General features: G+C 55.5%; 48 protein-coding genes and 1 tRNA gene. 14 read left to right on the top strand and 35 right to left on the bottom strand.

Going from position 1 to position 57,671, the window contains the following annotated elements; translation table 11 throughout:
* Positions 1 to 53: 53 nt before the first annotated feature.
* The 5 genes from KSY55_RS07615 to KSY55_RS07635 all read right to left on the bottom strand — a co-directional run bounded on the left by KSY55_RS07615 (position 54) and on the right by KSY55_RS07635 (position 6,463).
* Positions 54 to 1,037, bottom strand: coding sequence for a TerC family protein (locus KSY55_RS07615; RefSeq protein WP_003835220.1), 984 nt, complete (start codon positions 1,035 to 1,037; stop codon positions 54 to 56).
* A gap of 39 nt (positions 1,038 to 1,076) precedes the next feature.
* The gene (uvrB, locus tag KSY55_RS07620) at positions 1,077 to 3,188 is read right to left on the bottom strand and encodes an excinuclease ABC subunit UvrB (protein WP_034880628.1); all 2,112 of its coding nucleotides are present in this window, start codon (positions 3,186 to 3,188) and stop codon (positions 1,077 to 1,079) included.
* A gap of 2 nt (positions 3,189 to 3,190) precedes the next feature.
* Complete coding sequence (gene coaE, locus KSY55_RS07625; RefSeq protein ID WP_226563043.1) at positions 3,191 to 3,823, bottom strand: dephospho-CoA kinase; 633 nt, start codon at positions 3,821 to 3,823, stop codon at positions 3,191 to 3,193.
* A 121-nt stretch (positions 3,824 to 3,944) separates the two neighbouring features.
* Positions 3,945 to 5,420 carry a 30S ribosomal protein S1 gene (rpsA, locus tag KSY55_RS07630; RefSeq protein WP_004221589.1) on the bottom strand — a complete coding sequence of 492 codons (1,476 nt, stop codon included), beginning with the start codon at positions 5,418 to 5,420 and terminating at the stop codon, positions 3,945 to 3,947.
* 167 nt (positions 5,421 to 5,587) lie between these two features.
* Positions 5,588 to 6,463 (bottom strand): bifunctional methylenetetrahydrofolate dehydrogenase/methenyltetrahydrofolate cyclohydrolase, encoded by an 876-nt coding sequence (locus tag KSY55_RS07635; RefSeq protein ID WP_034880807.1) that lies wholly within the window; start codon positions 6,461 to 6,463, stop codon positions 5,588 to 5,590.
* A 140-nt stretch (positions 6,464 to 6,603) separates the two neighbouring features.
* Between KSY55_RS07635 and KSY55_RS07640 the strand changes: the two genes are divergently transcribed.
* The 3 genes from KSY55_RS07640 to KSY55_RS07650 all read left to right on the top strand — a co-directional run bounded on the left by KSY55_RS07640 (position 6,604) and on the right by KSY55_RS07650 (position 9,621).
* The gene (locus tag KSY55_RS07640; RefSeq protein ID WP_126016182.1) at positions 6,604 to 7,692 is read left to right on the top strand and encodes a metal ABC transporter solute-binding protein, Zn/Mn family; all 1,089 of its coding nucleotides are present in this window, start codon (positions 6,604 to 6,606) and stop codon (positions 7,690 to 7,692) included.
* Between the two features lie 226 nt (positions 7,693 to 7,918).
* Positions 7,919 to 8,782 carry an ABC transporter ATP-binding protein gene (locus KSY55_RS07645; protein ID WP_022245553.1) on the top strand — a complete coding sequence of 288 codons (864 nt, stop codon included), beginning with the start codon at positions 7,919 to 7,921 and terminating at the stop codon, positions 8,780 to 8,782.
* Between the two features lie 2 nt (positions 8,783 to 8,784).
* The gene (locus KSY55_RS07650; protein ID WP_022245552.1) at positions 8,785 to 9,621 is read left to right on the top strand and encodes a metal ABC transporter permease; all 837 of its coding nucleotides are present in this window, start codon (positions 8,785 to 8,787) and stop codon (positions 9,619 to 9,621) included.
* A 36-nt stretch (positions 9,622 to 9,657) separates the two neighbouring features.
* Here KSY55_RS07650 and ispF read toward each other — a convergent pair whose 3' ends face one another.
* Positions 9,658 to 10,155 carry a 2-C-methyl-D-erythritol 2,4-cyclodiphosphate synthase gene (gene ispF, locus KSY55_RS07655; protein WP_004221578.1) on the bottom strand — a complete coding sequence of 166 codons (498 nt, stop codon included), beginning with the start codon at positions 10,153 to 10,155 and terminating at the stop codon, positions 9,658 to 9,660.
* Between the two features lie 8 nt (positions 10,156 to 10,163).
* A complete protein-coding gene (locus KSY55_RS07660; RefSeq protein ID WP_004221576.1) occupies positions 10,164 to 10,760 on the bottom strand; it encodes a CarD family transcriptional regulator in 597 nt (198 codons plus the stop codon).
* Between the two features lie 137 nt (positions 10,761 to 10,897).
* Here KSY55_RS07660 and glgB point away from each other — a divergent pair, with 137 nt between their 5' ends.
* The 3 genes from glgB to KSY55_RS07675 are packed head-to-tail and all read left to right on the top strand — an operon-like array spanning position 10,898 to position 14,993.
* A complete protein-coding gene (gene glgB, locus KSY55_RS07665; protein WP_004221574.1) occupies positions 10,898 to 13,153 on the top strand; it encodes a 1,4-alpha-glucan branching protein GlgB in 2,256 nt (751 codons plus the stop codon).
* A gap of 15 nt (positions 13,154 to 13,168) precedes the next feature.
* Entirely contained in the window at positions 13,169 to 13,897 is a 729-nt protein-coding gene (locus KSY55_RS07670; protein WP_004221573.1) for a response regulator transcription factor, read from the top strand.
* 19 nt (positions 13,898 to 13,916) lie between these two features.
* Positions 13,917 to 14,993, top strand: coding sequence for a cell wall metabolism sensor histidine kinase WalK (locus tag KSY55_RS07675; RefSeq protein WP_033524001.1), 1,077 nt, complete (start codon positions 13,917 to 13,919; stop codon positions 14,991 to 14,993).
* A gap of 13 nt (positions 14,994 to 15,006) precedes the next feature.
* Here KSY55_RS07675 and KSY55_RS07680 read toward each other — a convergent pair whose 3' ends face one another.
* Both KSY55_RS07680 and KSY55_RS07685 read right to left on the bottom strand, forming a co-directional pair.
* The gene (locus KSY55_RS07680) at positions 15,007 to 15,729 is read right to left on the bottom strand and encodes a ComF family protein (protein ID WP_226555586.1); all 723 of its coding nucleotides are present in this window, start codon (positions 15,727 to 15,729) and stop codon (positions 15,007 to 15,009) included.
* Positions 15,730 to 15,776: 47 nt separating this feature from the next.
* Complete coding sequence (locus KSY55_RS07685; RefSeq protein WP_022245547.1) at positions 15,777 to 16,583, bottom strand: HAD-IIB family hydrolase; 807 nt, start codon at positions 16,581 to 16,583, stop codon at positions 15,777 to 15,779.
* A gap of 78 nt (positions 16,584 to 16,661) precedes the next feature.
* Here KSY55_RS07685 and KSY55_RS07690 point away from each other — a divergent pair, with 78 nt between their 5' ends.
* Complete coding sequence (locus tag KSY55_RS07690; protein WP_072043551.1) at positions 16,662 to 17,090, top strand: metallopeptidase family protein; 429 nt, start codon at positions 16,662 to 16,664, stop codon at positions 17,088 to 17,090.
* Here KSY55_RS07690 and KSY55_RS07695 read toward each other — a convergent pair whose 3' ends face one another.
* From KSY55_RS07695 to KSY55_RS07705, 3 genes are read right to left on the bottom strand one after another with little or no spacing between them, the layout of a single operon-like run.
* A complete protein-coding gene (locus tag KSY55_RS07695; RefSeq protein ID WP_022245545.1) occupies positions 17,091 to 18,623 on the bottom strand; it encodes a DUF5719 family protein in 1,533 nt (510 codons plus the stop codon).
* Positions 18,620 to 21,721: a glycosyltransferase family 2 protein gene (locus tag KSY55_RS07700; RefSeq protein ID WP_004221558.1), complete on the bottom strand. Its 3,102-nt coding sequence runs from the start codon at positions 21,719 to 21,721 to the stop codon at positions 18,620 to 18,622. The genes KSY55_RS07695 and KSY55_RS07700 overlap by 4 nt, the downstream gene beginning before the upstream one ends.
* A gap of 33 nt (positions 21,722 to 21,754) precedes the next feature.
* Complete coding sequence (locus KSY55_RS07705) at positions 21,755 to 22,054, bottom strand: WhiB family transcriptional regulator (RefSeq protein ID WP_004221555.1); 300 nt, start codon at positions 22,052 to 22,054, stop codon at positions 21,755 to 21,757.
* Between the two features lie 392 nt (positions 22,055 to 22,446).
* On the opposite strand from KSY55_RS07705, the gene KSY55_RS07710 reads away from it, so the two are divergent.
* From KSY55_RS07710 to KSY55_RS07725, 4 genes are all read left to right on the top strand, one after another.
* Complete coding sequence (locus KSY55_RS07710; RefSeq protein WP_226557286.1) at positions 22,447 to 23,748, top strand: LCP family protein; 1,302 nt, start codon at positions 22,447 to 22,449, stop codon at positions 23,746 to 23,748.
* A 72-nt stretch (positions 23,749 to 23,820) separates the two neighbouring features.
* Positions 23,821 to 25,251 carry an LCP family protein gene (locus tag KSY55_RS07715; RefSeq protein ID WP_195506842.1) on the top strand — a complete coding sequence of 477 codons (1,431 nt, stop codon included), beginning with the start codon at positions 23,821 to 23,823 and terminating at the stop codon, positions 25,249 to 25,251.
* Between the two features lie 92 nt (positions 25,252 to 25,343).
* Positions 25,344 to 27,110: an FtsK/SpoIIIE domain-containing protein gene (locus tag KSY55_RS07720; protein ID WP_034880641.1), complete on the top strand. Its 1,767-nt coding sequence runs from the start codon at positions 25,344 to 25,346 to the stop codon at positions 27,108 to 27,110.
* A gap of 105 nt (positions 27,111 to 27,215) precedes the next feature.
* On the top strand, positions 27,216 to 27,494 hold the full coding sequence (locus tag KSY55_RS07725; protein ID WP_003835265.1) for a WhiB family transcriptional regulator: 279 nt from the start codon (positions 27,216 to 27,218) through the stop codon (positions 27,492 to 27,494).
* Positions 27,495 to 27,596: 102 nt separating this feature from the next.
* Here the strand turns inward: KSY55_RS07725 and KSY55_RS07730 are convergent, their stop codons facing one another.
* Positions 27,597 to 29,084 (bottom strand): sensor histidine kinase, encoded by a 1,488-nt coding sequence (locus KSY55_RS07730; RefSeq protein WP_033523997.1) that lies wholly within the window; start codon positions 29,082 to 29,084, stop codon positions 27,597 to 27,599.
* Between the two features lie 132 nt (positions 29,085 to 29,216).
* On the opposite strand from KSY55_RS07730, the gene KSY55_RS07735 reads away from it, so the two are divergent.
* Entirely contained in the window at positions 29,217 to 30,104 is an 888-nt protein-coding gene (locus tag KSY55_RS07735) for a hemolysin III family protein (RefSeq protein WP_217749550.1), read from the top strand.
* 126 nt (positions 30,105 to 30,230) lie between these two features.
* On the opposite strand, the gene KSY55_RS07740 is transcribed toward KSY55_RS07735, so the two are convergent.
* From KSY55_RS07740 to KSY55_RS07795, 13 genes are all read right to left on the bottom strand, one after another.
* Complete coding sequence (locus KSY55_RS07740) at positions 30,231 to 30,710, bottom strand: transcription elongation factor GreA (protein WP_003835271.1); 480 nt, start codon at positions 30,708 to 30,710, stop codon at positions 30,231 to 30,233.
* 42 nt (positions 30,711 to 30,752) lie between these two features.
* Positions 30,753 to 31,160, bottom strand: coding sequence for an FKBP-type peptidyl-prolyl cis-trans isomerase (locus tag KSY55_RS07745; protein WP_022245539.1), 408 nt, complete (start codon positions 31,158 to 31,160; stop codon positions 30,753 to 30,755).
* A 51-nt stretch (positions 31,161 to 31,211) separates the two neighbouring features.
* The gene (locus KSY55_RS07750) at positions 31,212 to 32,672 is read right to left on the bottom strand and encodes an L-serine ammonia-lyase (RefSeq protein ID WP_217749551.1); all 1,461 of its coding nucleotides are present in this window, start codon (positions 32,670 to 32,672) and stop codon (positions 31,212 to 31,214) included.
* A 33-nt stretch (positions 32,673 to 32,705) separates the two neighbouring features.
* Positions 32,706 to 33,281, bottom strand: a complete 576-nt coding sequence (locus KSY55_RS07755) for a hypothetical protein (RefSeq protein ID WP_022245537.1) — start codon at positions 33,279 to 33,281, stop codon at positions 32,706 to 32,708.
* A gap of 103 nt (positions 33,282 to 33,384) precedes the next feature.
* Positions 33,385 to 33,464: transfer RNA gene (locus KSY55_RS07760), tRNA-Leu, on the bottom strand.
* A 40-nt stretch (positions 33,465 to 33,504) separates the two neighbouring features.
* A complete protein-coding gene (locus KSY55_RS09125) occupies positions 33,505 to 34,500 on the bottom strand; it encodes a Ppx/GppA phosphatase family protein (protein WP_226650245.1) in 996 nt (331 codons plus the stop codon).
* 27 nt (positions 34,501 to 34,527) lie between these two features.
* Positions 34,528 to 35,094, bottom strand: coding sequence for a DUF501 domain-containing protein (locus KSY55_RS09130; protein WP_254881849.1), 567 nt, complete (start codon positions 35,092 to 35,094; stop codon positions 34,528 to 34,530).
* Between the two features lie 8 nt (positions 35,095 to 35,102).
* A complete protein-coding gene (locus tag KSY55_RS07770) occupies positions 35,103 to 35,666 on the bottom strand; it encodes a septum formation initiator family protein (RefSeq protein WP_004221533.1) in 564 nt (187 codons plus the stop codon).
* Between the two features lie 78 nt (positions 35,667 to 35,744).
* Positions 35,745 to 37,043: a phosphopyruvate hydratase gene (eno, locus tag KSY55_RS07775; RefSeq protein WP_004221531.1), complete on the bottom strand. Its 1,299-nt coding sequence runs from the start codon at positions 37,041 to 37,043 to the stop codon at positions 35,745 to 35,747.
* Positions 37,044 to 37,180: 137 nt separating this feature from the next.
* Positions 37,181 to 40,729, bottom strand: a complete 3,549-nt coding sequence (gene mfd / locus KSY55_RS07780) for a transcription-repair coupling factor (protein WP_117662560.1) — start codon at positions 40,727 to 40,729, stop codon at positions 37,181 to 37,183.
* Positions 40,719 to 41,318, bottom strand: coding sequence for an aminoacyl-tRNA hydrolase (gene pth / locus KSY55_RS07785; protein ID WP_003835284.1), 600 nt, complete (start codon positions 41,316 to 41,318; stop codon positions 40,719 to 40,721). The genes mfd and pth overlap by 11 nt, the downstream gene beginning before the upstream one ends.
* An 87-nt stretch (positions 41,319 to 41,405) precedes the next feature.
* Positions 41,406 to 41,915, bottom strand: coding sequence for a GNAT family N-acetyltransferase (locus KSY55_RS07790; protein ID WP_217749571.1), 510 nt, complete (start codon positions 41,913 to 41,915; stop codon positions 41,406 to 41,408).
* A gap of 109 nt (positions 41,916 to 42,024) precedes the next feature.
* Positions 42,025 to 45,291 carry a UPF0182 family protein gene (locus tag KSY55_RS07795; protein WP_065434792.1) on the bottom strand — a complete coding sequence of 1,089 codons (3,267 nt, stop codon included), beginning with the start codon at positions 45,289 to 45,291 and terminating at the stop codon, positions 42,025 to 42,027.
* Between the two features lie 139 nt (positions 45,292 to 45,430).
* Between KSY55_RS07795 and KSY55_RS07800 the strand changes: the two genes are divergently transcribed.
* The gene (locus tag KSY55_RS07800) at positions 45,431 to 46,666 is read left to right on the top strand and encodes a glycoside hydrolase family 3 N-terminal domain-containing protein (RefSeq protein ID WP_167335618.1); all 1,236 of its coding nucleotides are present in this window, start codon (positions 45,431 to 45,433) and stop codon (positions 46,664 to 46,666) included.
* Between the two features lie 140 nt (positions 46,667 to 46,806).
* On the opposite strand, the gene KSY55_RS07805 is transcribed toward KSY55_RS07800, so the two are convergent.
* From KSY55_RS07805 to KSY55_RS07820, 4 genes are all read right to left on the bottom strand, one after another.
* Positions 46,807 to 47,016, bottom strand: coding sequence for a YbdD/YjiX family protein (locus KSY55_RS07805; protein WP_033524080.1), 210 nt, complete (start codon positions 47,014 to 47,016; stop codon positions 46,807 to 46,809).
* A 17-nt stretch (positions 47,017 to 47,033) separates the two neighbouring features.
* The gene (locus KSY55_RS07810; protein ID WP_217749552.1) at positions 47,034 to 49,442 is read right to left on the bottom strand and encodes a carbon starvation CstA family protein; all 2,409 of its coding nucleotides are present in this window, start codon (positions 49,440 to 49,442) and stop codon (positions 47,034 to 47,036) included.
* A 199-nt stretch (positions 49,443 to 49,641) separates the two neighbouring features.
* Complete coding sequence (locus tag KSY55_RS07815) at positions 49,642 to 49,977, bottom strand: branched-chain amino acid transporter permease (RefSeq protein ID WP_134862675.1); 336 nt, start codon at positions 49,975 to 49,977, stop codon at positions 49,642 to 49,644.
* Positions 49,974 to 50,777, bottom strand: coding sequence for an AzlC family ABC transporter permease (locus KSY55_RS07820; protein WP_117676052.1), 804 nt, complete (start codon positions 50,775 to 50,777; stop codon positions 49,974 to 49,976). The genes KSY55_RS07815 and KSY55_RS07820 overlap by 4 nt, the downstream gene beginning before the upstream one ends.
* 255 nt (positions 50,778 to 51,032) lie before the next feature.
* Between KSY55_RS07820 and KSY55_RS07825 the strand changes: the two genes are divergently transcribed.
* Positions 51,033 to 51,875 (top strand): DUF3737 family protein, encoded by an 843-nt coding sequence (locus tag KSY55_RS07825; protein ID WP_217749572.1) that lies wholly within the window; start codon positions 51,033 to 51,035, stop codon positions 51,873 to 51,875.
* A 111-nt stretch (positions 51,876 to 51,986) separates the two neighbouring features.
* On the opposite strand, the gene dtd is transcribed toward KSY55_RS07825, so the two are convergent.
* The 5 genes from dtd to KSY55_RS07850 all read right to left on the bottom strand — a co-directional run bounded on the left by dtd (position 51,987) and on the right by KSY55_RS07850 (position 57,617).
* Positions 51,987 to 52,457: a D-aminoacyl-tRNA deacylase gene (gene dtd / locus KSY55_RS07830; protein ID WP_118292618.1), complete on the bottom strand. Its 471-nt coding sequence runs from the start codon at positions 52,455 to 52,457 to the stop codon at positions 51,987 to 51,989.
* 486 nt (positions 52,458 to 52,943) lie between these two features.
* Positions 52,944 to 53,735: a 6-phosphogluconolactonase gene (gene pgl, locus KSY55_RS07835; RefSeq protein WP_065447443.1), complete on the bottom strand. Its 792-nt coding sequence runs from the start codon at positions 53,733 to 53,735 to the stop codon at positions 52,944 to 52,946.
* A gap of 43 nt (positions 53,736 to 53,778) precedes the next feature.
* Entirely contained in the window at positions 53,779 to 54,735 is a 957-nt protein-coding gene (locus KSY55_RS07840; RefSeq protein WP_022245526.1) for a glucose-6-phosphate dehydrogenase assembly protein OpcA, read from the bottom strand.
* A complete protein-coding gene (zwf, locus tag KSY55_RS07845) occupies positions 54,732 to 56,294 on the bottom strand; it encodes a glucose-6-phosphate dehydrogenase (RefSeq protein ID WP_033523994.1) in 1,563 nt (520 codons plus the stop codon). The genes KSY55_RS07840 and zwf overlap by 4 nt, the downstream gene beginning before the upstream one ends.
* Before the next feature lie 135 nt (positions 56,295 to 56,429).
* Positions 56,430 to 57,617 (bottom strand): MalY/PatB family protein, encoded by a 1,188-nt coding sequence (locus tag KSY55_RS07850; RefSeq protein ID WP_117660953.1) that lies wholly within the window; start codon positions 57,615 to 57,617, stop codon positions 56,430 to 56,432.
* Between the last annotated feature and the right edge of the window lie 54 nt (positions 57,618 to 57,671).

The following is a 57,671-nucleotide window of genomic DNA, read 5'->3' on the forward strand; positions in this document are numbered from 1 at the left end:
CACATTTTTTTGATAAAAAGAAACCGCATGTTTCCATGCGGTTTCTCAAATCGTCACTTTTCCTTTGCTTCGATGGCACGCATCTTCAGTACGCTGGCCAATGCGGCACCACCAATCGCCACAACGATCACCGCCAAAGACAGCCATGTAGGCACTTCAGGCACCCAAGCGATCGGTTGACCGCCGTTGATGAACGGCAACGAATTGCCGTGCAATGCCTCCATAATGAGCTTGACTCCAATGAAGCCCAGCACCACGGAAAGTCCAAGAGGCAGATACACCAGCTTGTCGAGCAGCTCGCCAAGCAGGAAGTACAGCTGCTGCAAGCCGAGCAATGCGAACACATTGGACGTGAACACAATGAACGGATCCTTCGTCAAACCGAAAATCGCAGGAATGGAGTCAAAGGCAAACATCACATCGGTGGTGCCGATGGTCAGAAAGACGATCAGCATCGGAGTCCAATACTTGGCACCGTTTTTGACGGTACGCAACTTTTCTCCGTCATACTCATCGGTGATCTTGATCACCTTGCGCAATGCACGAATCAAGCCATTCTCATGATATTCCTCATCTTCGTCTCCCCCAGTGACCAACTTGATGGCGGTGACGATAAGAAATGCGCCGAACAGGAAGAACACCCAGGTGAAGCGGGAGATAATGGCCGCGCCGATGAGGATGAACACGCCGCGCAACACCAATGCGATCGTGATGCCGATGGACAGCACGAATTTCTGCAGCTGTTTTGGCACCGCAAAATTCGACATAATGATGACGAAGACGAATAGATTGTCAATACTCAGCGAATATTCCGTAAGCCAGCCCGAATAAAATTCGATGGCCGGCTTCGATCCCGCGAAGAACCACATAAGCCCGCCGAAGATCAACGCCATGACTACAAAGAACGCGATATGCTGCACGCATTCCTTGGTGGAGGGCACATGGGGCTTACGTCCGATGATAAACAAGTCAACCACGAAGAAGACGGCAAGCACCGCGAACGTGGCGATTTCAAAAACAAGTGGTGTTTCAGCCATAATCCACTATGGTACGGATGCCGTATGACCGGTCGAGAACTATTTGCTCGCCTCCGTCATCTGCCGAAGTTCCTTTTTCAGGTCACGGATCTCGTCACGCAAACGAGCCGCAAGCTCGAATTGCAGTTGTTCGGCGGCGGCATGCATCTGCTCGGACAGTTGTCGAATGAGATCAGCTAGATCCTGCGCGGGCAATCCGGCCTTGAGAATCTCCTCATGCCGTCTGTCAGATTCCTCCTTGCTGGTAGCAGGCACGCCAAGATGCGAGTTGCCGGCTTTGCCTTCATTACGGTAGCCGGTACCGAGCAACGTCTGCGTATCGACATCTTCCTTGGCGAGCATGTCGTTGACGTCGCTGATTTTCTTGATTAACGGCTTCGGATCGATGCCATGCTCTTTGTTATATGCGATTTGGATGTCGCGGCGACGATTGGTTTCATCAATGGCTTTATGCATGGCATCGGTAATGTCATCGGCATACATGATGACGGTTCCGGACACATTTCTCGCGGCACGACCAATCGTCTGGATGAGGGAACGATAGGAACGCAGGAAACCTTCCTTGTCCGCGTCAAGGATCGCAACCAACGATACTTCCGGCAAATCAAGACCCTCACGCAATAGGTTGATGCCGACGATGACATCGATCTTGCCTTCGCGCAGTTCGCGCAGCAATTCGACACGTCGCAGGGTGTCCACATCGGAGTGCAGGTATTCGACTTTGATGCCACGCTCCAGAAGATAATCCGTCAGATCCTCAGCCATCTTCTTAGTGAGCGTGGTGACGAGCGCACGCTCGTTTCTATTCACACGGTCCTTGATCTCCGCAAGCAGATCATCGATCTGCCCGTCAACCGGGCGCACATCGATTTGCGGATCGACCAATCCTGTCGGTCGAATAATCTGTTCGACCACACCGTCACTCAAGCCAAGCTCATAATCGCCAGGAGTGGCGGAAAGGTAGACCGTCTGGCCGACGCGCTCAAGGAATTCCGGCCATTTGAGCGGTCGGTTGTCCATCGCCGAAGGCAGACGGAAGCCATGTTCGACCAACGTGCGTTTGCGACTGGCATCGCCTTCGTACATGGCGCCGATCTGCGGCACGGTAACATGCGATTCGTCAATGACGAGTAGGAAATCGTCAGGGAAGAAATCCAATAACGTATGCGGCGGCGTGCCCGGCTCACGGCCATCGAAATGTCTTGAGTAGTTTTCCACTCCGGAACATACGCCGACCTGGGAAAGCATCTCCAAATCGTATGTGGTACGCATGGTAAGACGCTGCGCCTCAAGTTCCTTGCCTTGTTTGCGCAATTCGGCGGTACGTTGATCAAGTTCCTGCTGAATGGTAGACAACGCTCGCTCCATACGTTGCGGCCCTGCCACATAGTGCGATGCGGGGAAAATATGGACTTGCGATTGACGCCCGATCACATCTCCGGTAAGTGGATGCAGGGTTGAAATACGGTCGATTTCATCACCGAAGAATTCAATACGGATGGCCAGTTCCTCATATACGGGAATGATTTCGACGGTATCGCCGCGCACACGGAAAGTACCTCTGGTGAAGGCGATATCGTTGCGCTTGTACTGCATGGCGACGAAAGTACGCAGCAAGTCATCACGGTCGATCTGCTGGCCTTCCTCGAGAAACAGCATACGCCCGGCATATTCTTCCGGCGTACCAAGGCCGTAAATACAGGAAACCGTTGCCACGACCACGCAATCACGACGCGTCAGCAGGTTCGCCGTGGCCGCATGGCGAAGCCGTTCCACGTCGTCATTGATGTTGGAATCCTTTTCGATATACGTATCTGTTTGCGGAATATAGGCTTCCGGCTGGTAGTAGTCGTAGTACGAAACGAAATAGCTCACCGCATTGTCTGGCATGAGTTCACGGAACTCGGCGCACAGCTGCGCTGCCAACGTTTTATTCGGTTCGATGATCAACGTCGGACGTTGCAGACGTTCAATAAGCCATGCCGTGGTGGCGGTTTTGCCAGTTCCGGTGGCGCCCATGAGCACCACATCGTTCTCACCGTTTTCAATGCGTTCCGCAAGCTCTTCAATCGCTTTAGGCTGGTCGCCGCTCGGCTTATATGGCGATTTGACCACAAACGGCTTGTTCGTGCGTTCAATATTGAATCCCATACCTACCTCGCTTCCGTGCGCCATTGTTGCATTAGCATATCAATATGCTCGAACATTTGTTCCAATGACTGTGTGGAATCGATGATCTCATCGGCAATGGCAAGACGCTGTTCCACGCTGGATTGATGGTTCACACGATTCCATGCCTGGCTTTCGCTCATGCCTCGCGTTGACATCATTCTGCTGACCCTCACCTGTTCAGGCGCTTCAACAGTTACGATATGGTCGAATTCAAAAGGAATGCTGTCAATTACTTCGGCGAGTAACGGTATGTCATGCACCACTACTGCTTGGCAATCAACTTCAACAGCCTCATGTTCGAGTTGCACTGCAAGTTCATAAATCAGTGGATGCTCGATTCCGTCCAGCATCTTGCGTTTTCGTTCCGCATCAGCGCCGGAAAACACATGCTCTGCCATCCACGCTCGATTGAGCTCGCCTCGATCGGTCAAAGCATCGGAGCCGAAACATTCCACTATACGCTGAAGGCCGATGCTGCCTGGTTCCACCACTTGACGCGCAAGCAGATCATAATCGACAAGTACTGCACCAAGCTCACGCAGTCTTGCGGATACCGTGCTTTTGCCAGCCGCTATGCCGCCGGTCAATCCTATTCGAATCACCACAACCGCCATTGTAATGCGCTTCGCATGCGCGCTTGCCATGCACATACGAAAAGACCCCGAACCTGAATCAGGAACGGGGTCTTTTCTAAAATCTAGCCTGAGCTGGATTGGATCCTAGCTCAGGATACAATCACTTGCCGAGCAGCTGGTCGCGCAGAGCGGCGAGCTGGTCGGAGTCGGCGAGGGTGCCGGCGGAAGTGTTCTCGGAGGAGTAGTTGGAAGACACCTCTTCGACCTTCTCTTCCTTCGGAGCCTGGCCATCTTCAGCGGCGGAAGCTTCAGCGTTCTCGAGCTCCTTGGCCACAAATTCCTTATGCTGCTCCCACAGATCGTGAGCGGTGGCGTACTGGGACTCCCACTCCTCACGCTGCTTCTCGTAACCAGCGATCCACTCGTTGGTTGCCGGGTCGAAGCCTTCCGGATACTTGTAGTTGCCCTGCTCGTCGTACTCTGCCGGCATGCCGTACAGAGCCGGATCGAAGTCCTCGGAAGCCGGATCGACGGAGTCGTTGGCCTGCTTGAGGGACAGGGAGATGCGGCGACGATCGAGATCAACGTCAATCACCTTGACGAAGACTTCTTCGCCCGGCTTGACGACGGTCTCCGGGTTCTCCACGTGGCGGTTGGCCAGCTCGGAGATGTGCACGAGGCCTTCGATGCCGTCTTCGACGGAGATGAAGACACCGAACTGGACGATCTTGGTGACCTTGCCCTTGACGATCTGGCCAGGAACGTGGGTGCGAGCGAAGCGCTGCCACGGATCTTCCTGGGTAGCCTTGAGGGACAGGGAGATGCGCTCACGATCGAGGTCAACGTCGAGCACCTCGACGGTAACCTTGTCGCCGACCTTGACAACCTCGGACGGGTGGTCGATGTGCTTCCAAGACAGCTCGGAAACGTGGATCAGGCCGTCAACGCCGCCCAGATCAACGAATGCACCGAAGTTGACGATGGAGGACACGACGCCTTCGCGAATCTGGCCCTTCTTGAGCTGGGACAGGAAGGTTTCGCGCACTTCGGACTGGGTCTCTTCGAGGTACTGACGACGGGAGAGCACCACATTGTTGCGGTTCTTGTCGAGCTCGAGGATCTTGGCCTTGATGGTCTGGCCAATGTACGGGGACAGGTCGCGGACGCGACGCATTTCGACCAAGGATGCCGGCAGGAAGCCGCGCAGACCGATGTCGACGATGAGGCCACCCTTGACAGCTTCGATGACGGTGCCTTCGACAACGCCATCGGCTTCCTTAATCTTCTCGATGTCTCCCCAAGCGCGCTCGTACTGTGCACGCTTCTTGGACAGAATCAGACGGCCTTCCTTGTCTTCCTTAGTGACGACAAGGGCCTCAATGGTGTCGCCGACCTCGACGACTTCGTCCGGATCAACGTCCTTCTTGATGGAAAGCTCACGGGAGGGGATGACACCCTCAGTCTTGTAGCCGATGTCGAGCAGGACCTCGTCGTGATCGACCTTGACGACGGTACCTTCGACCAGATCACCATCATCGAAGTTCTTGATGGTGGAATCGACTGCCTTGATGAAGTCCTCTTCGGTGCCGATGTCGTTGATGGCGACCTTGGCGACTTCGTTATTGTTCTCTGCCATTAATTTGGTTTCTTACAAATAGTGGGTGGATAAAATCGGTCTTCAATTATGTGCGTGCGATATAACACACGCAAGGCGTAAGTTTACATGGGACCATGCACAAAAAAGGCGTGCCGCAACCCGCGACACGCCCGAAATTACTTCATATTTTCACACACAGAGCGCAATTACAGCTGACGCTCGGCCATCTCGACCACGTTTTCCAGCAGCATGGCGCGGGTCATAGGGCCTACACCGCCTGGATTCGGCGTGTATGCCAAGGCCTTCTCATAACAGGCTTTATCGACATCGCCCTTCACGCGATAACGGCCGACCTCCTCGTCGAACACGCGAGAAACACCGACATCGACCAACACCGCGCCTTCCTTGATATCTTCCGGCTTGACGAAACCGGCGGAGCCCATGGCCGCAACGATGATATCGGCCTCACGCATATGCTTGCGCACGTCCTTGGTGCCGGTATGGCACAGCGTGACCGTGGCATTCACCGCCTTGCGAGTCAGCATGAGACCAATAGTGCGGCCGATGGTGATGCCTCGGCCGAGCACGCAGACCTCTTTGCCGTCCAGGTCAATGTCGTAGGCTTTGAGCAGTTCGATCACGCCTCGCGGAGTGCATGGCAGCGGAGTAGTGATCTCGCCGCGCGCATGCAACACGAGTTCGCCAAGATTATATGGGTGCATACCATCGGCGTCTTTCTTGGGGTCGATCAGATCGATGATGGCGTTCTCGTCGATGCCCTTCGGCAACGGCAACTGCACGATGTAGCCGGTGCAGGCAGGATCGGCGTTAAGCTCCTGTACGACTTCGGCGATTTGTTCGAATGTTGCGTCGGCAGGCAACTCCTTCTTAATGGAGTTCACACCGATTTCAGCGCAATCGGCATGCTTTCCGGCAACATATTTGACGGATCCGGCATCGGAACCAACCAGGATAGTTCCAAGACCGGGGTTAACCCCCTGCTCTTTCAGCGCTGCGACTCGCTCGGCGAGATTCGCTTTGATCTGCGCGGACACCATCTTTCCATCGATTTTCACCGCCATGCCGGCCACTCCCCTTTTCGTTGTCTCATTGTTGTATTGGCATTTGCATGTATCGTAGGCTATCTTGGTTTCAGTCGTAAGTCGCACACGTATTTATGAGATGAACACGATTAGGGCGGTTCAGGAAGAGGGCAATCGACATGCGCTTGCACAAACGTTCTTTGTTACGCGCTTTCGCTGCGGGAATCGCGCTTTGCGTGGCGTTCGGCACGGCAGCATGTTCCGGAGGGTCAACTTCGCAGGAGAATGACGCCTCCGCCGACTCCGAAACCCCAACCGAACAGATCACTCCAATCGAAGTGGTCGCCTCGGTCAATCAATGGGGTTCTCTTGCCGAGCAGATCGGTGGCGTCCATGTGAAGGTCACGTCGGTTCTCTCTTCAACCGATGTCAATGCGCATGATTTCGAGCCGAAAACCGACGATATCGACAAACTTCAGCAGGCACAGGTCGTAGTGTCCAATGGTGCCGGCTATGACACTTGGGCCACCAAGAACCTCAGTAAGACCATGGTTTCCGTTTCCGCAGCACAAATGGTGGGCGCCGTCGAGGGAGACAATCCGCATTTATGGTTCTCCAGTGACGCCCGAAACGCCATGGCCAAGGAATTGGCCGACACATATAGCCGCATCATGCCCGCGCAAAAGAAATATTTCAACAACAAACTCACCGCGTGGAACAGGCGGGAGAAGAAAATAGAAAAGGACATGAAGGCGTTCAGCGACTCGCATAAGAACGTCTCCTACGCCGCCACCGAACCGGTGGCCTACTATCTGCTCAGCGACATGGGGTTCACCGACAACACGCCGGAGGGGTATCTGCAATCGTCCAGCACGAATTCCGAGCCAACCCCCACCGATCTTCAGGAATTTCAGGAATTGCTGGAAAAGCATAAAGTCGAGGTGCTGATCAACGACACACAATCCACAAGCGACGCCACGAACACGCTGACCGGCATTGCTTACAAATCCGACGTTCCCGTGCTTGATGTCAGCGAACAGATGCCCTCCGATTACACCAGCCTGACATCGTGGATCCGCGCTCTTATCCTGTCGTTGACCGATATGTTCGATGAACAATTCGATGCTGACGATCAGGATGCAACAAGTTCCGACAGCACGTCGGAAAACGCGGATTCCTTGGAATCAACCGCAGATTCCTCGACGCAAGACAACGATCAGACAACGAACGGATCGAACGATGCGCCGCAACCAAATCCGGTGAAATGATTGTTCGGCAAAAGCGATTGCCGAACAATCGATCGGTAATCGCTTTTGCCAAGACCATCCTGCGTCCAACTGAATGCGGGATGGTCTTTTTTGTTTGCCTGACGTTTTGCTTTTTACGCAAAGCCTCTCGTCTGATCGTTACGACGGTTTCAACGACAATCCTTATTGAGAATGATTGTCAACACTATTTGCGAGTATGTACGTGCATTCAAATCAAGGAGAAGCCATGCACGACGAGACACCTGCCTGCATTGAATTCGACGACGCCTGCGTCAAACGAGGCGGTCACGTCATCTGGCAACACGGCACGTTCAGCATTCCGCAAGGCTCGGTAACCGCAATCGTCGGTACCAACGGCGCGGGCAAAACCACCATGATGAAGGCCGAGCTGGGATTGATTCCAACCGCGCACGGCAGCATCAAGGTACTCGGACAGCCTGCAGGCTCCGCAAACCGGCGCATCGGCTACGTGCCGCAAAGCTACGCATCCGACATCGAATCGAACATCACCGCGGAACAGTCGGTGCTTCTCGGCTTGACGGGAACTCGATTCGGCATTCATCCCGTCACCAAAACACTTCGCGAGAAAGCCCGCAAGGCCATGGACTTCGTCGAGTTACAAGACAAAGCGAATTATCGCCTATCCGAACTTTCGGGCGGACTGCGCCAAAGGGTCGCCATCGCGCAGGCGCTCGTGGATGACCCGAAACTGCTGATGCTGGACGAGCCTCTCGCCAACCTTGATCTGGCGAGTCAACGCGCCACTGTGCACGTACTCGCCAAACTCAACCGCGAACTCGGCATGACCATCCAAGTGGTGGCGCACGACCTTAATATGCTTCTGCCCATCCTCACTGGAGCCGTCTATCTGCTTGACGGACATCCACACTATGCAGGCATGAACGAGGTGCTGGATTCCCATCTACTCACGCATTTATATGGCACGACCGTACAGGTGGTCACCACTCCGCAAGGAGATATGTTCGTGACGCCAAGCGAGGACGAGTCTGAAAACATGAGCATCGATGCGCATGCTCCAGAAGAAATCGCGCAATTTCACCATCACAGCCACACCACGCAGGAGGACTGAGCATGGACGGTACCGTATTCGCTTTCGACCCGGATTGGGTTTCCACGCTCAACGCCCCATTCATGACGAACGCGTTTCTCGCCGGCCTGTGCATCGCATTGGCAGCCGGCGTGATGGGTTATTTCACCATCGCCAGACATTCCACATTCGCAGCCCACGCCTTGGCACATATCGGACTGCCAGGTGCCACCGGAGCCGTATTGCTCGGCCTGCCTGTTTCCGCAGGTCTTGGCGTGTTCGCTCTCGGCGGAGCACTGGTGATCGGCGCGCTTGGCAAGAAGGCTTCACAGCGTGAGATCGCCACTGGAACCGTACTCGCTTTCGCCACCGGCCTTGGTCTCTTTTTCGCACGCATGTCAAGCTCGGCTTCGCAGCAGATGCAGTCGATTCTGTTCGGCTCGATTCTGACGATCACCGACGGTCAGATCATTGGTTTCGCGATTTTCGACGTGCTGCTTTTGGCTGTTCTGGCAGTGATCTACCGCCCGCTATTGTTCAGTTCGCTTGACGAGCAGGTGGCACAGGCAAAAGGCGTGCCCGTCGGTTTCATGAACATTTGCTTTATGACAATTATGGCCGGCGTCATTACCATTGCCGTTCCCGCAGTCGGCACATTGCTGATCTTCGCGTTGGTGATCACCCCCGCCGCCACCGCCAACATCATCGCCCGCTCACCATTCAAGGCGATGGTCGTCGCCACGGTGATCTGCCTGATTTCGATTTGGGGAGGGCTCGTGATTTCCGCCATGTTCCCCGCTCCCCCGAGCTTCATCATCGTGACAATTTCGACGTTGTTTTGGGCGGTTGCGAAGGCTATTGAATCCTTCAAAAGAAAGTAGCAGAAAGAAGTATCGGAAAGCCGTCAGCGGGCGAAATCAGACTGCCTGACGAGTCGATGGATCAACAGGTTCCACCAAAGCATCGGCAATCGCGGCGACGCCTTCGCCCGAACCAGTGAATCCCATGCCATCCGTTGTGGTGGCGGTCATGGACACCTCACAACCTATGGCTTCAGACAACGCTCGTTCGGCTTCTTCCCTGTGTTTTCCGATTTTCGGCCGATTGGCGATCACGACCACGCTGGCACTCACTGGCTTCATACCACGTTCGTTCAGATAATCGACCGTGGTCCGCAACATTTCGGCGCCATGCTTGCCCGCGCCATCGGACTGCGAGCCGACACCGAACAAGGTGCCGATATCACCAAGACCGGCCGCGGAAAGCAATGCGTCAATCAACGCATGAGCGGCGACATCGCCATCCGAATCGCCCTCGATGCCATCGCCCTCCCAACGCAAACAGGCAAGCCATAACGGCTTGCCTGCATCGTGAGATGCGAATCGATGAGCGTCAAAACCCTGACCGATACGCATGAAACGCCTTACCTCTTCTTGGACTTCTTGCTTTCGGCCTCAACTCGGGCCAGCGTATCCATGGCAGCCTCCTCGGGAGCCTCGGTATGATGCTCCTCATCGCCGGGCTGGGCCGGCTCATACCCAAGGTTCACGTCCAGCAAACGCTGGGCCTCGGCTTCATCAAGGTGTTCGGACAGCGAAATCTCGGAAGTCAGAATGCTACGGGCCTTGGTAAGCATGCGCTTCTCACCAGCCGACAGACCATGTTCGTCAACATCACGCTGCGCAAGGTCACGCACCACTTCCGCAATTTTATTGACATCGCCGGTGGCGATCTTCTCGACATTCAGCTTGTAGCGACGAGACCAGTTCATCTCCTTCTCAATGATCGGAGTGCGCAGAATCTCGAACACCTTGGCCACTTCGTTGGCGTCGACGATATCTCGCACACCAACCTTTTTGGCATTATCAACAGGAACGTTGATGACCAGACCGTCAGACGAAAGCACCGACAGCTGCAGATATTCGCGGGTGATTCCCTTGACTGTCCGTTCGGTGATGGCCTCCACCTTCGCAGCGCCGTGACGTGGATAGACGACCATGTCGCCGACCTTGTAACCCATGAATCCTCCGTGAAAAGCTTACACAAAACCCGAATTATTGTGCCATCAGGGGTGGACTTGGCCAAAAACACTTGAAAAACGGAAAAATAGGCGCGACACGGGCCACTTTTCTTCCGTTTCATGCTTACACTTTTGCCATGGCTACAGAATCCAAGATCAATGAAGATGTCGTTGCTGTTCCTGTTCCCCAGGGCACACTGGATGCAGTAAGCAACGGTACGTTCTACAATCCTCACGAGGTGCTCGGCGGGCACCTCGGTTCCGGCAAGCATGCGGATGTCGTCACGATCCGAGTCTTGCGTCCGTTGGCAAAATCCGTGACGATTATCACTGAACAAGGTCAAACGCTCGCAATCCATGAATACAATGGCGTCTTCATGGCACTCGTTCCCGCCGCCGCAGCAGAAGAGGGGTACGGCGTGCCAGATTACCGTATTCGCACGGAGTATGAAGACGGTTCCGTTGTGGTGTCTGACGATCCCTATCGTTATCTGCCGACCATCGGCGAGATGGACATGTATCTATTCGGCGAAGGCCGTCACGAGCGCCTGTGGGAGGCACTTGGCGCACATGTGCTCCGCTATGACGATCCGATGGGTTCTTCTGAAGGCGTAGATGGCGAGCAGGTGGTTGGCACCGCGTTCACCGTATGGGCGCCAAACGCGCATGCCGTGCGTGTGGTCGGCGATTTCAATGGCTGGAACGGACGTACCCACGCCATGCGCGAACTTGGTTCTTCCGGCATTTGGGAACTGTTCATCCCAGGCATTGAGGCCGGCGAAATCTACAAGTATGAAATCCTCAACGCCAATAACGAATGGACCATGAAGGCCGATCCGATGGAGCGCTCCCACGAGATTCCGCCGCGCACCGGATCCATCGTGGTCGAATCCACCCATGAATGGGATGATGCCGATTGGATGGCCGAACGCGCGGCCAGCGACCCGCATAACGGACCGGTCAGCATCTATGAGGTGAACGCCTCCAGCTGGCGCAAGGACGTGAACGACTACCGTGAGCTTGCCGACAAGCTGGTTCCCTACGTGCAGAAGGAAGGCTTCACGCACGTGGAGTTCATGCCGTTGGCGGAACATCCGTTCGCAGGATCCTGGGGTTATCAGGTGACCGGCTACTACGCGATCGATTCGCGTTTGGGTGGCCCCGACGATTTCAAGTATCTTGTTGAGAAATTGCACGAGGCCGGCATCGGTGTGATCATGGATTGGGTTCCGGCCCACTTCCCGAAGGATGCGTTCGCACTGGGCCGCTTCGACGGCACGCCGTTGTATGAGGATCCGGATCCGACTCGTGGCGAGCACCCGGATTGGGGCACGTACGTGTTCAATTTCGGACGTCGCGAGGTCCGTAACTTCCTGGTGGCCAACGCCTGCTTCTGGCTGGATGAGTTCCATATCGACGCGCTTCGTGTGGACGCGGTCTCCTCGATGCTGTACCTGGACTACAGCCGTGAGGCCGGCCAGTGGCATCCGAACATCTACGGCGGCCGCGAGAATCTCGAAGCCATCGACTTCCTCAAGGAAGCCAACGCCACGGCATACAAGAACAATCCGGGCATCATGATGATCGCCGAGGAATCCACGGCTTACCCAGGCATCACCGCGCCGACCGACGCCGGTGGTTTGGGATTCGGCCTCAAGTGGAACATGGGTTGGATGCACGACACCCTGCAGTATCTGCATGAGGAGCCGATTAACCGCAAGTGGCACCACAACGAGATCACGTTCTCCATGGTGTACGCCTATTCGGAGCATTATGTGCTGCCGATCAGCCACGATGAGGTTGTGTACGGCAAGGGATCCATGTTCGGCAAGATGCCGGGCAATGATTGGCAGAAGTATGCCGGTGTCCGCGCGCTGTTCGCCTACCAGTGGGCCCACCCGGGCAAGAACCTCACCTTCATGGGCAATGAGATCGCCCAGTACGGCGAGTGGGATCATGATGGTTCCGTGGATTGGGCCGCGCTTGAATGGCCGGACCACCAGGGTGTGCAAAAGCTTGTCGCGGATTTGAACACGCTGTACAAGGCTTCCCCTGCACTTTGGAGCCAAGACTTCGACCCGGCCGGCTTCCAGTGGCTCACCAGCGATGACGCCGATCACAACACGCTCAGCTTCGTGCGTATCGGCAAGGACGGAGAGCAAATGGTGGTTGTGGTGAACTTCTCCGGCGAGGCATGGACCGACTATCAGGTACCGCTCACCAAGGGCGGCAAATGGACCGAAGTGCTGACCACGGATGATGAGATCTACGGCGGTTCCGGCATTCACAATGGCACGGTCGAAGCGATCGAAGGCGAATACCATTCACGTGATTGGTCCGCGAAAATCACCGTTCCGGCACTGGGCGCAGTATTCTTGAAGCCGGAACTCTGAGAAAGGCGGAAAGCTATGCTCAACTCATCAGCACAACCCACAACGGCTCCACGCACCGTTCTGGTGGTCGAAGACGAGCCGACACTGGCCACTGCCATCGCGCAGCGCATCACAGCGGAAGGCTGGACGGCGCGCGTGGCATCCGACGGCGCCAGTGCGGTTCAGGCCGCGACTACGTTGCGTCCGGATCTGGTCATCATGGACATCATGTTGCCCGTGATGGATGGTCTTGAGGCCACGAAACGCATCGTGGCGGAGCGCCCTGTGCCAGTGCTGATCCTGACGGCACGAGACGACGAGGCCGATAAGGTCATCGGCCTCGGTGCCGGAGCCGATGACTACATGACCAAGCCGTTCTCCATGCGCGAACTCATCGCCCGTTGCAAGGCGTTGCTGCGCCGTGTAGATCGTGCCAAGGTCATCGCCAAAAACTCCGAAAACGAGAAGCTTCTCGATTTCGGCTCCTTGGTCATCGATCCCGCGCAACGTATCGTCACCGTCAATGGCAAGCAGGTGCACCTGACCCCTACGGAATTCGATTTGCTGGCCACGCTTGCCCGCAAGCCGAAGTCCGTGCTCACTCGCGAGAAACTGCTCGAGGAAGTGTGGGATTGGGTGGATGCTTCCGGCACCCGCACCGTCGATTCGCACGTCAAGGCATTGCGCCATAAGCTCGGTTCGAAGACCATTCGTACCGTGCATGGCGTCGGTTACGCGTTCGAACCGCCAGAAGTCCAAGACTAATGCGCTAAAATTCGGTGGTATGCGTACTACCGATACAAAACCAGGGCGTTCGGTGAATCCATTGGAAACCGAACGTCCTATTGGTTTGTTCTCATCGCTCAAAATTGAATTGAGCGTTCTGATCACCATCTCCACCGCCATTGCGTTCATCATGGCGTGGTTCCTGCTCAAAGTAGGGCTCAGCGTATGGATCGCCATGCCCATTACCCTCGCCGTGGCTTTAGGAATCACATATTTCTTCTCCAGAGGACTCACCTCTCCCCTGCGCCAAATGCGCGACGCCGCCGAAGCGATGGCGGAAGGCGATTACACCGTGCGCGTCCATGTCGACTCCAATAGTCGCGATGAAGTCGGCCAGCTCGCCCTCACCTTCAACGAAATGGCGGAAGAGCTTCAGCATGCCGACCAGATGCGCCGGGACATGGTAGCCAACGTAAGCCACGAATTACGCACGCCCGTATCAGCGCTTCAAGCCATGGTCGAAAACATGGCGGATGGCGTGATCGATCCTACGCCATCAAATCTGGAAAGCATCCTCAATCAGACGCACCGCCTGTCCGATCTGATCGCGTTCCTTCTTGATCTTTCCCGCATGGAAGCCGGCGCGGCAAGCCTGCAAATCGAAATGTTCAATTTCGCCGATTTTCTTGACGAAACCGTGGAACCTTTGGAAATCGCCGATGCCGGGCATGCGCATGACATCGAAATGCATGTGCCCGACGATATCGAGATGGCAGGCGATCAGGACCGCCTGCGCCAACTGTTCACCAATATCATCGCGAACGCGCTCAAGCATTCCGCGGACAATACCACGGTGCTTATCGAAGCACACGAAAACAAGGATTTCGGCACCATCGTCACCAATGTCGTCAATTTCGGATCGCAGATTCCGCAAGAGGCGCGTTCCGACATTTTCCGCCGTTTCGTCAAAGGAAAAACAGGTCCGGGCACCGAATCGGGCGGAACCGGCTTGGGATTGTCCATCGCACGTTGGGCCGCCCAGTTGCACGGTGGTTCGGTGAGGGTCGTCGATGACCCGCGTGGAGCCGATTTTGAAATCATTCTGCCGAAATACCATGTTACGGATGACGAATAGAGGATTTCTCACGTCACTGCACTTGCGTGCGTGACCATGCTTGCGTTGGGCCAACCTTCTGCGTTCCCGCCGGAGTGTGAGCCAAAGCAAGCACGGTCACGACCGTGGCACCCTCCTTCCGCATCGTTTCGACGCAACTGCGCATGGTCGCACCGGTCGTGACAATATCATCCACCAGAATCACCATCGTATTACGCAAGGAAACCGAAGGACACACCGAAACATGCCCCTTCAAACGTTGCGACCGTTGCGCCGCACCGCTGGTCTGCACTGATTTCCCTTTGACCCCCCTGTTCTCCAACGCGTCACGCACCGTCACCTCGCAACCTGTTTCCTCCCGTAGAAAACCTGCCAGATGTTTGGCGATCGGCATCATATGTTTACGTCCGCGACGACGTATTGAAGCGGGAGACGAAGGCGCGGGAACCACAACAACATCATGGCATGAACCATGCCTATCACGAACGAAGTCAATAACGCCAGACGCTTTTGCAAGGGCGCATATCGCATCGGCGAACGCACGGTCACATTCCTCGTCGCCGTGATCCTTCCACGCGAGAACCGCCCTTCTGACCGTGCCACGGTACCATCCGCATGCGAACCAGCGTTGCATCGCCACACCGTCAAACGACTGTGCGGTCGGCTGGGAAAACAATGCCCTGCAAGCTTCGCATAGCACTTCATCCGGTTTGTCGCACCCGGCGCAGCCCCGGGGAAACAGCAGATTAACCACCATCGAGCATGCCCTCGCCATTGAGTTCATGCGAAACCTCCCAACAGGTTCTATCGCGATAGACTGGCGATGATTCCACCGCACAATTTCACGGTATCGTTCGGACAGGTAACCTTCACCGCCCTGGTGCCTGCCTTTGCCGCGGGATAATCGTTACCATCCGGATCCATACGGTCTCCCACAAAAACAATCTGCGCCACCGTAATGCCGAGAATATCGGCCAATTCTCGAACAGCGAACGACTTGTCGACGTTTTTTTCGGAGATATCGACGCTGCTGGCGCCGCCCGGCCGTACCTCCAAATGCGGTAGATCGGCGGCAACCGCTCGTGCCAGACGATTCTTCTTCTCGTTGGTTGGATCCCACGCCTCCTTGGCTTCGATGGGCGCAAGCTGCCCTAATGCGGAGAATGTGATCTGGCTGCCACGATCCTCGATACGTTCACCCCAAACGTGCGTGAGCCATATACCCTGTTCGCGCGCATTGCGTTCCAACGATTCGTAAGCTTTCGCACGATCATCCGCGCTGAGGTCATGGGCGAAGACCGGCGCCCAATCCGATCCGCCCCAACGGTAATATCGGGTGCCGCTGGTCGGCATAAGATGCAGATGCGACCGATTGGCTTGACCTGTCAACCGTTCCACCACCTGACTTTTCAGCAATGCATACTTGCCACCGGTGATCACCGCGACATCAATCAACGATGTCAATGCGGAGAAGCATTCGGCCATGTCGTCCTTCATTGGCTTTTTCGACCTTGCCAACGTGTTGTCGAGATCGAAGGCGATAAGGCGTACTCCATTGCACAATTCCTCGATATCCACGTCGTTCCAACAGGGCACGGAAATATCCGTCATGATCGTTTCCTCCTGTGTCGATGCAATGAACAATATGCTATCGCATGATTCGCGCAAGGCCCTGATATGGTAGAAGCCATGTATCAATTGCCTTGGGAATCAACAGTGTATAGAAACCGTCATGGTCGTGGGACCCGCACTCCCATGTTCGGTACCAGACTTCCACGTTATCGTACAAGAAGCGGTATGTTCGACGACATGCTGGTGGCTCAGATCCGTAGGCTCAACGATGCATGGCCCGAACTGGTGGCACCGGTACAGTTTGCGGTCGAGGATGTTCCGCCATCCGACCCGGCACCTTGGGAGGCCACTGCGCACTTGGGCTCGCAGTCTTTCCCCGCGGAACATGGCATTCCGCCGCGCGTCGTGCTGTACCGTATGCCTTTGCAATCGCATGCGCGAAGCCGTATGGACCTGCAATTCGCCATCCGCGACGAAGTGGTGTTGCGCTTGGCGGAACTGTATGGACGCCGTCCCGAAGAGATCGACCCCGATTGGGGTATGTGATCAACGCACGACGGTCATGTTCTGGTTGGCCAGCACCTGCTCGCGGGCTTCCTTCAGATCCGTTGCGCCGATAATCGACACTCCGGCCAGTTTCGCATCCGATACGTCTTTTTGGCTGATACGGATGTTCCACACCATTGATTGGTCCGGATCGGCAAAGCTTACGGCGGCAACGTCTCCATCGTTGATATCCGCCAGATCAACCGTTGTCGAAGCGCCGGATTGGAGAGCAATCTCGCGCTGGTCAACAGTATCTCCGACACTGTTATAGGACGTCAATGTTGCCGTGCGCTCATCGCCCGATATGTTGGTGATGCCCACTTGAGCCGTGGCATGGTCGGGCACGGCCATGGCGGAAACGCTCATCGGCACTGAAGCGTTGACCAAGGCGAAATCAGCCTGGTCATCATCGCCATCATTGGTGATCTTCGCGGCGACGGATACCGGCTCGCTGGCGCTGATGGTAAGTCCGGTCGCCGACTTGGGAACCGAACCCAGGTCGATGACCGAAACGCGATTCGATTCGAGCGTCTGCTGATTGGTTTTCTTCAGACCTTGGTCATCCGTCCAAGATACGGTGACGTCGGCCTGCCGAGACGGATACACATACAGGTTGACGGCATCGCCTTCCGTGAGTCCGTCAATCGCCAATGTTTTTGCGGCAACAGTATTGGGAACCGCATAATCCGATCCTTTTGCAACCAGACCATCCATGGCTATGGTGCGCACCACGGCCGCAACGGGCGTGTCCACGCTGGACACGGTAACGTACAAAGCATCCTGCCCGGAAGCTGCTGCGGCAAGGTTCAGCACAGATTCCTTGCCCGCGCCAACCGTCAACGTCGAACCGGTAGACAATGCCAAAGCACCCGACTTGTCGGATCCCCAAACCTTGATGTTCACCGACGTGGCCTTAGCCGACGGATTGGCCACGACCAGCTGCTGGGTCATGCCTGTTTTGGTGCCCGACACCATCAGCGACTGCTTCAAAGCCGGAGCGACGCAGGAAGCAGCGGAAACGCCTTTCAAATCTCCCTCAGTAGCCCAAGACATCACCGAAGAGGCCGCTCCCGTTCCATCGGAAGCCGACAGCAATCGGGTATTCTGCAATTGGGCTCCGTCATCGACCGTGCCGGACGCCATGAAAATATCATCATCCGATCCGGCATCATCCTTGTTCAACACCAATGACGAAGTGGCTTCATCAGCTCCGAGAAGCCCTACGGAAGAGCGGAACACCGAACCGAAGGACGCATAACGCGCCGACGACATGATATTGCCGTTGGACGCTTGATATTCGCTGTCTCCATACGCATCAGTATCAGCTATCGTCATTCGTGCTGGACAATATGTTTCCAGCTGACGCGGACTGACGGTACGGGATACGGATGAACGCTGCGTTACCGGCGAATCCGCATGAATCCAAGTCGGGCGGTAGATTACGGCCACGGTCGCCAGTGCGACAATGACCAACACCGACACTATGGCCAGAATTACACGCCAAACCGTTTTGGAACGGGAATGTTTGCTCATGCTTCCTCCTGACCGTGACGCCTCATGCGCGGAAGCGCAACCAAGCAATACGCTGCGAGAACAATACCCATGCACCACAGCCATGCCTGACGCCACACACTCGATTCAGCCTGTCGATATCCCTTGCGGTCGATATGCTGCTTGGCCGTATCTTGGATGGTGAGACGATAGTATGTTCCCGCATCAGTGCTTACGACATTCTGCGTGCCATCGGAAGCGCTGATATTGGAACTCAACTGATCGGTTATCTCCTTTTGCGCCTTGTCTTCGCCGGAGCGCACCACATAGATGCCTCCGAATCCCAACTCGCTCAAATCGGCGACGGCGTCGGAATCAGCATTCGACAACAGCTGCGCGCAATCCTTGGCGATGGCCTTGTTCGCATCATCGGAACGTCCGAACGCCACTTCGACACGCTGTGCCGGAGAGCTGTCGATCAAATCACCTCGGCGGGTGCGCATCACATTGTAGCTGATGGAACCGGCACTATCCGCGCGTACTGCGAGCACACGCCTCGCCTCATCCTGCGCAAGATAGTCGGAAGCAACAATCGGCAAACCGGAATCACTGGTCGAAACCGTGTTATGGTCTCTGGCGACATAATCAAAACCGGCACTCGCCACAACCGACGCCGCAATCAGCATGACCAGCACGATTCGTGCCGCACGCCCGGCAATAATGCCAGTAGAAGCGCCATTCCTCTCAACTTCGACATCGCCGGTGGGCCTCTGCCACAGCATGACGAAACGTTGCACCGCACCGCCTGCGACCATGCACACGCAAGACAGCAGTCCCATCATCGTGAATGAAACGCCGGGAAGCACGGAACCGGCCACGGCGCCATCCGCATCGACCGCAACCACAACCGCGGCGGAAAGCAGCGACGTGGCAAGACCCGCGATCGCCACGACCCACATCATACGCGACACGCGAAGCACGAATGGCAGGAACAGCGATACCGCGGCAAGAAGCACAATCAATGCCAACATCGCAGCAGCCACATACTGCCAAATCTCGCCGGATACGGCAACGCCGAACGCACGGGAAACAATATCCGAAAGATTTGCGATCATCGGATGCCCATCATGCGCAGACGACGGCAATATCACACTGCCAAAAATCTGACGCCACGTACCTGCTCCTGCGAAACGTACCGTGTTGACCAATGTGGGCGCGCATACGGAAGCGGCCGGCAGCGGAATCAGCAGCAGCGTCGTTCTATGGGAGCGTACAAGCATCAGGAACACAAGGAACGACAACATCAGCGGCAGCAGCAATTGCGGTTCGGCCGCGACGACGGGAATAAAGCACAATGCCGCAAGCGCCGCGGCCTGCACGGAAGCCTGCGGATTGACCAGATCTTCCGTACGGTACATGCCTACGGCTCGGAAAGAAAACGCGAAGGCCGCAGGAAGAAACACCATGACCGTCATCATCGTCACGTCGGCATCGCTGTACACGTTCATCGACAATGCGATGGCGAACCATGCCAACGCGATCACGCAACGCACCGTGTCGGACCGAGTAAAGATTCCAGCCAAAGCCCAGAACGACAGCACCATCAAAGGAGCGGACAAGAAGAACACCACGGCGACTGCGGTCGCAACATGGCCAGCCGTGAATACGGAAACCACCATGAGCACCAGCAGCCAAGGCGCGCTCGGGGCGCTGATTCCCGTTCCCGCGGTATACGCCCACGACGTGGTGGCGGCATGCACCAACTGGCTGAAACTGGCATCGGTCGGCAGCAACGTTTGAGAATATATCGACGCGCCGGAGAATACGCTCCGAAGCACATTCCAATATAGGAAGACGATCCATGCGAAGGCGATCACCGCCGATGCGATGGCAAGCCCCCACCTGCGCATGAGCCTTTTACGCAGATGCGCCTTGGCAAGAGGGCTGAGGATCACAGTGCCACGCTGGTCAAGAAACGCACGCTTGCGATCGTTCCATTGGCCGATCTGCTGACGAGTCGTCTGCAATGCGGCCAATGCCTTCAAGGAGACCCTACTCTGCTCACGCAATCGGGCACGGGCCCTCCATGCGCCCGGCAAGTGGAGCAACGAACGCCAAGGCAGGGCCAATTCGCAACAGGCATGGTATGGCTGTTTGCGCGTCAGGCACAGCACGGCCAGTCCCAACGCCTTCAGTATCGACCAGATCCACAGCAGCGGCCACCAAGAACGATGCACGTCCGTATACGCGTATTTCGTATTCGCCTCGCGTACCGCAAGGTACGGATCGACGCGGCCTTCCTCATCTTCAACAGGTTGGCCGTTTTTGGAACGCACGCCTTCAAATCTTGCCCTCCTATGGGCGATTCGCGCCTGCGGGACCACCACCACACGGCCACCGCCCAGGCAGATGCGCCTGCACAGGTCCGTGGATTCGGCGAACGTGCCGAACCATGGATCGGCACCCTTCCAAGTACGCAAGGTGGCCAATGGAACCAGCGCGCCGGAAAGCGACACAGCCAACACATCCTGCCGGCCATCATACTGTTCCTGATCCGGCTCACCGTCCACCACCAGAGACGTGACATTGTGGTGCCCCGCATACAAACCGACGTTATGCAGGCTTTCCGCCTGCCAATCCAACTGTTTCGCGCCAAGCAAAGACGCAGTCGGCGTGTTTTTCCAAGCATCGAGCAACACCTCAAGGCATGACTCATCGGCCGGCCTGGAATCGTCATGCAATGTCCACAGAGCACCGACCCGGTCGTCAAGATCGATCTGTTGCATTGCACGAGCCACGGCATTCATGAATGAAGAGGCACCCTTCACTCCTACGAGAATGACACGTATGGTCTTGCTTTCGGGAACTTCCGTAAGCACACCGGCAGGCGACGGGATAACGCTAAACGTCATCTGCATAGGCTGCTCAACCTGATTGGTGCAATCCGCAACGATAATAGTGCCTGGAAGCACACGCTGTGCGAGCACCGCGGCAAAAGTGGATGAGAAAAAACGTAGATCGCTTTGCGCGGTAATCACCGCAGCCACGGATGAATCGGCATCCTGCCGATGGGAGTACGGCCTGCTGTTGAGCAGATCGGTCACAATTCCCTGGATATCGCTGCTGGCGTTAGAATTCATAATTTCAAGTGTACGCACAGGGTGTGCCGTGCGTTATGCCCGTTCCTTGTGTTCCTTCTTATACCGACGGCGCTCACGTTCGCTCATGCCACCCCAAATGCCGAAACGCTCATCATGCTCGATGGCCCATTTCAGGCATTGCTCACGAACCTCGCACTGGGCGCACACTCGCTTGGCATCCCTGGTTGATCCGCCCTTTTCAGGAAAGAACGCCTCCGGATCAGTCTGAGAACATAACGCCCTATGCTGCCAGGAAACATCATCATCGCTTTTGAACAGACCCCACAGTTCCGCAAGCGGATTATCGGAGGACTCGTCGATCACGCCCCACATGCGTCCTCCCCTGCTATACGTATGCGCACTTTTAGTCGTGTTAAATTACACACATGCAATTTCTTTTTGTCAAGTTTTCCGCCGTGTCAATCACTATAATTCGAGAAAAATATGGTACATGGTACCTCCAAGAACGACGGGGGCCTGAAGCAGAATCCGTGAAAATCGGGGAACATCTCTATAATCCCATGACAGAGTAGTGGTATGTTCTAGAACGCGTTGAGATATGGCGTGATCTTTTGTATAAACAGGAAGGCGATACCGTGACCACATCACCAGCCGGCGATAAGCTTCCTAACGTCAATGGACTGCGAGACGCAAAGCCGCGTCACAGCCTTGGCTATCGAGTGCAGCATCGTGCGAGGACGATAGTCGCTTCGGTCATCGCGGCGATGCTGGTGTTCTCGGGAACCGCAGCGGCCGCAACATGGCTGGATGTGAATGGCATCATCAAAGACCATTCGGTCGAAATCATCGGACAAGGCTCACTTGACGCCAACACCTCGATCATCGATCCCAACTCCGGCAAACCCATCGAATTCGTACTCATCGGGCAGGATTCCCGCGATGGCGAAGAGAACCAGTCCGTCGGAGGCAACTTCGACGACGTGGTAGGCAACCATCAGGCCGACACCACAATGGTGGCGCAGATTTCCGCGGACCGCACCAAAATCAATCTCGTTTCCATTCCGCGCGACTCCCTAGTGGACATACCGCAGTGCGAAACGACCAACGGCACGATTCCCGCGCAATACAATGTGATGTTCAACTCAATTTTCGCGAACGCATACCAGACCGGCGGCGATCTCGCTTCAGCCGCAAGCTGCACCCTGAATGCAGTGAACAGCCTCACCGGACTGAACATTCAAAACTTCATCGTCGTGGATTTCGCAGGACTGGTCAAAATGATCAATGCCGTAGGCGGAGTCGACCTGTGCATCCCACAGGACGTCGACGACCCCTACACCAGCCTGCAACTCACCAAGGGCCTGCACCATCTGGACGGACACCAGGCAACGCAGTACGCACGAACCCGCCATGGTCTGGGAGACGGATCCGACACATCACGAACAACCAGACAGCAATACCTCATCAAACAGTTGATGAACGAAGCGCTCAGCAAGAACCTCTTTACTGACACCGCACAGCTCTACCAGCTAGCGAAATCAGCCTTGCAATCACTCTATATCTCGCAAGGCATGGCCGATACCGCAGCGCTTGCAGGTCTTGCCATGAGCCTCAAGGATTTCAATCTGTCCAACCTGTATTCGCAGACCGTTCCTGTAGTATCCGCGCCGTCGGACCCGAATCGTTCGGTCTGGACCGATGAGGCGGAGACGCTATGGGAGAAGATGCGCGCGGACAAGCCGATTTATGGTTCCGACGAATCCGACGCGAACACGGATGCCAATACCGCAGGCAATTCCGACGGTTCTTCCGATAATTCGACGGATGGCACTGACAATACGGATAATACGGGCACTGACAACACGGGTTCCCAGGAAGCCGCACAGACGCCTGATCCGGTCACTGGTCTGATCACGCAAGCCGATGGCACGCTTATCGATCCGAACACCGGTGGCACCGTCGATCCGGAAGATGGCTCCATCCATGACGCTCTTACCGGGCAGTACATCGGACTTGCCGATCGTTACCTCAACGCGACAGTTTGTGCCGTTCCCGCAAAGAACTAGACCGCTTTCACCGAATCCGTTCCTACACGATGTAAATGGTGTAGGAACGGATTTCTTTTTGGAGGATATTGTATGAGTGAAGAGAACGGCGGCAAGGACCCCATGCCCGCACCACCGAGCTTCATCCCGTCTGCAGGACGGAAGAAGACGGAATCACAGCCTCACAAATCCACAATTCCTTCTCAATCCGGCTCTCCGTCAATTCCGAGTTTTTCGCCTGCCGCACAGCCAGCGCGCTCAAGTGCCCCGCACGCCAGCAGGCGTACAGCGCAACCATCATCCGTAACTCCATCCGGTTCCAGCGCTCCACAGAGTTTCCGTCCTGCCGCAAACTCCACCAGCAGACCACGTAAGTCGGCATCATCGTCTCCTGCATCGTTTGCTCCTGCTTCAGCTCCGAACAATCACCGTGCGTCTCAGCAGGTACGAGGATCCTCCTCCATACCCACTGGCATGCCACGAACAACGCGACAGAACACGCCCAGACAACCTTTGTCCGGCAATAGCACAACAGGATACCAATCCACTGCGAAAGCCGTGCTCCCCCACAGAAAACGACATATGGGGCGGGTCATTCTCGCGTTTTTCCTTGCTGTGATTCTCGCCTTGGGACTGTCGATATTCTCCGCATGGAATTGGGTGGATGGACAGCTCAACAAACAGTCTTGGTTGACGAACAAAGCCGATACCGCTGGCGAAAGCTGGCTGATCCTCGGTTCCGACGAACGCGAAGGCACCATTGGCGATGCGGGAGACGTGACCGGTTTCAGAACAGACACCATTCTGGTACTCACCAAACCGAAATCCGGACCTTCCTCACTGATTTCCATTCCGCGTGATTCCTTGGTGGAAATCGACCAGAGTTACATGAAAATCAACGCCGTCGCCCAACTGTACAACGGCAAACAACTGGTTAACGAAGTCGAAGACATCACCGGGCAAAAAATCAACCACGTGGCAATGGTGCAATTCGGGGGTCTGGTCAAAGTGGTCGACGCTTTAGGAGGCGTCGAATTGTGCTACGACCAGGATGTAAGCGATCCGTACTCCCAGTTGAACTGGACTGCCGGTTGTCATACTGCCGACGGCACCACCGCGCTTGCGTTTTCTCGTATGCGTTACGCGGACGCGCAAGGCGATTTCGGTCGTGCAGCCCGTCAACGTCAGGTCATCAACGCCATAGTGAAAAAGGGCGCGTCCAAGGATACGCTGCTGAACTTCGGCAAGGTCAAAAAAGTTGCGGAGGCTGCGTTGGGCTCCGTAACCGTGGATGAAAAGGCTTCGACCTCATCGCTGATGCGCATGGCTTTGGCGTTCAAAAGCGCTTCTGGGGATCAAGGCATTTCAGGAAGCGTTTATTGGACCGATCCCGACTACTACGTTGATGGTGTCGGCTCAAGCGTGCTCTTGGACGAGGGTAAGAACCTCGAACTGTTCTCCGAATTGGCTAAGGGGACCCATCGGGCTGGCACTGTAGGCACGCTCGCCGAACAGCAAAGCTGAGGGTTGTGGTCAGGATGTGGATAACCATATCCTCCGACCACAACCCTGATTCTCGCTTGCGTCCATCCGCCACTGCTGTTCACAATGACGGCATGAACAGCAAAACCAAGCGCAAGCATACCAATGGATTCAATGAGGATCGGCTGATGCTCATCAGCTGGGCCGCGCCGGTATTGTCGCAACTTGTCATGCTTGTCATAATGATCGCGCAACGGCAATGGCTATATGTGGCCATGCTTGCTCCTGGACTCATCAGCAGCGCGTTGTCTCTGGCATCCATGGCGTTGCGTTCCAATCAGAAGCAGCAGCATGACGAACCGGTCTCCACCACCTATGCAAAGGTGGTGGAGACCGCAAGGCAAAACAGCCATTCGCCGTTCGCCGCAATGCCCCATATGTGTTTCGAGCGGTTCTACGCTCTGGACGAGGACGCGCTGCCTTGGCGCACCATCACACGAACATGGCTTTCCTCCACATCATCCTGCCCTATAGGAGTCACGGAGCATGGCTTGTTTCGCACGGATCTGCAACGATCAGGACCGCATGCCATGGTAGCAGGCACCACGGGTTCGGGAAAATCGGAATTGCTCATCAGTTGGTGCTTGTCGCTCGCCATGCAATACAGCCCTGATGATCTTCATTTTGTGTTTTTGGATTTCAAAGGAGGATCGACATTCAACGCTTTGGAACATCTTCCCCACACCGTTGGCAATGTCTGCGATCTTGATTTGTTCCACGCGATTCGCGCGTTGAATGCCATTGAACAGGAATTGGTGCGTCGTGAGGCTCTGGTCAGCGCCGAACGTGTTTCCAGATTCGACCAATTGGTCCGGCCTCCGGCACGACTGGTTGTGGTCATCGATGAATTCCATGCGCTTCGAGACCGTCTGCCCGACTATATGCAACGGCTGAATCGTCTTGCGTCACTTGGCCGTTCCCTTGGCATGCATCTGATCGTCTGCACGCAATATCCTATGGGCCAAGTCCATGCCGACATGAAAGCCAATATCTCGCTGAGCATATGCTTACGGGTTACAGACCAAATGCAGTCGAACGAATTGATCGGCATACGTGACGCAGCGCTGATTCCTCCCAGCATTCCCGGTGCAGCCTATTGCAATGACGGACAACACACCACACCTTTCCTATGCAGCGCGGTCCGCGATGTCAACCGACTTGTCCGCAATATTGGAACGGCCGCACGATTCCACGCCTGCAAACGCCCCGATCTCCTGTTTTCCGAGCCTCTCACGCAACATGCAACGCAATCCGATCTTTCCATCCCATCAAACCAGTCATGGCATAACGTTCCCTTTGCGCTTGCCGACGATGGCGTATTGGTGTATACCGCCATTCTTGACGTGAGCCAACAGAATATCGCCATCATCGGTGCCTACGGCAGCGGCAAAACCAATCTACTGTTGCATTGCGCACGCTGGCTATATGACACGGGTTGCGCCAATATTCGTTTCACACGCAAAACCGAACATGGCATGGTGACGGATGACGGCAAACCCTTACCGTCGCATAAGCGAACCATCTGGATTGTGGATGATGCGGACGAAGCGCTTAATCCCTTTTCCTCTGCGCCTGAAGCGAACGAATTGCGTGAGGCGTTGGTCAATCCCAATATCACAGTGATTGCCGCGGTGGAAAAACCTATTTCCGCACTGCTGGACCGATGTCCGACTCGTGTGGCGTTCCCCTGCGGAGAACGTTCCAACGATCTGATGCTCGGCATTCCCGGCGCAATTCTGGACGGGTTCGCAGCCGACGACTATACCCTCCCAGGTCGTGGCGTGCTCATGCAACAGGCCAAAGCATGCCCTATTCAGTGCGTGGAATTCCAAGGTTTTTAACGATTCGTGGGATTCTTTTCGCGAAGACTCTTGAAAAGTCGCGCGATTCGTGGTTATCTGAGTAACGGACTTACATGCCGTACATGGCAAGAGGAAGGCGATTATATGAGCAGTGCTTTTGACTGGCGCGCCAAGGCCGCATGCCGCGACAAGGATCCGGAGCTGTTTTTCCCGGTCGGCAATACAGGCGCCGCCTATCAGCAGATCGAAGAGGCCAAGGCCGTCTGCCGCACCTGCAAGGTGATTGACGCGTGCCTGAAGTGCGCGCTTGACACCAATCAGGATTACGGTGTTTGGGGCGGTTTGAGCGAAGACGAACGTCGTGCGCTCAAGCGCCGTGCCATGCGTGCCCGCCGCTCCCAAGCCATGCAGATGCAGATCTGAAATTTTCAAAGATCCATCATTGCATACGCTCTGCGAATAGCGACTTACAACGAAAATGTCCGGTTGACTTCCCCTGGTCAACCGGACATTTTCGTATCTTTCCTATCGTTCCTGCGCCGCACGCAGCTTCATATCGAGCACTACTCGGGTGCCACCGCCACGACGGGGCTCCCAACGGACCGTGCCTCCGAAATCGTTGTTGACGAACGTGCTGATGATCTGCGTTCCCAAACCGGATCCGGAGGAACGTGCCATACCATCATGCTCCTCATTGGCCAAGCCCGTGCCATCGTCTTCGACCACAACATTGAGGTTGTTGCCACCGCGTCCCACGGAAATCGTGATATGACCTTCTTTGCGACCTTCGAAGCCATGTTCCACGGAATTGGTGATCAGCTCGGTCAGCACCAATGACAACGGCGTGGCATCCTGCGCCGGCATCATGCCGAATCTGCCGATGAAGTCGATGTCGATATGCTGGTCACGCATGGTGGCCAAATCCACCGCCATCTTCAACAGGCTGGAAATGACCTTGTCGTAATCGACGATTTCATCGGCGGTCTGGCTCAAGCCTTCATGGACCATGGCGATGGTTTGTACACGACGCTGCGCCTCTTTCAGCTCTTTCTTGACCTCTTCGGACTTGGTCTTACGTGCCTGCAGTCGCAGCAATGCGGAAACCGCCTGAAGGTTGTTCTTGACGCGATGGTGGATTTCGGAAATCGTCGCATCCTTGGTCTGCAGTTCCTTTTCACGACGGCGAAGCTCAGTCACGTCGCGACATAGCACAACAGCGCCAACGCGGCCATTGGCATCCATCAACGGCAGCGAACGCATGGACACCGCGGACTTGTTGGCATCGAGTTCGGAATCGACGGCGGCTTTGCCACTGAGCACCAGAGGCAAGGTTTCCAGCACGGGATCGTTCTCGCGCAGCAATTTGGTGCCGATTTCGCTCAGATACTCTCCCTGCATGGTGCTGACCGATCCCAAACGTCGGAAGCAGCTGATGGCATTCGGCGAAGCATATCGCACGATACCTTCGACGGTGAGCACGATGAAGCCGTCCGCCACACGCGCATTGTGACGCTGGTTCATAATCGGATTACGATATGGGAACTGACCGCGAGGAATCATCTCATACAGCTGCTTACCTGCGCTGATGCTTTCGGATTCGTAACGTCCGTTCGACTCCCGGGTGGCCATATTCGTCTCACGTACCACCAAGCCCAGCGTCTTGCCATTATGACGCACCGGCGCATACACATTGCACACCGTGGACTCGCCCACAGTGCGGAGCACCGTGGAACGGAACACCGATTCGGAAGCCATCGCGGCATCCAATTCAGCGCTCATTTCCTCCTCGACAACGTCGCCGACCACATCGTCGGCCCTCAGGCTCATCACCGTGGATGGACGACACTGTTCGGCAATAATGTATTTGCCCTCGCCATTTTGCAGAATGAGCAGCAGATCAGCAAAACTCAGGTCGGCGATCACCTGCCAGTCGGCGACCAGATGATGCAGCCATTCACGATCTTCGTCATCGAAATCGGGACGGGTCGTCAAGATATGTGAGAAATCAGCCATGCGCTCCATCATACGCATCACACCAGAGGTTTTGCACGGCACGACGCATATTGCAGGAAAAGCAATATTGACATATCCATGAGTTACGGTAACGTAGGTTACGGTTCCGTAACTTACAGTGGAGGCACACAGATGGCGAAACCCACAGACGTAGAGATCGAGGAAAAACGAGCGATCATCGCCGAGGCACGCGAACAGGCCCTTCAAGCCAAGGCCGATATTATTCGCGTGAAGGCACGCAACAAGGCCGAGAACATCCGCAAGAAGGCCGACGGCAAGGCGAAAATGGCTATAGCCAAGGGCGAAGCTCGTGCCGCGAAAATAGAAGGCATCACTCCGACGGAGATCGAACGTAAGATTCGTCTTGACGTGCATGGTCGCCCCAAGCCGGCGATGCGCGGCTGGATTCATGCCGTGGCCACTCCTCTGGCATTGGCGGCCGGCATCGTGCTGATCTGCCTGGCACACGGTACCGGTTTGAAGTGGGCCTGCGCCGTGTTCATGACGTGTTCGCTGGTATTGTTCGGCAATTCCGCCTGCTACCATTTGGGCGATTGGTCACCTCGCGTCACGGATGTGCTACGACGCATCGACCATATGAATATCTTCCTGCTGATCGCAGGCACTTATACGCCGGTCTCCTTTGCACTCGAACCGTTCTGGCGCAATTCAATCATCGCGGGTATGTGGATCTGCACTACCGTGGCGCTCATCATTCACGTCATCTGGATCAGCGCCCCACGCTGGCTTTACGTGATTGTGTATATTATTTTCGGTGTTTCCGGAGTGGCATTCATGGGATTGTTCTGGATTTCGCCATATGCCGGTCCGGCGGTTGTGGTGCTGTTGGCCGCAGGCGGAGCCTGCTATATCGCCGGAGCCATCGTATACGCGCTACGTAAGCCCGATCCATGGCCGAAGGTGTTCGGCTTCCATGAGCTTTTCCATTGTGGCACCGTCGCCGGTTACGCATGCCATATGGTGGCGATCTACATGGTGATCGTGCAGCTATGGCCGTAAGTTCAGATCATATCTGATTGCAGTTTGACGAAATATACGAAAAGGCTGGTTCATCCGTTGTATTCGATGAATCAGCCTTGTATTTATATCGCTGGAATATCAGATTCAGCTTATGACGAACATCACTCAGGCGAGCGGCTTGGCTTCCTTGATGGTCACGGAAATCTCACGTCCGTTCGGAGCCGTATACGACACCGTGTCTCCCTCGTGAGCGCCGTTGATGGCTGCGCCGATCGGGGATTCCGGGCTGATGATGCTGTAGTCCGTGGCGATGGACAGGTCACGCGTGCCAAGCACGTAGACCATTTCACGTCCGTTGACATCCAGCGTCACCAAAGAACCGTCGCCGACTTCGCCGGCCTTGGGCGCGGTCAGAATCTTCGCGTTGCGCAGCTTGACGGTCAGTTCCTCGATGCGGCCCTGATTTACTCGCTGAGCCTCACGAGCGGCCTGATAGCCGCCGTTTTCGCTCAAATCGCCCTCGGCGCGTGCCGCGGAAACCTTGGAAAGGATTTCGTCGCGATACTCGCCTTCGCGCCAAGCGAGCTCTTCCTTCATCTTGTCATAAGCTTCCTGCGTCAGCAGAAGCGTTTTTTCTTCGGCCATGTTGCCTCCTTGACCTTGGAAATTACTCTATGCCGCTTAGTTTCAGCGGGTGGAGATGATGTCGATCACGAACACCAGGGTGTCTTCGCCGCCGATGCCGGCCTGCGGAACGCCACGGGAACCATAGCCATACTCCGGCGGAATGGATACCACCAAGCGGGAACCGACGTTGTGCCCCGGAACGGTCTGGTCCCAACCCTTGATGACCTGGCCGACACCGATGCCGAAGCTGGCCGGCTGGTGACGGTCGAAGCTGGAATCGAACGGGGTGTCTTTGCCCCAGACCACACCGTGATAGTTAACGGTGACGGTGTCGCCGCGGCGAACCATCGGGCCATTGCCCTCGAGCAGCTCCACAACCTTCAGACCTGCCGGAGCGGTCTCGGACGGGAATTCGATGGTCGGGCGATCGCCGAACTCAACATTGACAACGGGCATTTGAGATGCCATGGTGAACCTCCTTGAAAAGCACAATGCCACCTAGACTAGCACCAACCACCGCTAGCATTCAACGACATTGACCGCCAAACCACCTTTTGAGGTTTCTTTATACTTGGACATCATGTCTTCGCCCGTGTCTTTCATGGTTTTAATGGCCTGATCGAGGGTCACGATATGCGTTCCATCTCCCAGCATGGCCATACGAACCGCGTTGATGGCAGTGTTCGCAGCCATGGCGTTGCGTTCGATGCATGGAATCTGTACTAAACCTCCCACGGGATCACAGGTCAGTCCCAGATTATGCTCGATGCCGATTTCCGCAGCGTTCTCCACTTGCTGTGGAGTACCGCCCATCACCGCGCACAAACCGGCCGCAGCCATCGAACATGCCGTACCGACTTCTCCCTGGCATCCGACTTCCGCACCGGAAATGGAGGCATTGCGTTTAAACAGGTACCCTACCGCGCCTGCAGTGAGCAGGAAGGTAATAACACCCTCTTCGTTCGCATGGTCAACGAAATGCCAGTAATAGTGAAGCACTGCCGGAATGATTCCTGCAGCACCGTTGGTCGGTGCGGTGACGATTCGCCCACCGCCGGCGTTTTCCTCCGACACCGCCAAAGCGAACAAATCCACCCATGCCGCATCCGACGATTCGAGCACCGCATCCGCGCGTTTCTTGTCTCGCGCAAGCACATCACTGTTCGAGGCAAGCCTTGCATACATTTTCGGTGCCCTGCGGGGCGCATTCAAACCGCCGGGCAACACGGTCTGCGACGTATGGCATCCGTGCTGTACGCAACGACGCATCACCCGCCACACGTTATCCAGTTCGCTGCGAACCTGCACCGCCGACTGCAAGGCCGTTTCGTTGGCCCACACAATGTCGGCGATACTCATATGTTGCTTCTCGCATAATGCAATGAGATCGTCGCATGACGTGAATGGATATGGCACATCCGAGCCGTCATCAAGTGAGGAATCACTCTGCTGATCGGCGAAAGACGTTCCGATCGGCGGACGCTCATGAATGCCGATCATCAGATCCTCAGCATTGCCTTGCCGTACGAAGCCTCCACCGATGGAATACCAGACCTGTTCGTCAACAAGATTGTTCTGCTGGTCAAATGCCTGGAAACGCATGCCATTAGGGTGCGCGGCCAAGCGATGCCACACGTCCATCACCACATCATGCGCATAGTCGAAATCGATGCGATGCTTACCAGCCAGCAGCAGTTCCCCACTCGACTCGCATTCATGACGAATGATGTTCACATGGTCCGTATCGACGGTTTGCGGCATGTTACCTTCCAGACCTGCCACAGTCGCGCGATCGGTACCGTGCCCCAAACCCGTCAACGCAAGAGATCCATACAGTACCGTACGCACGCGTCTCACACGGCCAAGCGTTCCCGTATGTTCAAGCGATTCGACAAATTTGCATGCCGCCACCATCGGACCAACAGTATGTGAGGAACTTGGTCCAACGCCTATCTTGAACATTTCGAGAATACTGAACATACCAATCGTCGCCTTGCTTCTCAGGTGCCTTGCTCAGGCTGCATACAATGCACGGAACATGAGAATCATAATGATCAAACCAATGATGGCGGCCGTAACTTCCACCACCAGCATGATAATGGCCGTGGTTTTACGATTGCCGAGTTTAACGTCAAGTAACTTGGCGAACAGGAAGGCGACGAAACCAAGCGCTGCGCCATTCAACGCAATCGCACCAATCTGGCCATTGGTGAGCACACTCTCCCCCACCATGGCAAGCACGGAATTGATGGTGGCGGAGAACACCAGCAGGCTCCACGCACCGTAACCGATAAGTCCAACAATCGCATATGCGAACGGTCGGAATCGTTCACGCATTTTGAGCGTGAACGATTCGGCGCACCACAGCAGCGCAAAGCCCACAACGAACGTGAACGCCACTGCCATGAACACCGCTTCCATAGCCCATGGGATCAACGCCAACGACGCCTTCAACAACGAGAAATACAGCGGAGAACAAGCCAGTTCGCCCACAGCCAAAACTCCTGCGACGATAATCGCTTGGGAGAGCATCAGCGGAATTTCCGTATCGGGCTGTTCGATTACTGGCTTGATATCTTTCGACGTCATACTTTTTCCGTTCCAGTCGGCTACTTGGGGTTATCAATGCCGCCAGTGTAATAACGGATTGTTTCGTACGTGCTATCCAGCAATATTTCACAACGTCATTCGGTGCCGCCAGCGGGAATCGAACCCGCAATCCGAAGAGACCGATTTTAAGTCGGTTGCGTATACCAGTTTCGCCATGGCGGCAAGGCATCGAACAAGCCGACGCCCAAGTCATTATGCCACGTTAACGTTCGGCAAGCAATCGCGTGCCGTAATCCAACACAATGCCATCAAGCAAACCGTGTTCGCTGGCCATGAAGGAGTCGATATGCTGACCATGGTCGACATAGGCCGCTTCGCTGACTTTGGCGAGCACACGATTCCACACCAGTGCACCGCCACCGACCACGTCAACACGACCCGGGTGAATGGTTTTGTAGGTCAGGCGCTCTTCGCGCGGCATCGTAAGGAACTTGTTATCAACCGCATAAGCGTCTTCCAGCGAGCAGCTGGCACCATCCACCGCGGAATGGTCGTATTCGGTCAATCCCATGGCCAGAGCGGTCATGGTAGTCACTGTGCCAGACACGCCGATGATAGTGCGGGTTTTGCCTGCAGGAACCGTTTTGAACGCTTCATCGATATGCTCGTCGATGTCGGCAATGGCCTCTTGAATCTGCGCTTCGGTAGGCGGATCGTTCTTCAAGTGGCGTTCGGTCATACGCACCGAGCCAATGTTCATGGAGAACGCGGCCTGCACCTGCGTGTTCGGATGGCTTACGCCATCGCCGCCAAGCACCAATTCCGTAGAGCCGCCACCCAAATCAACCACCAAATACGGAGCTTCGACGTCGCGACGAACCACGCTCGTGGCACCAAGGAAGCTTAGATCAGCCTCTTCCGTACCGGGAATGACTTCCGGACGCACACCGAGGATCTGCTCGATAGTGTCTTCGAATTCCTCACGGTTCTCAGCATCACGAGTGGCCGAAGTGGCAACGAAACGAATGCCATCCACCGGATGCTCTTTCAGCACCTCGGCGAATTCGCGGGCAGCGGCGTAAGCACGTTCCAATGCCTCATCGGCGAAACGATGCGTCTTATCAACATCCTGACCGAGGCGAATCACACGAAGAATACGCGGAACAATATCTTCAACGCCGTCTTCGCTGACTCGGGAGACCTTCAGACGAATCGAGTTCGTACCGCAATCAATGCCGGCAACAGTAACGGATTTCATTGCTTCTTCTTTCTGTCTGAATATGGTTCAGTCTTCGTTTTCCACCGCGCAACGGCATACATTGGGGTCGAATTCATGACGAATCGCCTCCAATGCCATGTCTCCGATCGGATTGGCGCCCTCGCCCATCACCAGCGTTTGCGCCAGCAAGGCGTGCAGACACTTGATGCGAACAGGCATGCCGCCGGCACTGGTGCCTTCGATATGCTCTTCGCTGTCTTCCATAGCAACGGCGATTTCATGCCGGAACGCCAAATACAGTTCGTGCGCACGCTCGTAGGCGGCTTTCAGATCGTCATCTTCAGCCAAAAGATCGTTGTACTCCTTCATCTTGCCTTCGGCTTCGATGTGGGAGATGGCTTTCACCGCTTCCGGGCCAGTCAAATAGCAAGTGGTAGGGAAAGGCACACCTCCCGGCAGCAGCGGACGCGTGACCACAGCCAAAGGCCTGCCGCACACGCAACGTGCTCCGACAGCCACCATGCCACGCGGGTAACGACCCAGCTGACGCTCGACCACAGCAATATCATGCTCGGTGGCAGGCTGGTCGAGAACCTTCTTCGCCAAGGTTTTGGCCTGTTCGCTGATTGTCATACCCTGTGTCACTCCTGCTGATCTCCTGATTGCTGTTGGTTGTTGTCTTGTGAAGTCTGCTGCTGGCCACCGGATTCCTGGCTCGTTCCATTCGCATCCGATTCACCGGTTGACGTACTTTCGGACGTTTCCCTCGATTTCGATTTCACTTCGTCCGATTGGTCGGCTTGTTTGAACGAATACGCCATCTCCTTGTACCAAGGCAGTACGGTTTTCTGCGATTCATCCGTCTTTTTTGCATCTTCTGTGGTTTCGCCGGTCACCGCTTCGGGATGTTCCACACGAATCGCCTGTTCTCCTGGAAATACGAATCCCAGACGATCCCTTGCCTGCGCTGTAACGTAAGCTTTGTCATCCCAACGCGCAATGTCGTTTTCCAGTTCCTGCTTTTGCGCTATCAGCGCAGCTTCCTGCTTCTTCAAGCCATTCAATTCAGCCATATTCAGCGCATAGGTATGGAACGTCGACGCCAGCTGGATGGATCCCAAAGCCACGATAAATACCGCCACAAAGAACGCGATGGGGCCAGCGCTGCCCCTTCTGGATGCTTTCTTGCGTGACTTTGAACTCATAGCAATGAAAATACCCGCCGCGTTCGACGAGGAACACGACGGGCACTCTACATCAGCGCATATTCGATGCGCTTACGCTCACTTGGCGATGTACTTCTTGCAGGCCTTGAAAGCGCTGTAGCCAGCATACTGAGCGGTGGAGCCGAGCTCCTCCTCGATCTCGAGCAGGCGGTTGTACTTGGCAATACGCTCGCCACGAGCCGGAGCACCGGTCTTGATCTGGCCGGTGTTCTTTGCCACAGCCAGGTCGGAGATGGTGGTGTCCGGGGTCTCGCCGGAACGGTGGGAAACCATGGAGGTGAAGCCATTCTTGGTGGCCAGCTCGATGGCGTCGAGGGTCTCGGTGACGGTACCGATCTGGTTCAGCTTGACCAGCAGGGAGTTGGCGGCGCCGAGCTCGATGCCCTTAGCCAGACGTGCCGGGTTGGTGACCAGCAGGTCGTCGCCGACGAACTGCAGACGATCGCCGAGCTTGGCGGTGATGGCAGCCCAGTCTTCCCAGCCTTCTTCCTGGAACGGATCCTCAATGGAGACGATCGGGTACTCGTTGATGAGGTTCTCGTAGAAGTCGAGCATGTAGCCGGCTTCACGATCGTCGCCTTCGAAGTGGTACTTGCCGGTCTCCTTGTTGTAGAACTCGGAGGAAGCCACGTCGAGGGAGATGCCGATCTGCTTGCCCGGCTCGTAGCCGGCGGCGGAGATGGCGTCCATGATGTAGTTCAGGGAGTCCTTGTTGGACTTCATCTTCGGAGCGAAGCCACCCTCGTCGCCGAGGCCAGTGGCCAGGCCTTCCTTCTTCAGGACGTTCTTCAGGGTGTGGTAGACCTCAACGCCTGCACGCAGAGCCTCGCTGTAGGTGTCGAAGCCGTACGGGGAGATCATGTACTCCTGAATGTCGGTGGCGAAGTCAGCGTGAGCGCCACCGTTCATGATGTTCATGTTCGGAACCGGCAGGATGTGGCCGTTGGTGCCGCCGATGTAGCGGTACAGCGGCTGGCCCGCGGACTCAGCGGAGGCGTACAGAGCAGCCAAGGACACGCCGAGGATGGCGTTGGCGCCCAGACGACCCTTGTTCGGGGTGCCGTCGAGCTCGATCATGACCTCATCGAGAGCGCGCTGGTCGGAAGCATCCATGCCGATGACCTTCGGAGCGATCTCTTCGTTCACGGCCTTGACGGCATTGAGAACACCCTTGCCCTGATACACGGATTTGTCGCCATCGCGACGCTCCCAAGCCTCAGCTTCACCGGTGGAAGCACCGGACGGAACGAGGCCCAGGCCCTGAGCACCGTCTTCGGTGTCGAGAACGACCTCAACGGTCGGGTTGCCGCGGGAATCGAGAATCTGACGCGCGTAAACGCTTTCAATTACTGCCACAACTACTCCTTATAAACGTTAGGTTGTGATGACATTGCCTAGAATAGTGCGTTTTGTGGACGTATGGCAAACTTATCCGACACGATTTGTGTGAACGCTCACACAAATCGTGTCGGATGCGTCTGGAACTTCACCTGCTATTTCCTTGGCGTTGGCTTCCAGTCAAGGTCATCCAGCAATTGGTTCGTCCAACCAACGATTTCATCAGAGCTCATTGGACCAGATCCCAGCGAACCTGCGAACGGCGCGGGAATCAGGTACGTTTTAGTCATCGGACGGTATTGAATGCCCTTGTAGATTCGGGCCATGCGCATTTGCACGGATTCTCGCGGCTCGAATTTGGCAACACGAACGTTACGGCCTTGCCCGATGATTTCGGTAATGCCCAACTTCCTTGCCTTGAACCGAAGTCTCGCCACATCGAACAGCGCCTCGAAATCGACCGGAGGCTTGCCGTAACGATCCGTAAGCTCATCACGCAACTCGTCAAGATCGGCTTCCGTACGAGCACCCGCCAACTTGCGGTAGGCTTCCAATCGCAATTTGTCGGAATCGATGTAGCTGACGGGAATGGACGCTTCGATCGGCAGATCGATGGTGACAGCAACCGATTCCGTACGTTCCGGTTCCTTGTACTGCTCGACGGCCTCGGACACCATGCGCACATACAGATCGAAACCAACACCCTCGATATGCCCGCTCTGCTCGTCGCCCAGCAGATTGCCGGTGCCACGCAGCTCAAGATCCTTCATCGCCACGTCAAAACCTGAACCGAGCGCAGTGTTCTGCGCGATGGTGGCCAGTCGGTCATGCGACTGCTGGGTCATCGGCTTGGTCGGATCATATAGGAAGTACGCGTAGGCACGCTCACGGCCTCGCCCGACACGACCACGCAACTGATGAAGCTGGCTTAGGCCGAAACGGTCGGCATGATCGACGATCAACGTATTCGCATTGGAAATATCAAGACCGGTTTCGATGATGGTGGTGCATACGAGCACATCAATGTCGCGATGCCAGAAGTCTCGGATCACACCGTCAAGCTGCTTCTCCCCCATCTTGCCATGGGCGATGCCGACATGCGATTCCGGCACCAGCTCGTGAATCTTCGCGGCAACCGAAGCGATGTCTTGCACTCGGTTGTGCACGTAGAACACCTGGCCACCGCGCAACAGCTCACGTCTGACCGCAGCAGTGACCTGAGCATCCTCATACGCGCCAACGTAGGTAAGCACCGGCAAGCGGTCTTCCGGAGGCGTGGCCAACGTGGACATTTCACGAATGCCTGTAACGGCCATCTCCAGCGTTCGCGGAATCGGTGTTGCCGACAGACTCAGCACATCCACATTGGTACGCAGCGCCTTCAACGTCTCTTTGTGTTCGACGCCGAAACGCTGCTCCTCATCGATGATGACCAGTCCCAGATCCTTGAATTTGACCTTCGGTCCGAGCAGTTTGTGCGTACCGATCACCACATCGACGGAACCGTCTTCAAGTCCCTCGATGGTGTCGTTGATCTCCTTGGTGGTTTGGAAACGGCTCATCGCCCTTACTTCCACCGGGAATCCTTCAAAACGTTCGGTGAACGTCTCGAAATGCTGTTGCACCAGCAATGTGGTCGGCACCAGCACAGCCACCTGTTTGGAATCCTGCACCGCCTTGAATGCGGCACGTACGGCGATTTCGGTTTTGCCGAATCCCACGTCGCCGCAAATCAGGCGATCCATCGGCACGGGCTTTTCCATATCGGATTTGACTTCGTCGATGGTGGTCAGCTGATCGGCGGTTTCTTGGTACGGGAAAGCGTCTTCCAGTTCTTTCTGCCAAGGGGTGTCTTTGCTGAAGGCATATCCCTGCATACGTTGACGTGCCGAATACAGTTTGACCAGATCTTCGGCGATTTCGTGCACATGCTTACGTGCTTTCGCCTTGGTGGCAGCCCAGTCGGATCCGCCCAGTTTGTTGAGTTTTGGAGCGTCGGCACCGATGTATTTGCTGACTTGGTCAAGCTGGTCGGTGGGGATGAACAGTTTGTCGGCAGGTGCGCCGCGCTTGCTGGATGCGTATTCGATGACCAGATACTCGCGTGTGGTCTGGTTGGCGCCCGCTCCGATGGTACGCTGGCGCATTTCGAGGAACCTGCCGATGCCATGCTGCTCATGCACCACGTAATCGCCGGCTTTGAGCTCCATAAGGTCGATGGCCTTACGGCGACGTTTCGGTGTTTTTGCCTGTCCCGCGGCCGATGTACGTCCGGTCAGGTCGCGTTCGGTAAGCAGTGCGACTTTCGCGGCATTATCGACGAATCCGTCGATGGCACGCGATCTGATGCAGTCGAAGTTGGCGATTCCCGTTTCGTTGATGGCACGTTTGAGTCGAACAAGAGTGCCTTGCGCTCCTGCAGTGACGGTGACGGCATAGCCGGCATCAAGAAGACCTTCGATACCGGAAGCTGTCTTGGCCTCATCTCCGCGATATTCTCCAGGATTGGTGGCGTCGAGCTGAACGCGGCCTTCCCTACTGGAGTCCACACCGAAACTCGTAAGCTTCCATACGTCATGCCTAGAGAACACCAGTGAGGAAATCGTTTCCTCAAAATCGTAGAAATTCGCCTGATCGAATGTGATTGGAGCACCGGCACCATGACCGGATGCAGCAACATGCCAACTGGCTGCAAGGAATTCATTAGCCGTTTTGGCAAGATCGTCGGCAGCGCGACGCAATTTTTCCGGATCGGACAGCATCACCAACGCACGCTTGGGAAGCATGCCCTGCACCGGTTCCATATCATCGACCAATGCGGGAAGCAACGATTCCATGCCTTCGACAGGAATGGCGTTGGCAATGGATTCAAGCATGTCTTCGGCGTTTGGAATGGAGCCGATCAGGGATTTCGCACGCACGCGCACCTTTTCGGTCAGCTGCAGCTCACGGCATGGCGTGGCCCAGACCATCGGAATGTCACTGCCATACGTACGCTGGTCGGATGCATGGAATTCCTTGATGGTATCGATTTCGTCACCGAAGAATTCGATACGAACCGGATGCGGCAATGTTGGAGGAAACACGTCGATAATGCCGCCTCGCACTGCGAATTCACCACGATCCATCACCAAGTCGACTCGAGTATACGCATTCTCCACCAGTCGATGCGACGCCTCATCGAGCGCCAACTCCTCACCTTGGGAGAACACCAGCGGCTCCACATCCCCCAAGCCCGCAACCACAGGCTGAATCAGGGAACGCACCGGCATGACGAGAATCCTGATGGGGCCAAACAGCTTGCTTCCCTCTTGAGGGTGCATCAGTCTGCGGAACACCGCCATACGGCTCGCCACGGTATCGGCGCGAGGCGAAAGACGTTCGTGCGGCAAGGTTTCCCACGCTTCAAGCTGTGCCACATCGTTTGGATCGCCGGAATACCACGAACGAATCGCCTCAACCATTTCCTCGGCCTCGCGCCCGGAAGCCACCACAAGCACAACCGGTCGTGTTCCCGCTGCCCCGGCAGCGAGCGCCGGACGCAATCCTTCGGGAACGCCAACGGTGATGCTGGGGTCTATGTCGGATTCCGGCACTTCGATCTCGTCGGAAATCAGCGCACGAAAATCCTCATCGGTTTCGAGTACGTCGAGAATGCCAGCCAGCGAACCTGACGTCGGCAGTTGCACCGGTTCAGCGGCCATTGAACTGCTCCTGAGCCTTGGCGAGACCGTTGAAGATGATGGTTTCCGCCGCGTCGGCACCGTCGGCAAGGAATTCCGGAAGCTGCTTGCGCTGATCCGGACCGAATCCGCCCAGCACCCAATTCACCGTGTTGTCGTGGGCGTGGGCGCCGCGTTGCGCATGACCGACTCCCATGCGCACTCGGGCATACTTTGGCGTTCCCAAGGCACGATCAATTGATTTGATGCCGTTATGGCCGCCTGCGGAGCCACCTGCCTTGACTTTGATACGTCCGAAATCAAGATCCATGTCGTCGTGAATCACCACAATATGGTCTGGTTCAATCTGATAGTAGGCACTGATGGAAGCCAACGCATTACCTGACTCGTTCATGTAGGTGAGCGGCTTTGCCAGGAAGAATTTGACGTTACGGCCAGACAGGTTCATCACGCCTTTGCCGAGCATGGCAAGCCCTTTATGGTCGGAAAAGTTGACCGACCAACGTTCGGCCAACAGATCGGCCGCCATAAATCCCATATTGTGACGGGTGCCTTCGTATTTGGATCCCGGATTGCCAAGTCCTGCGATCAACCAGAAATCAGATGCCATTGAAATCGTTCCATTCATTCGTACATACGTTTGTGCGCGTTCATATTGCGTCACATTGTCTCGTCTTGATAACCGCAAAGATTGTACTTACAGGTCGAGATACCAGTAACTCATGTCACGCATGGTGCCGGTGGAATCGGTGGCGGCAGTTGGCATGAGGCCAAACTGTGTAAAACCGAACCGTTTCATCAGTGCGATCGAACCGGCATTGTCTGCGAAAATAATGCCGCATGCCTTACGCATATTACGCTTTCGACATTCTTCAAGCAGTTTGGTGAGTGTGTATGTACCGACTCCCCTGCCCTGCCATTGCGGATCGATATAATAGGCGAGATCGGTGACGCCGTCGTATCCTGCGCGATCGTAGAAAACGGAAAGCGCGCTGAATCCAATGATCCGCCTCTCTCCGTCATCATCTACCGTTTCCGTGACGAACACCGCATACGGATCATGATGCGATTCAACCCATGCTTTGCGCTGTTCGTATGTGCGTAGAGTTATATCGGCCGATGATCCACCTCGTATGACTGCAGCGTTGTAAATGTCGGTGATTGCTTGAATGTCGTCTTGCGTCGCGATGCGGTAGGAATACTCGATCATGTTTTTGAGCATACCGGGCATATGCAGAAGGCGGAAGACCGGTTCCCCATATGGAACCAGTCTCCCGCCTTATGCAAACAGCAATCGTACGGAACTTGTGCGGAAACTACTGCTCGAGTTCGAGCGCCTTGTTCAACGCTTCCTGAAGTTTCTTCTGCGCCTCGCCATAAGCGGACCAATCGCCCTTCTTCATAGCCGCGTCGGAATCCTTCATTGCCTGGGAAGCGTCGTTAAGCGCGCTCTTCAGACCGTTGCTCATCGTGCCGGAGCTACTACCGGTATTGCCGGAACTGCTGTCATTGCCCGAGTCTGTTCCAGATGACGAATCCGTGCCATCGGTTCCGGAAGAACCATCGGTGGAGGCATCGCCGTTGGTATCGGACGTATCAGTCTTGCCACTGGTCGAGCCGTCGACGTTTTCAGCATCGCCAGCGGATGCACCGGAGTTGCCGCCGAACACCTGATCGAGCGCTTCGTCCAACGTGTTGGCGAATCCGACCTGGTCGCCGAAGGCCACCAACACCTTCTTCAACAGCGGGAAACTGGTGGAACCGGAAGACTTGACGTACACCGGCTGCACGTACACCAATCCGCCGCCGAGCGGCAGTGTAAGCAGATTGCCTCGCTGCACATTGGTGGAACCGGATTCAAGCAAATTAAGTTCCTTCGACACGTCGGCCGACGCATTGAAGTTGTTCTGTGCCTGACCGGGGCCTGGCACATTGGAATCCTTCGGCAACTCCTGCAATCGAAGCGTGCCATAGTTCGCGCCGATCTTGCCTTTTTCGTGGCCCGCATCGGAATCGACAGACAGGAATCCCGTCAAAATCTCTCGAGTTGACGTGCCTGCGGGAATATACGACGACGTCAACGAGAACACCGGTTCGTTGGATCCACCGGTCTGCAGCGTCAAATAGTACGGCGGCTGCAGAATGTCGCGTTCCTGAGCCTGCTGGGATTCGGTCGGATCGACCGGAGTCTGCCAGAAATCCTCACCGGAGAAGAACTGGCTGGCGCTCGACACATGGTACTTGGTCAACAGTTCTCGCTGCACCTTGAACAGGCTTTCCGGGTAACGCAGGTGGCTCATCAGATCGCCGGAAATCTCCGACAACTGGTGGTACTGGCCGGGGAAGATCTTCTGCCATGCCTTGATCACCGGATCGGATTCGTCCCACACGTACAGGTCCACGGAACCGTCATACGCATCGACGGTGGCCTTCACGGAGTTGCGAATGTAGTTGGCGTTCTTCGAAGCCAGCTCACTCACCGTGGCCGAAGATTCCGTAGTGGAATCCTTGGAGGCTTCGCCCAGATCGGTCATCTGCGAATACGGGTAGGCGTCAGACGTAGTGTAGCCATCGACGATCCACTTGACACGACCATCCACGACCGCCGGGTACACACGGCCGTCAAGCGTCAGGTATGGCGCGACCTTGGCCACACGCTCCTTCGGGGAACGATCGTAGAGAATCTGCGATTCGGAGTTCACACGGTTAGAGAACAGAATCTGGTCGGAGCCGAAACGGATGGCATACAGCAGTCGGGAGAAGATATTACCGATCTTCGGGCCGCCATTGCCACCGAACGTGTTGGTGGCGCCTTCGGAACCGGTCGGGTAATCGAACTCCCACGACTGCGTACCTTCCGGAGCGCCCACGATCGAATATTCGGAAGCGTTCGGCGAGAAGTAGATACGCGGCTCGTACTGTTCGGATTCGGTGAGCTTGCCTTGGGTTGGAATACCCGCCTCGAAGAACTTCGGCTGGCCGTCGGCCGTCACCTTGTTGCCGTAGGCGGCCACCACACCATAGCCGTGCGTGTATACGGTATGGTCGTTGACCCAGTTACGATTGTCAAGACCGGCAAGGTCAAGTTCTCGTGCTGCGATCACCGTATCTTGGCTCACACCGTCGACCTCATACTTGTCGACGGCAAGAGTATCGGCAAACGTGTAATACTGCTTGGATTGCTGCAGCTGCTTGAATGTCGGGGAAACGATCTGCGGATCGAGCAGTCGGATCTGCGCGGTCGATTCCGCGGAATCAGCCAACGCACCAGCCTCGCCTTCCGTAGTGGCCTGATACTGTTCGGTCTTCACATTGTTCAGACCGTATGCTTCACGGGTGGCGTCGATATTACGCTGGATATAGGTAGATTCCATTTCCTGCGCGTTCGGATTCACACGGAAACGCTGCAGCAGCATCGGCCATGCCACGGTAAGCACCAAGCTCACCACAATGGCGGATGCGATGGCCACGGTCGGCACCTTCCACGCTTTAAGCGCTTCGGAAGCACGCACCGCAATCGGAGCCTGGCCTTCCAACGCATGCGACTTCATGATCCACACGCCGAGAATCACACCGAGAATGACGGTGATGGCAGCCATGATGAAGGTGACGGGAATCGTGGCGTTGACCGTGGTATACGTGGCACCGGTGATGCGGCTACCCTCCTGCGTGAGGTGGGAGAACACGCCAAGCACCTGATTCGTCGCCCATGCGAACATGTTGAGCATCAGCCAGATGCCGATCTGTCTACGCGCACGCTTGGTGATGTGGAACAGTCCACGACCATGCACTGGCATGGTGATTCGGATGCCGCCCATCATCACATGCGTGACGATGGAGAAGATGATGCCGGCAAGCAGCAGCAACGACACTGCCGACATGATCAGCTTCAAGCCAGGCAATACGAACACATAGAAACCGTTGTCGATGCCGAATTGCGGGTCGGTGGTGCCGAAACTCTGCGCGTTGAACATCAGCAGGATTTCAGACCAATTCGCATTAAACTGCGATCCGAACATCAAGCCGACGATCAATGAAATCACCACAGCCACACGACGTGCACTCTTTGAGCTCACGCCCTTGCCCACTTCGATGGTGTCGCCGTTAATACGAATCGTGGAACCATCGGCAGCATCGGGGCGAGCCCAGATCGCCAGCGACGCGGACAGGAATCCGACCGCGGCGATCAGCAGCGCATACGCCACCCACAGGCCTACCCTGGTACCCAACTGCGTCCAAATCACGCTTTGGAAGCCAAGCTGCGCATACCACATGACGTCGGTGATGAACTGCGCCAAGCCAAAGAACAGGCCGATGATGATGGCAAGCGCCAGCACCACACCGATTAGAATCTTGTTGCCGTTCGACGATTTGCGCGGACGGTTCGGCTGGCGTGTGATACGCGGACCGGACGGACCTCTTGGAGGCATGTTCGCCGAAGACCGGGCGGTGTTATCACCATCGGTTTCGACATTGAGAATGATGGGATCATCGTTGCCGGATTTATTGGCACGCTGCCCTTGGGAGCGGTTCGGACCGCTTTCCGGGTCGAACATGGGACCAAACATATCAAAAAAAGACATACTAATAGCCTATCGACAGGCACGGAACGTGCTTTATGCCGCTAGCCTAATGTTTACGCAATTCACGAACACGAATCCACCCGTTCTTTTCTTATGCGATCGTATTCGCCATCACCGGCATGTGATAGATAATGACACTATGAGGAGAGTTCACGTTCATTTCGCTCGTTGTGCTGCCGCACTGTGCGCCATCGCACTGCCGCTATCGTTCGCTGGGTGTTCATCCAGCGCGAGTTTGAATGCTGGCTCCAACCAATCCGAGCAATCCAATTCGCAGCAGTCCGATGCATCACATGATGCGCTTGACAAATCCAACGTGCCAAGCGTGGTGGACGACTCGCCGCATGGCAGAGCTGTGGCTGCAGTCAATGCCATGAGTCTTGCAGAGCGCGTCGGTCAGCTCGTCATGGCACCCCTGTATGCGGGATCCGATCCTTCCTCGTTACAGGATCTCATTGTGAACCAGCATGTCGGATCGGTGTTGATCATCGGCAATTGGAATTCGGGAACGGCTGGCGTGGCCACCGCCACATCCACCTTGCAATCGTATGCCCCTGGTAATAATCAACTCCTGATGACCACCGATCAGGAAGGTGGTTTGGTGCAGCATCTGCAGGGTGATGGGTTCGACCAGATGCCTTCCGCCACCAATCAGGGTTCAATGTCGACCAACCAGCTACGGCAATCGGCTGCCGTATGGGGTTCCCAACTCAAGTCGGCCGGCATCAATGTTGATTTGGCGCCGGTGGTGGGCACGGTAACGGTAGATAGGGCTTCCAATGGCCCGATCGGCGCACTGTATCGTGATTTTGGTCTTGATGCGGACGGCAATGCCGACCATGCCAAGGCGTTCATTCAGGGCATGGCGGATTCGGGTGTAGGCAGCGCCATCAAGCACTATCCTGGTTTGGGTTCGGTGACGGGCAACACCGATTTCACCGCCGACGGCATTCTTGATACCACCACCACGTTGGACGGTGCGGAAATCGGCGCGTTCAACAGTACGTTGGAGGCGAACCCTTCCATGGTGATGATGTCGCTTGCCACCTATCAGGCTATTGATCCGAATAATCCCGCCGTGTTCTCCAGCGCTTTGGTAACGGATTATTTGCGCAATACGGTCGGATTCCAAGGTGTCATCACTTCGGATTCTTTGTCCGCCACTGCGTTGGGTGGCATTCAGCCGAGTGATTTGGGTGTGCGATTGGTTGAGGCCGGCGGTGATCTTGCCTGCATTGGCGCTTTCGATTATGTTCAGCAGGTTTTGGATGGTTTGAATGCGAAGGCCGCGGCTGATTCCGCTTTTGCAGACAAAGTAACGCAGTCCGCGATTCGTGTGATGACATTGAAATACAGCATGGGACTCGCTTCTTGATTGCGAAATATTGATTGCGGAACATGCAATCGAATATCTTCGGTATAGGAATAATCGCAAGCAAGCAACATAAATATAAGAAAAACAATCCCCGTCTTCCGAAATGAAAGACGGGGATTGTTTATGTATGGCCGTTAGTTTCAGCAACAGCAACTGGTGTTGGGATGCTTGCGATCGTATTCCTCTCGCATGCGCCAGTATTCGCGTTCGGTCAGCGGGGTTTCGCAGGGATGTTCGCTTGCGAAATGCTCCAGATAGTGGTCGTATTTCGCTTCTCCGCTGAATTCGCGCACATACCAGACGAATCCGGCCTTGGCTTTCAATAATGCGGACCAGATTCGTCTGACCATGGTGGTGAATCCCTGCATCAGGCTGCGACCTGTTCCTTCTGCGCCAGCTCATAGCTCTTGGCCGCGTATTCGCGCTGCACCTTCTTTTCGAGCTTGGTGGCGATCAGGCTGGACGGTGCGAACCATTCGGATTCCACGAACGGCTCCTCAGACGTGGTTTCCACACCGAACTTGCCCTTGGCAAGAATCTTCACGGTCTGGTAGATGCCGACGACCAGGAAGACTCCCATCATGACCATGAAGAACACGGAGAGCACGCCGTCAAGGTACGCATTGGAGAGTGCGGCCTTGGCGTTGACCAACGCTTCGCCTTCCAAAGTGCCACCATCGATCAGCGTCTGATACTTGGAAGCGGTGGCGAAGTAACTGATCGGTCCGACGATCTTCTGGAAGTCGGCGGTGAAGGTCACGGCCACATCCCAAACGAGAGGAACAACAGGAATCCACAGGTACTTCTTATAGCCAAGCTTGGCCACGCAAACGGTGACCAGCATGAAGCATGCGGCGGCAAGCAGCTGGTTGGAAATACCGAAAATAGGCATCATGGCGTTGATACCACCATTCGTATCGCACACGCCGACCCACAGCAGGCCACCCCACAGGGCGGTTGCGATCAGTGTGGTGATGATGTTGCCCGGTTTCCACGTCGGATCAGCGAACTTCTTCAGCTTGCGCACGTTGCCCAGCAACTCACCAATCTGATAACGGGCCACGCGGGTGCCGTTGTCAACGGTGGTGAGGATGAACAACGCTTCGAACATGATGGCGAAGTGGTACCAGAAGGCCATGGAGTCATGACCGCCGAGGTAGGACTTGAGGAAGTTGGCCATACCCATAGCGAACGTGGTGGCGCCGCCGGTGCGGGAAACGATGGTGTTCTCGCCAATGTCGGAAGCGGCCTGCTTCAAAGCGTCGGCGCCTTCATAGGTCTTGGCATTGCCGTTCTCGTCGACAGAATCCCAAGTGACCTTCATCTGGTTGCCTTCAATGTCGGAAACCTTCATCGAATCCACGGCCTTGACCGCGGCCTCAGCCCGCTCGTCAGGAGTGGAAGTGGCGGTCAGGGTCACGCCGGAAGCGGTGGAGATCTGCGAGGCGGACATGTTCGTGGAGAAGTAGACGCCCTGGGAAATGGTGATGGCTGCAATCAGTGCGATCACGGCGGTGAAGGATTCAACCAGCATGGAACCGTAGCCGATCATGCGGATCTGGTTTTCCTTCTCCACAGCCTTCGGGGTCAGGCCGGAGCTCACTGCGCCGTGGAAGCCGGAAAGAGCGCCGCACGCGATGGTGATGAACAGGAACGGGAACAGGTCGCCTGCGAAGGTCGGTCCCGTGGAGGTGGACGCGAATTCAGTCAGAGCCGGCATCTGCACGGACGGATTGGCGATGAGAATGCCAAGCACGAGCAGCACAAGCGTGCCGATCTTCATCAGCGTGGACAGGTAGTCACGCGGGGTGACGAGCAGCCAGTGCGGCAACGCGGCGGCGGCGAAGGAGTAGATCACCAGTGCGATAACCAGTTCCTTGGCGTTCAACGTGAACACGTCGGCGATTGCCGGAACGCTGGAGATCCAACCGCCAGCGATGATGTCGATCACGAGCAGCACGAAGCCGAGCACCGTGGTTTCGATAACGCTACGATGCAGGAAACGCTGGAAGCAGCCCATGATCAAGGCGATCGGAATGGTCATACCAATAGAGAACACGGCCCACGGCGAGGAAGCCATGGCCTTGATGGCCACGAGCGCAAGGAATGCCATGGCGATGGCGGTCATCACGATCAGGAAGATCGACAGGATAGTGCCGCCGAACTTGCCCATTTCGTCGGTTGCCATCTGACCGAAGGAACGGCCGCGACGCTTGGCGGAGATCCACAGCATGAGCATATCCTGCACGGCGCCGGCGAAAATCACACCGAGAATGATCCACATCACGGACGGCAGATAACCCATTTGGGCGGCCAGAATAGGACCAACAAGCGGGCCCGCACCGGAAATGCCGGCGAAATGCTGGCCGAACAGCACGCGACGGTCGGCACGTTCGAAGTTGGCGCCGTCATGCACGCGCTCGGCCGGCGTCGCGTTCGCATCGTCGGTACGCATGATCTTGATCTGAATATAGTACGCGTAGAAACGGTAAGCGATCGCGTAGGAGCACAATGCCACAACCACGAACCAGATGGCGCTGATCTGCTCGCCACGGGAAACCGCCAGAATAGCCCAACCAATAGCGCACACAATGGCGATGACGGCCCACAGCAGGGCCTTCGGCCACGTCCACACCATCTTCGGCTTCACACCGACAGGGAGCCCCTTCGAATTGCGGATGACGCGTTCCGCCTCCTTAGGCGTGTAATCATCCTTGAACTCCAGTTTGCCGGGCGCTGGAACCGCGGCATTGGCAGTGCTTGCTGCACTAGTCATATTGTTCTCTCTCGTTAGATATAACTCTTCTATACAGCCAGAGCCGCTCAACACAGCTCCTTATTGGCTAAAGAAAAAGAGTAGGCGCGTCAATCGCATCAACGCATTTCTTCTCACGATATGGGATATCAGCAATAACAACTGTGGAAAATCCCTATAAAACTCACTTCAGATTTGGGCAATCCTACAAAACGGACAATCATGCAAAAACAAGCTGAAGTAATGCCATATACACGACGGTGCCGCCGGCGATCGAGAGCAGCATGTTGCGTTTCCATACGTGCAGCACGACGATCGCGGCGATGGCGATCGCTTCGGGAATGCCGTGGCTTCCAGCAAGAGGATTGACGTTTTTCAGCGAATACACCACCAGCAGTCCGGTCATAGCATACGGAAGCACGTTGCCAAGATAGTCGATGATGTGCGGCGGTTTCTTTGGCTCGGGAAAGAGCACGAACGGCAGAAAACGGGTGATGATGGTGCCAAGCACCGCCATCAGTACAGTGACGACGCCCTGCCATGTGGTCATGATCATGACCGCACCTCCCCTACTTCGTTACGATCCGCAGCGGATTCGACCGCACCATCAGCATCATCACGTTTCCCAACATCATCAGGTTTCAAATCATCCAAATACGGACGCAACATAATGAACATCACCAGCATGGCAATCAACGACGGGATCATGAAATTGTCAGCACCGAACAGCGCCATGCAAATCACCGGCACCACAGTGCCCGTCAACGCCGCCATATGGCTTTTGCGTTTCGTTGTCAACCATTGATCCACGAAAATAACCACAAACAATGCGGTCATCACGAAATCCAAACCGGTGGTGTCGAACGTCAATCGCCCGCCGACAATGCCTCCGAGCGTCGCTCCAGCCACCCAGGAAACCTGATTCAGCAGCGACACGAAGAAATAGAACCAGCCGCGGTCAACATCCGCCGGTATTTGCGCGCTGTTGTTGACCGCGAACGTCTCATCACACATGGCGTAAATCAAATACGGTTTTTTCGCCCCCATGTTCTTGAAACGCCCCAGCATGGACAGTCCGTAAAACAGGTGCCTTGTTCCCATCATCAGCGCCAACATAAGCGTGGCGAACGGATTGAATGCGGAAACCAGCAGATTCACCGTAACGAATTCCATGGAACCGGTGTAGATGAACGCGCTCATGCACAACGGCCACAGGAACGAAAACCCGCGGGTTCCCATAAGCACTCCGTACGACATGGCCAGAAAGAAGAAGCTGATGCAAATCGGCAGCACTTTGGGGAACGCGGCTTTGAACGCACGCGTCTTCACTCCCCCATTCCGCTGGCTCATCCGCATTCCTCCCTGCCATACGTGGCAAGCCCGTTCGCGACCACAATGCCTTGTAACCACCCAATTGTCTAATCGTTCAATTCATGGTACCGACAGTCATGTTTCGCAAACACCCGCACGCATATCGACATTGCTTATAACGCGTTCCATCGCTCATCCGCTTCGCCCGCCAGCGAAACATGGGCATGCGTTTGACTTCAAGTACTTGAACTTTCTATCTTGGCAACAGAACGTTTTCAAGGAGAGTTATCAGTGAGTGACATGCACGAGGTTCGTCAGGCGTTACTGACCGGCGAACGCGCCGAATTCCAAGCATCAGGCAAGCGATATATCGACACGATTTTCGATGATGGCGAATCACCGTTGAAGCATGCGCATGATATTGAGCTTAAGTCGAGTTCGTTCAAATGGAAGTATCCGCTGTGGTATTGCTCGGATATTTTGGCAAAGGATTGCACATGGTTCGAGATGGCACGCGCGGGCGTGTGGTATACGAATACCATTCGTGTTGAGGATTGCACGTTTGAAGCGCCGAAGAATTTCCGCCGGTGCCATGATGTTGCGTTGAGGAATGTTGATTTCGTCAATGCCGAGGAAACATTATGGGCTTGTTCGAACGTTTCACTGGAAAATGTGAGCGCTCGTGGCGATTATCTGGCGATGAATTGTTCCGATATTAAAGCCTATAATCTGCGTTTGGTTGGCAATTATCCATTTGATGGCGCACGTAATATTGAAATCACAAATTCTCGATTGATTTCCAAGGATTGCTTCTGGAATTGCGAGAATGTGACAGTACGTGATTCATTCATTTCCGGCGAGTATTTGGCTTGGAATTCCCGTAATGTCACGTTTGAGAACTGTACGATCGAAAGTCTGCAGGGTTTGTGCTATGTGGATAATCTCGTATTGCGTAATTGCCGTCTAATCAATACGACGCTTGCTTTCGAATATTCGAATGTGGATGCCGATATTCACAGCACTATCGATAGTGTATTCAATCCTTCGTCCGGCACGATTCGTGCGGATGCCATCAAGGAATTGACTCTTGACCCAACGAAGATTGATCCGAACAAGGTGACGATAATTACCGAAAACAAGTAAACGTCACCGTCGATCAAAAAGTATTTATAATAGTTGAGGGTCTGCAATTTAACTTGCAGACCCTCAATTGTTTTATATCACCCAACAATCGGTGTTGTAATCAAATACTGATCACAGATTGCCGGTGTCGATGGTGATGGTGACCGGACCATCGTTGATCAGGCCGACGCGCATGTGCGTTCCAAAGCGGCCTTCGCGTACTGGCACGCCGCCGGATCGCAGCGCTTCGTTGAATTTGATCCACGTGATGTTGGCATGTTCCGGTTTACCTGCTTTGACGAAGCTGGGGCGGTTGCCTTTCCTTACGTCGGCAAACAGCGTGAACTGCGAAATGGACAGGATTTCGCCGCCGATGTCTTTGATGGAACGGTTCATTTTGCCCTGTTCGTCTTCAAAAACGCGCAGGTTGAGGATTTTGTGGGCCAGCCAAGAAAGCTGTTCCTCGCCATCCTCATCACTCACGCCGACCAGCAGCATGAAGCCCGGTCCGATCTGCTGCGGTTCGAAGGTGGGGTCGATGGTGCCCAGTTCGTTGACAACGTCAACGCTGGCTTGGCTCACTCGTTGCACTACTACTTTCATAACCCCACCTTACCGCGCGAATAGCGCGATTCTTTGCGTTGTCAGTATCCGCACCATTCCAATCCACATAAATTAGACCACCAACATCCATCCATGGCGAATCAAAAGCCTTAAAATAGGTGTTTTTCATGAACCTATAGCTATAATCTGCGTTATTCCAAGTCCACGTAGGTTTACCAAACATTAAATTAGGAGTCCAACACTAATGCCAAGGTTTTGAGTGCCAGCAATGTGCTGCACACGGCGCCATAATCGACTTGCTCGACCATGCATGAACCATCATGGTCCTGCCAATTCTGGCGTGCTCATGCAGCCTGCGGATATGAGCCGTTATGATCATTTGCACTATCGTGTTGCGACCTCATGAGATTGCTGATGCGTGCAGACGATGCGTTGGATGAACGTAAGACGATTCATGCAGAGGGTTTGCAGGGACTGCCAATGATCATATGCCTCGAGGCGCGCTGCAATGCCTACTCCCTATTTTCATATTTTGGAGGCGGCACCCTCGTCGATAAGCCAGAGCAGTTCCTCACCATCGGCGTAGGAGCTTGGCGCATGCGGATTGTTGCGTTGCGCGAATGCTGCAGCAACCGCGTCCGCCTTGCGTGCTTCGGATGTGAACACCCACGTGTGCTTCGATCGTGCGATCATCGGCACGGTCAGCGTCAGGCGCAGTGGCGGCGGCTTCGGTGAATCGCGCACACCGGCAACAAGCACATGCGGATCGTCGATCTCCGACTCGCCATGGTCGGGGAACAGGGATGCGAAATGCGCGTCCGGTCCCATACCGAACATGGCGATGTCCAAAGCTGGATTCTCACCCAACTGTTCAATGAGTTCACGCTGGTATTGCGCGGCGGCTTCAGCCAGCACAGCATCAGTCTGTTCGGGTGAGGCTGCCGCGACGCTTTCCAAGTTACGCTCATCGGACGGCATCGCATGAATGTTGCCTGCCGACATACGGCCGTCGGCAACCAGTTTGCCATACCATGCCTCACGCGCCTGCTTGGCGTTGCGGTCGTCGCTGTCGGCTGCCACGAATCGTTCGTCGCCCCACCATACGTGCACGCGGCTCCAGTCCACGGCATCGTTCAATGGGCTCGCGTTCATGGCGTCGAACACTCGATTGCCGTCAGTTCCACCGGTCACGGCAATGTCAACGCGAGTGCGATTCGGTTCCGACAGAAGATCGGTGATGGTCAACAGCGTACGTGCGGCCACGGCTTCAGCCAGAATCTGAGGATTGGGATATACAACGGTGGTGCGTTCTGCCATATGCTTTTCCTGCATTGTTCCTTTATTGTTTCGGAGAATCGATTCAGTGCTTCGAATTGATAAGATCCCAGCCTTGAGTCACGACTTCCGCATAGATCTCGTCCGGATAGAGTCGACCCAATTCCTCACTCAAGCATTCCTCGATGGTTCGTGCGGGAACGCTCATGGTTTGCGGGGACTGCCCTGGAACGTTCAATACGGCGATGCCATCGTCGGTGGATGGGCGTTCCAAACTCAGCACGCCATCGGAACGGGTCAGATACACGCCGGTCACGGCGGTTGCATTCGGATCGTCTTCCACCACAACAGGCACGTTCAGACGAAGACGAAGCCATGCGGCCAGCAGATTCAACGGCAGGAAGTTCTTTGGTCCGGTCACACGCACGCCGCTTACTGGAAGATGCGGCGGCTGGTCGAGCATCGAAGCGAGCATTGCGCGCCAAACAGTCAAGCGAGTCCACGACATGTCCACATTCTTCGACGACCAGTTGCGGCGCAGATCATCCATGGTCCGCATCGGATTCGAGGAATGCATGGCATCGGTGATACGGCTGCGCGCCATGGAACCCAGCAAATCGTTTGACAGATTCGCCGGAGCTTCGTTCGGCCACCAAGCCACCACCGGAGCGTCCGGCACCAATAGCGGAATCACCAATGTATCAGGGTGGTGAACCAGCCCACCAATCGGACGCAACACGATGATTTCGCCCGCGCCAGCGTCGGAACCGAATCGCACTTCCGCGTCGAGAAAGGTGTGCGGCTTGCCATCATCGGCAGCGGCATCCACCCTACGTGAATTCGGCGCGATTGCGATCACACGGCAGGGATGCTCACGGCTGGCGTTGTTCGCCACGGCGAGATCATGCTCCAGCGACGTCTCATTCGTGGAGATCAGCAGTGTGAGCACGCGACCCAGAGCCGCTTCGCCACGCTCCTCGTGCAATTCATCGATTTTCGCCGAAATCTCACGGGTTTCGGTGTTCTTCATGGTAATGATCACGGCATCCTCCAACGGTGTCCATCGCGGGCCAGCATTTCAACGGCTTCCTGAGGGCCCCACGTTCCGGAACGATACGGCTGCGGCTGGCCAAGCGTGGACCAGAACTCTTCGATCGGATCGAGGATCTGCCAGCTCAATTCCACTTCGCGTGTGGTTGGGAACAGTGGCGGATCGCCCAGCAATACGTCAAGAATCAGACGTTCATAGGCTTCCGGAGACGATTCGGTGAACGAACGGCCGTAACCGAAGTCCATCGACACGTCACGGACCTCCATCGACGTGCCACCCGGCACCTTCGCGCCGAACCGCATGGTCACACCCTCATCGGGCTGCACGCGGATCACGATCGCATTCTTGCCGAGCTCCTTCGTTGCGGTCGACTCGAACGGCAGATGCGGGGCACGCTTGAACACCACGGCAATCTCCGTGACACGCTTGCCCAAACGTTTGCCCGTACGCAGGTAGAACGGCACGCCGGCCCAACGGCGCGTATCGACATCCAGTCGGATCGCTGCGTAAGTCTCTGTGGTTGAAGCCGGATTAATGCCCTTCTCATCCAAATAGCCGACAACCTCATGAGAACCCTGCCATCCGGCGGCATACTGTCCGCGGGCCGTATGCGCCGCCAGATCCTTCGGCAAGCGCACTGCGGACAGCACCTTCGTCTTTTCAGCCGTCAGATCAGCGGCGGAGAAGGAGACCGGCTCCTCCATGGCCGTCAATGCCATGAGCTGCAGCAGGTGGTTCTGGATGATGTCGCGTGCGGCACCGATGCCGTCATAGTATCCGGCACGACCGGCCACGCCGATATCCTCGGCGTGGGTAATCTGCACATGGTCGACGTAATTATTGTTCCAAATCGGCTCATACATGGCGTTCGCGAAACGAAGCGCCAGAATATTCTGCACCGTCTCCTTACCGAGATAATGATCGATACGGAACACACTCGATGGGTCGAACACCTCGGAAACCACGCGGTCAAGTTCCTTGGCGCTGGCCAGATCATGCCCGAACGGTTTCTCGATGATCACACGACGCCAAGCGCCCTTGTCGGACTTCGCCAGACCGCAATCCGCCAACTGTCGGGAAACCTGCGGGAACGCGCGCGGCGGCACCGACATGTAGAACGCATGGTTACCTCGCGTGCCACGATCACGGTCAAGCTCGGCAACAGTGTTCGACAATCGTTCGAACGCCTTCGGATCATCGAACGTGCCCTGCACAAAACGAATACCGTCGGCGAGCTGCTTCCAGGTCGCCTCCTTAAATGGCGTGCGGCAGTGCGCCTGCACGTTCTCCTTCACGAAATCCTTGAAATGATCCTCGGTCCAATCACGACGTGCAAAACCCGTCAAACCGAAGCTTGGCGGCAATAGGCCACGATTAGCCAGATCATAAATGGCGGGAAGCAGCTTCTTGCGTGACAGATCGCCGGTCACGCCGAAAATCACAATACTGCACGGGCCTGCAATACGTGGAAGTCGAAGATCGCGCGGATCGCGCAGCGGATTCGTCCACTCTTCAGGCGTGCCAAGTACGGATGAAACAGTTTCAGTCATGTGCTTCATAGTATCGCCAACACGTCACGGACGGCAGTGACCATCCGAAAACGTCCTTTCCATATTTTGTGAAAACCCACAAAACCAGCCGTTTTTTAGCGGCTGTGAGCAATATCACAATCGATGATCAATGTATTACTCTGCCGAAAAATCATGCAACCCGGCGAACAGACGATTGAATCCTTCTTGCATGGTGCTTCGCGGGCAAGCCACGTTGATGCGAATGAAATCATGCCCGTTGCCGCCATACTCGGCACCTTCGGAGAACATCACCTGATGATTGCGCTTGAGATGTTCGCACAACAGAGCGGTATCGTGCGTCAGTTTCGAACAATCGACCCACAACAAGTAGGTGGCATGGCTTTCAATCAGGGCGATGCGTCGTTCCGGTGCCGCGGCAGCATTGTATTCGTTGATCATGGCTCGTGCTTCGGCTTTGTTGCCTGCCAAGTATGCGCGCAATTCCTCAAGCCAAGGCTCGCTCTCGTTGAAGGCAGCGAGCGTGGCCGTCATGGCGAAGGCGTTCGGTTCGGCCACTTCGTCCGTGTTGAGCGCACGCCATACCTTATGCCTCAGCACGGGATTTGGAATCATTACGGCAGCCGTGTTAAGACCGGCGATATTGAACGTTTTGGTCGGTGCCATGCAGGTCACGGAGTTCATTGCGCACTGCTCATTCACCGAGGCAAAGGGCACGTAATCATATCCCGGATCGGTAAGATCACAATGAATTTCGTCGCTGATTACGGTCACATGATGGTTCCAGCAAAGCTCACCTATGCGTGCGAGGGTGTCGCGATCCCAGATTCGGCCTACGGGATTGTGTGGATTGCACAGGATCATCAGCGTGGTTTGCGGATCGGCCAACTTGGATTCCAGATCGGCCCAGTTGATGGAGTAATGTCCGGAACCGTCGTATTCCAACGGTGATTCAAACACGCGGCATCCATTATTGATAATCGAATTGAAGAAAATGTTGTAGACCGGAGTTTGGATAAGCACGTTTTCGTTTGCTGTGGTGAGTTTTCGTACCATGCTGGAGATTGCCGGCACCACGCCGGTGCTGAATACAAGCGATTCCGGGTCGATATCAAGATTATGCCTACGGTGCCACCAGTCAACGTATGCCTGATTCCATGCAGGAGGGACGATGGAATATCCGAAAATACCGTGGTCAAGACGCTGTTGCAGTGCGGCTCGAATCTGTGGAGCGGTTTGAAATTCCATATCCGCCACCCACATGGGCAACGCATCTCCTGCCTCTTCCCACTTGAGCGAATACGTGCCGGATCGGTCTACGGGAGTGTCGAAATCGTAAGTCATGCCATCAAACTTAAGAACTTCAAGTGGACGAAGTCAAATGCAAGCTGTGAATGA

This window comes from Bifidobacterium sp. MSK.13.1, from assembly GCF_019131435.1.
In the GTDB taxonomy this organism is placed as follows: domain Bacteria; phylum Actinomycetota; class Actinomycetes; order Actinomycetales; family Bifidobacteriaceae; genus Bifidobacterium; species Bifidobacterium pseudocatenulatum.

Bases quoted from the DNA above. Each gene is read 5' to 3' on its own strand.
- KSY55_RS07615 (WP_003835220.1), bottom strand. From the start codon at position 1,037: ATGGCTGAAACACCACTTGTTTTTGAAATCGCCACGTTCGCGGTGCTT.
- uvrB (WP_034880628.1), bottom strand. From the start codon at position 3,188: ATGGGATTCAATATTGAACGCACGAACAAGCCGTTTGTGGTCAAATCG.
- coaE (WP_226563043.1), bottom strand. From the start codon at position 3,823: ATGGCGGTTGTGGTGATTCGAATAGGATTGACCGGCGGCATAGCGGCT.
- rpsA (WP_004221589.1), bottom strand. From the start codon at position 5,420: ATGGCAGAGAACAATAACGAAGTCGCCAAGGTCGCCATCAACGACATC.
- KSY55_RS07635 (WP_034880807.1), bottom strand. From the start codon at position 6,463: ATGGCGGTGAAAATCGATGGAAAGATGGTGTCCGCGCAGATCAAAGCG.
- KSY55_RS07640 (WP_126016182.1), top strand. From the start codon at position 6,604: ATGCGCTTGCACAAACGTTCTTTGTTACGCGCTTTCGCTGCGGGAATC.
- KSY55_RS07645 (WP_022245553.1), top strand. From the start codon at position 7,919: ATGCACGACGAGACACCTGCCTGCATTGAATTCGACGACGCCTGCGTC.
- KSY55_RS07650 (WP_022245552.1), top strand. From the start codon at position 8,785: ATGGACGGTACCGTATTCGCTTTCGACCCGGATTGGGTTTCCACGCTC.
- ispF (WP_004221578.1), bottom strand. From the start codon at position 10,155: ATGCGTATCGGTCAGGGTTTTGACGCTCATCGATTCGCATCTCACGAT.
- KSY55_RS07660 (WP_004221576.1), bottom strand. From the start codon at position 10,760: ATGGGTTACAAGGTCGGCGACATGGTCGTCTATCCACGTCACGGCGCT.
- glgB (WP_004221574.1), top strand. From the start codon at position 10,898: ATGGCTACAGAATCCAAGATCAATGAAGATGTCGTTGCTGTTCCTGTT.
- KSY55_RS07670 (WP_004221573.1), top strand. From the start codon at position 13,169: ATGCTCAACTCATCAGCACAACCCACAACGGCTCCACGCACCGTTCTG.
- KSY55_RS07675 (WP_033524001.1), top strand. From the start codon at position 13,917: ATGCGTACTACCGATACAAAACCAGGGCGTTCGGTGAATCCATTGGAA.
- KSY55_RS07680 (WP_226555586.1), bottom strand. From the start codon at position 15,729: ATGGTGGTTAATCTGCTGTTTCCCCGGGGCTGCGCCGGGTGCGACAAA.
- KSY55_RS07685 (WP_022245547.1), bottom strand. From the start codon at position 16,583: ATGACGGATATTTCCGTGCCCTGTTGGAACGACGTGGATATCGAGGAA.
- KSY55_RS07690 (WP_072043551.1), top strand. From the start codon at position 16,662: ATGTATCAATTGCCTTGGGAATCAACAGTGTATAGAAACCGTCATGGT.
- KSY55_RS07695 (WP_022245545.1), bottom strand. From the start codon at position 18,623: ATGAGCAAACATTCCCGTTCCAAAACGGTTTGGCGTGTAATTCTGGCC.
- KSY55_RS07700 (WP_004221558.1), bottom strand. From the start codon at position 21,721: ATGAATTCTAACGCCAGCAGCGATATCCAGGGAATTGTGACCGATCTG.
- KSY55_RS07705 (WP_004221555.1), bottom strand. From the start codon at position 22,054: ATGTGGGGCGTGATCGACGAGTCCTCCGATAATCCGCTTGCGGAACTG.
- KSY55_RS07710 (WP_226557286.1), top strand. From the start codon at position 22,447: ATGCTGGTGTTCTCGGGAACCGCAGCGGCCGCAACATGGCTGGATGTG.
- KSY55_RS07715 (WP_195506842.1), top strand. From the start codon at position 23,821: ATGAGTGAAGAGAACGGCGGCAAGGACCCCATGCCCGCACCACCGAGC.
- KSY55_RS07720 (WP_034880641.1), top strand. From the start codon at position 25,344: ATGAACAGCAAAACCAAGCGCAAGCATACCAATGGATTCAATGAGGAT.
- KSY55_RS07725 (WP_003835265.1), top strand. From the start codon at position 27,216: ATGAGCAGTGCTTTTGACTGGCGCGCCAAGGCCGCATGCCGCGACAAG.
- KSY55_RS07730 (WP_033523997.1), bottom strand. From the start codon at position 29,084: ATGGCTGATTTCTCACATATCTTGACGACCCGTCCCGATTTCGATGAC.
- KSY55_RS07735 (WP_217749550.1), top strand. From the start codon at position 29,217: ATGGCGAAACCCACAGACGTAGAGATCGAGGAAAAACGAGCGATCATC.
- KSY55_RS07740 (WP_003835271.1), bottom strand. From the start codon at position 30,710: ATGGCCGAAGAAAAAACGCTTCTGCTGACGCAGGAAGCTTATGACAAG.
- KSY55_RS07745 (WP_022245539.1), bottom strand. From the start codon at position 31,160: ATGGCATCTCAAATGCCCGTTGTCAATGTTGAGTTCGGCGATCGCCCG.
- KSY55_RS07750 (WP_217749551.1), bottom strand. From the start codon at position 32,672: ATGTTCAGTATTCTCGAAATGTTCAAGATAGGCGTTGGACCAAGTTCC.
- KSY55_RS07755 (WP_022245537.1), bottom strand. From the start codon at position 33,281: ATGACGTCGAAAGATATCAAGCCAGTAATCGAACAGCCCGATACGGAA.
- KSY55_RS09125 (WP_226650245.1), bottom strand. From the start codon at position 34,500: ATGAAATCCGTTACTGTTGCCGGCATTGATTGCGGTACGAACTCGATT.
- KSY55_RS09130 (WP_254881849.1), bottom strand. From the start codon at position 35,094: ATGACAATCAGCGAACAGGCCAAAACCTTGGCGAAGAAGGTTCTCGAC.
- KSY55_RS07770 (WP_004221533.1), bottom strand. From the start codon at position 35,666: ATGAGTTCAAAGTCACGCAAGAAAGCATCCAGAAGGGGCAGCGCTGGC.
- mfd (WP_117662560.1), bottom strand. From the start codon at position 40,729: ATGGCCGCTGAACCGGTGCAACTGCCGACGTCAGGTTCGCTGGCTGGC.
- pth (WP_003835284.1), bottom strand. From the start codon at position 41,318: ATGGCATCTGATTTCTGGTTGATCGCAGGACTTGGCAATCCGGGATCC.
- KSY55_RS07795 (WP_065434792.1), bottom strand. From the start codon at position 45,291: ATGTCTTTTTTTGATATGTTTGGTCCCATGTTCGACCCGGAAAGCGGT.
- KSY55_RS07800 (WP_167335618.1), top strand. From the start codon at position 45,431: ATGAGGAGAGTTCACGTTCATTTCGCTCGTTGTGCTGCCGCACTGTGC.
- KSY55_RS07805 (WP_033524080.1), bottom strand. From the start codon at position 47,016: ATGGTCAGACGAATCTGGTCCGCATTATTGAAAGCCAAGGCCGGATTC.
- KSY55_RS07810 (WP_217749552.1), bottom strand. From the start codon at position 49,442: ATGACTAGTGCAGCAAGCACTGCCAATGCCGCGGTTCCAGCGCCCGGC.
- KSY55_RS07815 (WP_134862675.1), bottom strand. From the start codon at position 49,977: ATGATCATGACCACATGGCAGGGCGTCGTCACTGTACTGATGGCGGTG.
- KSY55_RS07820 (WP_117676052.1), bottom strand. From the start codon at position 50,777: ATGCGGATGAGCCAGCGGAATGGGGGAGTGAAGACGCGTGCGTTCAAA.
- KSY55_RS07825 (WP_217749572.1), top strand. From the start codon at position 51,033: ATGCACGAGGTTCGTCAGGCGTTACTGACCGGCGAACGCGCCGAATTC.
- dtd (WP_118292618.1), bottom strand. From the start codon at position 52,457: ATGAAAGTAGTAGTGCAACGAGTGAGCCAAGCCAGCGTTGACGTTGTC.
- pgl (WP_065447443.1), bottom strand. From the start codon at position 53,735: ATGGCAGAACGCACCACCGTTGTATATCCCAATCCTCAGATTCTGGCT.
- zwf (WP_033523994.1), bottom strand. From the start codon at position 56,294: ATGACTGAAACTGTTTCATCCGTACTTGGCACGCCTGAAGAGTGGACG.
- KSY55_RS07850 (WP_117660953.1), bottom strand. From the start codon at position 57,617: ATGACTTACGATTTCGACACTCCCGTAGACCGATCCGGCACGTATTCG.